Source organism: Bradyrhizobium sp. JHI2711, from assembly GCF_056156565.1.
Genome location: NZ_JBPZPT010000005.1, coordinates 111,612 through 169,282 on the forward strand (window position 1 = coordinate 111,612; position 57,671 = coordinate 169,282).

Consider the following 57,671-nt stretch of genomic DNA (forward strand, 5'->3'; position numbering starts at 1 on the left):
AGTATTTTCATGGCAAGCGCGCCCGCGCGGTCATGGGTTGAGAGCTGGGTTGAGTAGCCGGAGCACCTGATGGAAACGCGGGCGAACTACATTTTGATCGGCTCGTTCACGCTGGCGGTGATCGCCGCCGCGATCGGCTTCGTGCTGTGGTTTCAGTCGCTGCACACGACCAAGCAGCGCAGCCCCTTGCGCGTCGTGTTCGAGGGCCCGGCGGCGGGCCTGCGCAACGGCGGCAGCGTCAATTTCAACGGTATCAGGGTGGGCGAGGTGGTCTCGGTGAAGCTGGACAACCCGCGGCGGGTTGTCGCACTCGCCATGATCGAGAATAACGCCCCGATCCGCAAGGACACCCTGGTCGGCCTCGAATTCCAGGGTCTCACCGGCGTTGCGGCGATCTCGCTGAAGGGCGGCGAGGAGGCCGCGCCGGCTCCGCCGCTCGACCAGGACGGCATCCCGACGCTCACGGCCGACCCCAACAAGCTCCAGGATGTCACCGAGGCGATCCGCGCCACGCTGCAGAACGTCAACAAGATCGTCGCCGACAATCAGGAATCGGTGAAGAACTCGCTGAAGAACCTCGAGACCTTTACCAACTCGCTGGCGCGCAATTCCGAAAAGATCGACGCCGTGATGGCCAAGGTCGACGGCGTCATGCTCAAGGCCGACAATCTCATGCTCGGCCTCAACACGCTGGCCGGCGGCAAGGACGGCGGCGAGCTGTTCCAGGCGGTGAAGTCGATCCGCGAGCTAGCCGAAGATTTCGACAAGCGCTCGGGCGCTCTGATGGCCGACGGCCGCCGCACCCTCGGCGACATTAGCCGCGCCGTGAACAACTTCGACCGCAACCCGACCCGCGTCCTGTTCGGCGCCAGCAACTCGTCGCAGCCCGCCCCGCCGCCCGAGCCGCCGAAGCCTGCGGCAGCGCCGAGGCGGTAGGCGGTAGGAAAGCGCGAATGGGGAGTGGCGAATAGCGAGTAGCGTATACAGCCTTCCTCACGGATCGATCCCAAACAAAAACGGAGCCCGCGAGGGCTCCGTTTTCATTCGCTATTCGCTATTCGCAATTCGCCATTGGCGAGCTTCCGCTCACCCCAGCCGGCCCGCCGCGTGCGCGAGCAGGGTGTAGACCAGGCCCGTTTCCGAGATCAGGTGGCTGCGCAGCTCCTGCGGGCCGCGGCCGTCGCGGGCGACTTCGTCGAGGAGGCGCTCGAACTCGGCGACGTAGCGGTCGACCGTGCCCTTGAAGTTGCGGTCGGCGCGGTACTTGCGGGCGACCTCGTCGAAGGCCTTCTGGCCGGCGGGCGTGTACAGGCGCTTGGTGAAGGCCTTGTTCTCGCCGCGCTGGTAGCGGTCCCACATCTCGGCGGCGAGGTTGCGGTCCATCAGCCGGCCGATGTCGAGCGACAGCGATTCCAGCGGATTGCTGCTTGCCTGCGGCGCCTGCGGCTGCGGCGCGGGTGCCGCGCGGCCACGCGGAGCCTGACCGGCCGGTGCGCCCTGATTGGCGTCGGTGCGGTTGAGCAGGTCCGACAGCCAGCCGTCACGGCCCTGGTCGTTGCCACCGGGCGCGACCGGCGGCGCTTCGGTGCGGCGCCCGGCCGGCATGCCGAGGTCCGGCGGCGGCAGCGTCGAGGCGCTGCCGATGTCGCGCATGCGGGTCTCGGGAGCCCGGCCGCCGACGGCGGCCAGCACCGGCTCTTCCTGGCGTTGCACGCTGGCGCGGCCCGCCGTGGTGACGTCGAGCCCGCGGCCGTGCTGGGCCACGATGCGGTTGAGCTCGGCGAGCGCCTCGATCTGGTCGACGATCACCTTGCGCATCTGCGCCGTGCTCTCGGCGGCCTCCTGCGGCATCTCGAGTACGCCGCGGCGCAGCTCGTTGCGGGTGGCTTCGAGCTCGTTGTGCATCTCCAAAGCCATCTGCTTCATGCTGGCGACGAGGTTGGTGAACTTCTCGGTCGACTGCTTGAACATCGTATCCGCCTCGTCCGTGGTCTGGCGGTAGATGTCGTGCATGGCCTCGATGGTCTGCCGGTGCTCCTCTTCAGACGCCGCGCGCACCGCCTCGAACTGGCGGGTGATCGCGGCCGAGCCGGCGCCGGCGGTCTCGGCGACGACGCGGGCGATGTCGCGGGCGCGCTCTTCGGCCGCGGCAAGCGATTCATCGAGCAGGCCGGTGAAGCGCGACAGCCGCTGGTCGAGATCGGCCGTGCGCAGGTCGATCGTGGTGACGAGCGATTCCAGTGCCTGCTTGCGTTCGGCGAGCGAGGCAGTGGTGTTCTTGTTGCTCTGCTCGACGACCTGCGCGGCCTCGACCAGCGCCTGGCCATGCTTGTCGAACTGGGTCGACAGCTCGCCGAGATCCTGCAGCGCCTTCGTGGTCTTGCTGTTGAAGACGTTGAGCTGCTCTTCCAGGTTCTGCGTCGCCGCGCCGTTGCGCGAGGTGACGTCGTTCATCGCCGAGACGAAGTCGGCGACGCGGGTCACCAGCGCCCGCTCGAGCGAGTTGAGGTTGTCGTGCGCACCGGTCAGCACCTCCTGGAGCAGGATGTTGCCTTCGCGCAGGCGCTCGAACAGGGCGACCGTGTCGGTGCGCAGGATCTTGCTGGTCTCCTGCATCTCCGTGACGGCCGCGATCGAGACCTGGCGCGACTGGTCGATCGCGGAACGCGAGGCCTGCTCGAGGTCCTTGAGCGACTTGCCGACGGCGCTGGTGGCGACCTCGCTCGCCGCGTTGATGGTGCGGGCGACTTCCGAGCCGTTGCCCATCATGGTCTGCGAGAAGGCCTGGCCGCGCGTCTCGATCGACTTCAGCGCGTCGGAGGTGACGCGGTCGATGTCGAGCGTGAGCTGGCTGGTCTTGGAGCCAATCGCGTCGACCAGTGCGCCGCGCTTGGCGTCGATCATGTTCGACAGGCGGTCGGCCTGCTGCTGCACGTAGGTGACGATCTCGTCGGTCTTGCCGGTCATGGCCTGACCGAAGCTGGAGCTGGCGGCGAGCACCGAGCGCTCGACGTCGGCCGAGCTCGACTTGACGCGCGAGCTCGCCTCGTTGGAGGCGGAGATCAGCGCGTTCTGGGCGTTGAGCGCGCTGGTCTGGATGTCGTTGGTCGCGTTGGCGGCGGCCGCGCTCAGCGTACGCTCGATCTCGGTCGAGATCGTGCGGATCTGGCTCGCGGCGTCGGCCGAGGTAGAGGTCAGCGAGATCTGGGCTTCACGCGCGCTGTTGAGGATGGTCGAGGCGGTGTCGGCGCCGACCGCGGTCAGCGTGCGCTCGATGTCCGTCGTCAGCGACTTGATCTGGCCCGCCGCATCGGTCGAGGCGGAGATCAGCGTACCCTGGGCCTCGCGCACGCCGCTGGTGAGCGCCTCGATGGTGGCGCCGCCGGCGGTCGCCAGCGCGCGCTGCATCTCGGCCGCAAGCGAACGGACCTGGCTGGTTTGTTCTGCGGAGACAGCAAGAAGGGTGCTCTGGGCGTCGCGGGCGCTGGTGGTGATCGTCTCGGCAGTGGTCTGGCCGACCTGCGAGAGCGAGCGATGCACTTCGGCTGCGAGCGACTTGACCTGGCTCGCCGCGTCCGAGGACGCCGTCACCAGCGTGCTCTGGGCCTCGCGGGCGCCGCTCATGATGGTCTCGGCCGTCGAGGTGCCCGCCATCGTCAGCGAGCGCTGCACGTCCGAGGACAGCGCCTTGATCTGGTTTGCGGTCTCGGTCGAGGCTGCGATCAGCGTGCTCTGCGCATCGCGGGCGCCGGCGGTGATCGACTCCGCCGTGGCGGTGCCGGCCATCGACAGCGAGCGCTGCACGTCGGCGGTGAGGGTCTTGACCTGGCTCGCCGCATCCGAGGACGCGGTGACGAGGGTGGTCTGCACCTCGCGGGCGCCGGCCAGGATCGAGGCTGCGGTGGCGGAGCCCGCCGCCGACAGCGTGCGCTCGACGTCGGCCGCGAGCCCCTTGATCTGGGTGGAGGCTTCGCCCGAGGCCGCGACCAGCGTCGACTGCGCTTCGCGCGCGCTGGTCAGGATCGAGTTCGCCGCACCGGTGCCGACTGCGGTCAGCGCCTGCTCGACCTCGGCGGAGGTCATCTTGAGCTGGGCGTTGACATCGGAGGAGACCGTCAGCAGCGACTGCTGGGCGGTGCGCGCGCCGGTCTGGATGGTCTCGCTGGTGTTGACGACGAGGTTGGTGAGCGAGCGCTCGGCGTCCTCGACATGCGAGCGGATTGCGGTCGAGATCATCTCGGCGCGGGACATCATGTCCTCGCTGGCCTGACGTCCGCTGCTTTCGATGCGGCCGGCGACGGCCTCGACGCGGGAGCCGAGCAGGTCCTCGAACTGAGCCACGCGCACGTCGATGTCGCTGGCGACCGAGCCGACCTTGGTCTCGATGGCCTGCTGGATCTCCTGGAAGCGTGCCGTGACCGTGTCGGTCAGATGCGTGCTGCGGCCGTCGATGATCTCGGTGACGCCGGTGATGCGGCGGTCGACCGCCTCGATCGCCTGCGCGGTGCCGTCGGTGAGCGTCGAGGTCAGCAGCGTCAGGCGCGTGTCGATCGACTGCACGGCCTGCGATGCGCCGTTGGTCACGGCGGTGGTCAGGTAGGTGAGGCGGGAGTCGATGGATTCGAGCGCCTGCGTCGCGCCACCCGTGAGCGTGGTCGTGAGGTGGGTCAGGCGGGTGTCGATCGACTGGATGGTCTGCGATGCGCCGTCGGTCAGCGAGCTCGTGAGGTGGTTGAGGCGCGCATCGATGGTTTCAATGGCCTGCGAGGCACCGTCGGTAAGCGAGCTCGTGAGGTGATTGAGCCGTGCATCGATTGTTTCGATGGCCTGCGACGCCCCGCCGGTCAGCGACGTCGTGAGGTAGGTGAGGCGGGAGTCGATAGACTGGATCGCCTGCGCGGCACCGTCGCTCAGCGACGTCGCCAGCGTGTTGATGCGTCCGTCGATGGTCTCGGTCATCGACTTCGCGCGGCTGTCGAACGACAGCTCGAGCGCGGCGACGCGGCCGACGAGCTGCTCGTCGAAGGTCCTGATGTGGCCTTGGATGGTGCCGTCGAGGCTGGCGATCTTGCCGTTCAGCGAGGCGTCGATATTGCCGACGCGTTCGCCGATCGTGGTCTCGAACTGCACGAGGCGCTGGTCGAGCACCGCCGTGATCTGGCCGCCGTTCGACGTGAAGCGGGTGTCGAAATCGTCGACATAGGTCTTCAGCGTCTCGGCGATGTCCTGCGTGCGCTGGCCCATGCGCTCGACGATCTCGCCGCCGAAGGTCTTCACGGTGCGGTCGAACTCGGAGATGTGGCGGGTGATCAGCGCGCCCAGCGTGCCGGAATCGCGGGCGAACTTCTCGACCAGCTCGGTGCCCTGGTTCCTCACCAGCTCGTCGAACGCGCTCATCTGCAGCGACAGCGAATCGTGCGCGGTCTCGGTCTGGCTGACGACCTTGGCGACCAGGGCGTTGACGGTGGCGTCGAGCGCCTCGCTGGCCTTGTCACCGCTCGTCATGATCTGGCCGGCGAGGCGATTGCCGGCGTCGTCGATCTTGGCGGAGATGTCGTTGGACCGCAGCTCGAGCTCGAGCAGCAGCGAGTCCGACGAGTTCTTCAAGGAATCGTGCACCTGCTCGGTACGCTCGGAGATGCCGTCGACGATCGCGGCGGAACGCTGCTCGAACTCGCCGGTGATGCGGTCGATGCGCTCGTTCAGCATCTCGTGGACGCGGTCGGCGAGGTCGACGAACTCGTCGTGGACGTGGCCGGTCTTGAAGTTGAGGCTCGTGGTCAGCCGCTCGCTGGCGTCGAGCACGGCGCGCGTGGTCTCGTTGCTGGCCTCCTCGAGACGGTCGAGCAGGTCGCCGCCGCGCTCACCGAGCGCCAGGATCATGTTGTCGCCGGCATTGCTCAGCGCCTGGGTGATGTGGGCGCCGCGCTCTTCCAGAGCGCCGGTGATCGACTTGGCCACCTCGTCGACGCGGGAGGCGATCGCGTCCGAGATCAGCGCGATGTCGTGGCGCAGGTCGATCTGCACGCCGGAAATGGCGCTGCGAACCTGCTCGGCCTGGCCGACCAGGTTGTCGCGCTGATGCGCGATGTCCTGGAGCAAAGCGCGGATGCGCACCTCGTTGTCGGAATAGGCGCGTTCGAGCGCGGCGACCTCATTGGCGACCAGCGTCTCGAGCTCACCGGCGCGCGCGATCGCACGCTCGATGCCGTCGCCCATCGCCGCGACCTCGCGGCGGATGGCCTGGCCCACGGTGACCATGGAATCGGAGGCCGAGCCTTCCGGCTCGGAGAAGCGGATCGCGACCTGCGCCATCGCCTGCGCGATCATGCGCATTTCCTGGCCGCGCCAGACGAGGCTCGCGAGGAAGTAGAACAGCATGACCGGCGCGAAGAACATCGCGACGAGGCCAGCGATCACGAGCACGCCGCCGCTCTGGCCCATGGCGGCCTGGATCGAGGGCAGGAAGCCGACGGTCAGCGCGGCGCAGGCGGCGAGCCAGATGCCGGCGAAGATGGTGGCGAAGGTGTAGACGCTGCGGGCAGGGCGGCCCTTCTGCAGCGCCTGGAGCAGCTGGCCGATGGTCTCGCGATCGTCGTTGGCGGCGCGGCGCGCGGTGCGCGGCTCCTCGACCGGGTCGAACACGGTCGAGCGCTCGTTGGCGGCGGGGCGCGGCTCGAAGCTCGGCTCGTCGAAGACCGGAGGCGCGGCCGGCGGCACCGGGGGCGCCGTTTCGTTGCGCATTGCGGCGTTGCGGCTGGTATCGGCCGCGGTGTCGCTGATGTTCAGAGCTTCCTGGATTGCAGAAAGCGCAACTTCTGTAGGGTCTTTGACCTTTTTCGGAGTGTTCGCCATGTTCAGTCCGAGCCCTCGTTACTTGTACGCGTCCCCCCGCGAGCCCTGCGCGCGACGCAAGCCCACAGACCGGATCATGCCGCTTGCGCGGATCTCCGAGCCGTCCCCACCCGGACGGCTTGTCCGCCAATTTCTGCAACATCCTATTGGCAGAGCGTCGCGAATGAAATGCCCGCAATTAAGACATTCTTAATCATCGTTAACAGGATCGCGCCGTAACGCCTTAGCAATCAACGCAATTCTCAACCAGACTCGGCCAATTGCGGCAACTTTTCGTCAATAAACCGGCGGATCTGCGTCAAATCCCCCAAACATTTCGTTAACCATTTCCATGCTTGGGTGAGGGGAATCTGACCGCCGGACCGGCGGCCGTCGCGCGAAGCCGGGGCCTGCGCCATGACGCCTGAACTGCAAGGGATGGACTGGATGCCTTCGCCCCCGCTTGCGCCCATCGACAGCCCGCTCGACCTCGATCACCTCTCTCGAATGACGCTCGGCGACGCTGAGCTGGAGCAGGAAGTGCTGGCCATGTTCGCGGAGCAGGCGGCCCGTCTGCTCGCGGCGATGACCGCATTGCCGGCCGAGACCGGCGCTCTCGCGCACAAGCTCAAGGGCTCGGCGCGCGGGATCGGCGCCTTCGCGGTGGCCGATGCCGCTGCCAGCCTGGAGACTGCGATCCGGACCGGCCATGGCCGGCCCCACGCCTTCGCCGCGCTGAAAGAGGCGGTGGCCGAGGCCCGCGCTGCCATCGCGGCGATGCTGAAGCGTTGAGCCGATGCGGCCGGAGCTGGGTTCTAGTCGCTTGTTTTGACGCGTTTTCTTCCCGCAAAGCGGGAATCATTTGGCTTCAAAACGCTATGGCGCCGGGCTGACCGACCCGTTATAGGACAGCCGGGACCCTCCTTCATTCAAAGCACCGCGGCAGCACGAGCACACATGGCCAAGATTCACTTTGTCGACCACAAGGGCGAAACCCGCACGGTGGAAATCGAGAACGGCGCAACCGTGATGGAAGCTGCGATCCGCAATAGCATTCCCGGCATCGAGGCCGAATGCGGCGGCGCCTGCGCCTGCGCAACCTGCCATGTCTATGTCGACGAAGCCTGGCGCGAGAAGGTCGGCAGCCCGACGCCGATGGAAGAGGACATGCTCGACTTCGGCTTCGACGTGCGCCCGAATTCGCGCCTGTCTTGCCAGATCAAGGTCTCCGACGAGCTCGACGGCCTCGTCGTGGCGACGCCCGAGCGCCAGGCCTGATCCGTCTCCAAGCAGACTGTCCAAGTCGACTAGGTGCTCGGCGGCGCGACCTCGATGCCGCGCTTGTGCCAGGGTCTGAGCTTCTCGATCACCTCTGCGGTCAGCGGCGCCGGTCGCCGCGTCGCCTCGTCGAGCAGGACGCCGACCGACGTCGCCGACGCAATGCACGTGCCGTTCGAGAACACGACCTGCTCGAATGTCACCGACGTTCGCCCGAGCTTGACCACGCCGAGGCCGAGCTCGATCGAGCCGGGCCAGTGCAGCTCGGCGCGAAAATGCATGTCGAGCCGCACCATGATCCAGGCGAGCCCCGGCGGGGTCAGCCCGTATTCGGGAAGCTTCATCAGCGTGACACGGCCGGTCTCGAAATATGTGGCATAGACCGCGTTGTTGACGTGCTGGTTCGGGTCTAGGTCGCCGAACCGGACGTTGTCGCTGAGGCGAAACGGAAAGTCCTCAAGGCGCGGGGTCGTGTCGAGGCGGGCTGGTGCGTTCACCGATTGATCTCCGTCATATCCATCCTCGTTACAGCCCAGTTATTTTGGCCCGGCAAGTGGGCGCGGCTGCGGGGCGATCCCGCTTTTATGCCTTTCCTGTTCCATCCCCGTTGGCTAGACAGGCAGGGTCACCTCTGCCCAACGGGCGCCGTCCAACCGATAACGATCGATAAAGAGACGACATGAGCGACGTGATCAAAACCGATGTGCTGATTATTGGGGCCGGGCCGTGTGGTCTGTTCGCCGCCTTCGAGCTCGGCCTTCTCGACATGAAGGCGCATTTCGTCGACATCCTCGACAAGGTCGGCGGCCAGTGTGCCGAGCTCTATCCGGAAAAGCCGATTTACGACATTCCCGGCATTCCCCAGGTTTCGGGGCAGGGGCTGACCGACGCGCTGATGGAGCAGATCAAGCCATTTCATCCGACCTTCCATCTCGGCGAGATGGTCGAGACCGTGGAGAAGATCGGCGATCCCTTGTTTCGCTGCACCACGGATGCCGGCAAGGTGTTCGAATGCAAGGTGGTGGTGATCGCGGCCGGCGGCGGCTCGTTCCAGCCCAAGCGCCCGCCTGTGCCCGGTATCGAGGCCTATGAAGGCACCTCGGTGCATTACGCCGTGCGCAAGATGGAGACGTTCCGCGACAAGAGCGTGCTGATCGTCGGCGGCGGCGATTCCGCGCTCGACTGGACGCTCAATCTGCATCCGATTGCGAAGCGCATCACGCTGCTGCATCGGCGCGACGAGTTTCGCGCCGCGCCCCATAGTGTCGAGCAGATGCGCGCGCTGGTTGCCGGCGGCAAGATGGATCTGCGGCTCGGCCAGGTCACCGCGCTCTCCGGCGCTGACGGAAAGCTCACCGGCGCCACCGTCAAGGGCAACGACAACAGCGTCACCGAAATCGCTTGCGACACCATGCTGCCGTTCTTCGGGCTGACCATGAAGCTCGGCCCGGTCGCGAATTGGGGCATCGCGCTGGAGAACAATCTGGTGCCTGTCGAGACGTCGGCGTTCGAGACCAATGTGCCGGGCATCTTCGCGATCGGCGACATCAACACCTATCCCGGCAAGATCAAGTTGATCCTGTGCGGCTTCCACGAGGGCGCGCTGATGTCGCAAAAAGCCCATCGCTATGTCTATCCGGAGAAGCGGCTCGTGTTCCAGTACACGACCTCGTCCTCCAGCCTGCAAAAGAAGCTCGGTGTCAACTGACGGAAGCGTTCGGGGCGGCGATGCCCCATGTTTCTGGTGCTGGAACCGTTCGTGAAATCGCCGTAGTCTGCGGCCATTCCGGTCATAGGCTTGGCCAGGTTTTTGGCTTAGCACAGTTTGGCTCTGCGAAGTCTTGGCTCAGCAAAGGTGATTGGCTCAGCAAGGTGATCATAATGCGGACTCTCATTTCCAGCTTTCGGCTGCCCTCCTTCCTGGCGCTCGCATTGTCGCTCGCGATCGTGACGCCGTGCGCGGCGCAGACCGCCGAGCCCACTGCGGCGGGCCTTTGGCAGAAGGTCGAAGACGGCAGGACGGTCGGATGGTTCCTCTTCGTAGATCGCAACGGCGTCTTCGAAGGTGTGATCGCCAAGACCTTCCCGCGGCCAACCGACGACCCGAATGAGGTCTGCTCCAAGTGCACCGACGATCGCAAGAACGCTCGGGTGCTCGGCATCTCCTTCGTCCGCGACATGAAGCGCGAAGGATTGAAGTACGAGGGCGGCAACGTGCTCAATCCGCGCGACGGCCAGATCTGGAAGGCCAACATGCGGGTCAGCCCCGACGGTCAGACCCTGACGTTGCGCGGCTATCTCGGCATCGCGCTGCTCGGCAAGGACGAGACCTGGACGCGCCTGCCCGATGCCAACATCGCGCAGGTCGATCCGGCCATCGTCGCAAAATACTTGCCCGCGCAGGCTGCAGCCGCCAAGCAACCGGCGCCCGCGGCGAAGAAGGGCGGCGCGATGATGGCGCCGGCAAAGCAGTAAGGGCGCAAGCCGCGCGCTGCGCGGTCTCAATGGCCCGGTCTCCAGCCTGTGCGGCCACCTTCGCCGAAGGGCGAACGTGCCTCGGGCGCCCTCCAGTAGTTCCCCGGAATGCGCGCTGGCGCTGGATTTGCATAGCTGTCGGCAAAGCTGCTGGGGGAGCGAGTCGCCGTCTCCACGCCTGCCGCGCACCATGCGGAAGGCGGACGGCAGCGTTTGCCCCGCGGTGATCACTTCGACCGCGGAGACCACATGAAACGTGCAAGACAGTGTGCCGCCGTGCTGCTGGGGCTGGCGGTTCTGACGCATGCGGCGCTGGCGCGCGACGACGGCCGCTTCGCCAACTCGCCCCTGAAACCCTGGTTCGAGAGTCTGCGTAGCGAGTTCGGGCTATGCTGCTCGGATGCCGACGGCTACGTCATCGCCGACGTCGATTGGGAGTCCGATCGCGGTCGCTACCGCGTGCGCATCGACGACGAGTGGGTCGTGGTGCCTGACGGCGCCGTGATCACCGTCCCGAACAAGATCGGCCGCACCATGGTGTGGAAGCACTATATCGACGGCCATCCGCGCGTGCGCTGCTTCATGCCGGGCAGCATGACGTAGAGGCGCGTGGCCATTCCGGCCGGCGCGGAGCGCCGAGCCGGAACGACAACGCCAAGCTTAGCGCGCCTGGTTGTTCGAACCCGCGCTCGCGAGCTGCTTGATCCGCGGCGACAGCACGGCGACCTGCACGGGCGAGGCCGGCATGCCGGCGACGATCATCGCGGGGCTCGCAGACTGCTCCTGGACGCCGGCGCCGCCGAGCACCTGCACTTGCGTTGTCGTGATCGGAAACGACGTCACTTCGTAGGAGGGAAGCTCGCTGGCGAACGCGGCGGCTGAGCTCGCAATCATGGCGCCGGCAACGGCAATCATCGAGAGAACACGCATTGGAAAATCTCCGTGGAAGATGTCAATCGGAGGTTTGGTCGCCGCGATGGCAGAACAGGTTCGCCCGCGCGCGAACATTCCCGTTGTCTTCGGCGCAGATATTGATTGCGTGATGCGAAGGGACGAAACGCGGAAGACGTTTTCCGCGCCAATGTTTCCGGACGGTTTCGCGAAAAGCGCCGATGCGCCCGCTCAATGCTCTTGCAGATCGAACTGCGCAGATCTCGCCGGCGCGGCGGCCGCGGCAAAGCGCAGGCGCATCGTCGTGCCGTAGCCGGGCGCGGAAGCGACGACCAGCTCCCCGCCATGCGCCGCCATGATCTCGCGGACGATCGACAGGCCGAGACCGGCGCCTGCACCTGCGGCGTTGCCGGTCTGAAACGGCTCGGTCAGCCTGTGTTCGGCGCCGTCGGGCAGGCCCGCGCCATCATCGTGAATAGCCACGCCATCGCAGCCGATCGTGGCGACGATGCGCCGCGCGCCATGGGCGTGGATGAGCGCGTTGCCGACGAGATTGGCAAGTGCACTTCGGATCGCAGCGTCTACGCCCTGCACCACGAAGGGACCTCTTCCCTCGTGCTCGAGCGCAAGCTCGATGCCGGCGTCCAGCGCCGACGGGCTGAAATCGGCCAGCACGTCCAGCGTGATCTGGGCAAGATCGATCGGCCGCTTCTCGATCGCATGATTTTGCAATCGCGCCAGGTCCAGCATCGCGGAGACCAGCGAGGTCAGCCGGCGGACGTCGCGCACCAGCTCGGCCTTCAGGGCCGGCTCGGGCACGTCCTCGATCTTGGCGCGCAGCAGCGTCAGCGGCGTGCGAAGCTGATGGGCGGCATTGCCGAGGAAGCGGCGCTGCATCCTGATATAGGCGTCGATCTCGCCGAAAGCGCGGTTCAGCGCCTCGACCAGCGGCTTCAACTCGCGAGGGACCTCGGACAGCGATATCAAACCTTGCGGCGCCGAGGGGTCGATCGCGAGCGCGCGACGCGCCACCCGCTCGATGCTACGAGAGACGAAACGTGCGGCAAGCGCTGAACCGATGGCGACGGTCGCGGCAAAGGCCAGCGCCACCAAGGCGATCGAAAAGACCCTGCGGAGGAGAAAAGTCCTTGCAATCCGGCCAAAGCGAACCTGAGGCTCGCCGACCATCATCGCGAGCCGCAACGGGCCCCGTTGTACGGCGGAAAGACAGAAGGTGCTCTTCTGGTCGAGCGTGCTGAAAACGGACGAGCCGATGGGCCCGTGGTAGGGCAGCACGAAGGGAAGGGGAGGCCGGTGTTCGCTGCCGTACTCGCTGAGCAGGTCGCCCGCGGACACCACGTACCAGAGGTTTGGGCTGTCCAGCTTCAATTCCTCGAGCGCAGGAGTCGAGCGTATTATCAGTCTTTGCCCTTCGATCACCGTCGCGCGATCGAGAACGGCCGCTACGACCTGGCACGCCCTGAACTCGCGCTCCTCCGTCGGGTAACGCCATATGAAGAGGCCAAGCATGATCAGGAAGATCGTGGTGGCGGCGATACCGAGCGAGAACGCAAAGGTTCGGGCGATTGACTTCATCGCGGCGTTGCCAGCCGCAGGATGTAGCCGATGCCCCGCATGCTGCGGATCTCGACGTCGCCGCCGAGTTCGGCCAGTTTCTTGCGCAAGCGCGAGACCTGCGCCTCGAGCGTGTTGGACTCGATCTCGTCGTCGAAGCCGTAGATCTCCTCGATCAGGGCGGCGCGGGTGATGACGCGGTCGCGCCGCATCAGCAGCGCCCCCAGGATCAGCGCCTCGCGCCGGCGCAGCAGGATCCTGGTGTCGGCGACTACCGCCTCGTTGCTGCCGAGGTGCAACTCGACGTTGCCGAGCGACAGCACCGATGGGGCCAGCAGCCGAGGCCGGCGCAGCACCGCGCGCACGCGCGCAAGCAGCTCCTGCGGCTCGAACGGCTTGCCGAGATAATCGTCGGCCCCGCCGTTGAGCCCTTCGACGACATCCTCCTTGGCGTCCTTGGACGTCAGCATGATAATTGCGGGCCGCTCCGCCGATTGGCTCAGCGCCGTGACCACCTGGAGCGCATCTCCGTCGGGTAGCATCCGGTCGACGATCGCCAGATCATACTTGAAATTGTTCAGTGCCTGGCGGGCATCGGCGATCGAGCCGACGAGGTCGACGATGCCGTGCAATTGCCCGAGCAGCCGGCTCACATAGGCGCCGATCTGTGGTTCGTCTTCGATCACGAGGGAGCGCACGCGGGTCGTCCTTGACTCTGCTGGGGCAACAACACCCTGACCGTGACGCTCCCTGGCCGAATTCTGGCGTTTCGGCTCGTGCGCGAGGGTTCCCTTAAAGGCAGCGAGCTTGGCGAATAAAAGGCAGGACCGGGTGAGCGCGCGGGCACGGCCCGTCACGTTTTTGAGGGCGTGATCGCGGTGGTGCAATGTTGGGGCAATGTTGATCCGGCGGGCGTGCCTGCCAGCGGCGGACATGGCCCTGGGGAGCATCCGATCGCACCTTGCAATCTTGGGGCAATTTTGCCGGACCAGATGCTGTGGCTCCTAACCACAACAGTCGACTCGGCCTGCAAAGGCCGGTCCGGGGCCCCGCAATGAATGATTTCGAAGAAGCCGCTCTCCGCCTCACGGCGATTGTGCGGCGGACGACCGCCTGTCTCGCCGCACTCGGTGCGATCATGGCGACTGCGCCATCAGTCTCGGCGCAGACCGCCTTCACGCTGCCAGCGCCGCCATTGGAGCTGCCGATGCTGCCCTCGCCGTCGGGCAACTGGACCGTCATGGTCGGCATCGGCGGCGAATACAAGCCCGAGTTCGTCGGATCGAACAACGGAAGGTTTGCTCCGGTCCCGATCTTCTCCATCCGCCGCGCCGGATCAGTCGACCAGTTTCGCGGACCGCGCGACAGCACCAGCATCGCGCTGCTCGACATCGGCCATTTTCGCGCCGGCCCCGCGTTCAAATACGTCGCCTCAAGGAAGGCCGACAAATATGCCGAGCTGACCGGCCTTGGCAATGTCGACGCCGCCTATGAGCTCGGCGGCTTCGTGGAGTATTATCCGGTCGACTGGCTGCGCCTGCGCAGCGAGTTGCGCCAGGGCATGGGCGGCCATACCGGCACCGTCGCGGATGTATCTGCCGACGTCATCGTGCCGCTGATTCAAAGGCTGACGATCTCGGCCGGCCCGCGCTTCACCTGGAAGAGCACCAATGCCACTGCGCCGTATTTCGGCGTCGATGCCGTGCAGGCGCTGGCATCGGGGCTTCCAAGATACGATGCCAGAGGCGGTGCGCACTCGGTCGGTTTCGGCAGCCAGATCTCCTACCGCATCAACCCGCAGTGGGAGGTCCACGCCTATGTCGAGTACCAGAAGCTGCTCGGCGATGTCGCGGACAGCCCGCTGGTGAAGCTGCGGGGATCCTCGAACCAGACCACCGTCGGTCTCGGTGCGTCCTATTCATTCGATTTCAGGATCCGATAGACCATGCGCGGTAAGATCATCCTAACTCTCGCTTGCGCGATCGCTAGCGTCGCGCTCGGCGCTGCCGCGGCGTTCGAGACGCGTGCCAGCCGGCTCCAGGCGATCAAGACCGTCGGCATCATCTCGGCGATCGGCGAGGAGATCAGCCTGACGCGAGCCGGCCTGACCGGGCTCGACAACGCCGCGCAGACCGCCTCGATCGGCGCATGGGGGCTGGACGAGCTGATCGTCCAGCAGGCGACGAAGCTGCTGAGCGGACGGTTTCATGTGCAGCCGGTGAGCTACCGGCGCGCGGCCTTCGCCGCAATCAGGGATTCGGCGGTCGCGCCGGTCAATCTGCTGCGGAGCGACCCGTTCAAGGAGCTGGTTCGCAGCGATGTCACGCCGCAGGGACTGGACGCATATATCGTCATCACCCGGGCGAGATCGAAGCTTGGAAACGGCCGCAACGTCGAGGGCGTCGGGTTCGCCGAATATCGGACGCTGCTTGCGGATTACGGACTGATCCACGCCTTGTACGAGGTTCGCATCATCGAGGGCAAGTCGTTCGACGTGATCGAGAAGAGGGCGGCCGCGCCGCTCGACAACACTGGAACGGTACGGATCGCCGGCCCGAGCGGACCGATCGAAGCGACGTTCGAGGACGCGGGTTCGAGCGAACGGCTGCGTGCGGCGATCGCGAACCTCATCGTCCGAAGCCTGCCGCTCACGCTGGGCGACATGCACTTGATCGAGGGACAGTGACGGTTCTGTTTTGACGCGTTTTCTTGACGCGAACCGGGACCCACTTCGCTCGGAAACGCTTTAGGTCACCGGCGCGGGATTGAACAGCGTGAGGTCGTTGTGGATGCCCCAGCGGTCCGACCAGGGTTTGGTTCGGCCGCTGGCGACGTCGAGGATCAGGCGGAACAGGTCCCAGCCGGTCTCCTCGATGGTCTTCTCGCCGGTTGCGATCTTGCCGGCGTCGAAGTCGATCAGGTCTTTCCAGCGCCGCGCGAGCTCGCTGCGCGTCGCGACCTTGATCACCGGTGCTGCCGCAAGGCCATAGGGCGTGCCACGGCCGGTGGTGAAAACTTGCAACGTCATGCCCGAGGCGAGCTGCAGCGTGCCGCAGATGAAGTCGGAGGCCGGCGTCGCGGCGAACAGCATGCCCTTCTGCGTCGCCTTCTCGCCGGGCGAGAGCACGCCGGTGATCGCGCTCGAGCCGGACTTGACGATCGAGCCGAGCGATTTCTCCACGATGTTGGCAAGGCCGCCCTTCTTGTTGCCGGGCGTGGTGTTGGCGCTGCGGTCGGCGCCGCCGCGGGCGAGATAGGAATCGTACCAGGCCATCTCGCGCACCAGCGCGCGGCCGACGTCCTCGTTGATGGCGCGGCGGGTGAGCAGCTGGATCGCGTCGCGCACTTCAGTCACTTCCGAGAACATCACGGTCGCGCCGGCGCGCACCAGGAGGTCCGCGGCGAAGCCGACGGCGGGATTGGCAGTGACGCCAGAGAAGGCATCGCTGCCGCCGCATTGCAGCCCGATGACAAGATCAGATGCCGGGCAGGTCTCGCGCTTGCGCGTGTTGAGCACCTTCAGCCGCGCCTCGGCCTGGATCATGATCGCCTCAACGATGGCGCCGAAGCCGTCGAAAGCCTCGTCCTGCATTCGCACGATGGCGTCACCGACGCCTTCCGGCACCAGGCGTTCGGGCGCGAGCTTCTCGCAGCCGAGGCCGACAACGAGGATCTCGCCGCCGAAATTCGGGTTGAGCGCGAGGTTCTGCAGGGTGCGGATCGGCACCACCGCGTCGGGCGCGGTGATGGCGACGCCGCAGCCATAGGCGTGCGTCAGCGGCACGACGTCATCCACGTTCGGATATTTCGGCAGCAGCTCGGCGCGGATGCGCTTCACCGCATATTCCATCGTGCCCTTGACGCATTGCACGGAGGAGGAGATGCCGAGGATGTTCTTGGTGCCGACCGAACCATCCGGATTGCGGTAGCCCTCGAAGGTGAAGCCTTCGAGCGGCGGCAGCGGTGCGGGGACGGCGGTCGAGATTTCGAGCTTGTCGAGGGCAGGGGCCTCCGGCATGCGGATGCGCGCCTCGTCCACCCATTCGCCGGCCAGGATCGGCGACAGCGCGTAGCCGATGATCTCGCCATAGCGGACGATCGGTTCGCCTTCCGCGATGTCGACCAGCGCGGTCTTGTGTCCCTGCGGCACGAAGGCGCGCAACGTCAGGCCGCTGGCAAAGCGCGCGCCGGCGGGGAGCCCGAAATCATTGACCACGATCGCGACATTGTCGCGCTCGTTGAGCTTGATGTAGCGGGGCTGCTCTTTCGCTGCGACGTCCTGGTCCATCTGCGCTGCCTCAGAAGTCGTAGGGTGGGCAAAGGCGCAACGCGCCGTGCCCACCGTCCTCACACCGAGCGTAAGTGGTGGGCACGCTTCGCTTTGCCCACCCTACGATATCTCAGCCCGGGAACGTGTAAGCCGTCTTCACCGTGGTGTAGAACTCGCGCGCGTAGGAGCCCTGCTCACGGGCGCCGTAGCTCGAGCCCTTGCGGCCGCCGAACGGCACGTGATAGTCGACGCCGGCGGTCGGCAGATTGACCATCACCATGCCGGACTCGCTGTTGCGCTTATAGTGCGAGGCGTATTTCAGGCTGGTGGTGCAGATGCCGGAGGCGAGGCCGAACTCGGTATCGTTGGAGATGGCGAGCGCCTCTTCGTAATTCTTCGCACGAATGACGGCGGCGACCGGGCCAAAAATCTCCTCACGCGCGATGCGCATGTTGTTGTTGGCTTCGGTGAACAGCGCCGGCTGGAGATAGTGGCCGGGATTCTCGCGCTTTAGCAGCTCGCCGCCGAAGGCGAGCTTGGCGCCTTCGTCCTGGCCGATCTTGATGTAGCGGAGGTCCTGATCGAGCTGGTTCTGATCGACCACCGGGCCGATATGCACGCCGGCCTTGAGCGCATCGTCCACGGACAGGCTGTTCAGGCGCTCGGCCATGGCGGCGACGAAGCGGTCGTGGATGCCCTCGGTGACGATCAGGCGGGACGAGGCGGTGCAGCGCTGGCCGGTCGAGAAATAAGCGCCGTTGACGGCGACCTCGACGGCAGTCTTGAGGTCGGCGTCGTCGAGCACGACCAGCGGGTTCTTGCCGCCCATCTCGAGCTGGAACTTCTTCATGGGGTTCGAGAGCACGCAGGCCTGCGCGATCTTGCGTCCCGTCTGCACCGAGCCGGTGAAGGAGATCGCGGCGACGTCCGGATGCTCGAGCAGGGTCTGGCCGACCACCGAGCCGGAGCCGACGACGAGGTTGAACACGCCCGCGGGAATGCCGGAGCGGGTGATGATCTCGGACAGCGCATGCGCCGAGCCGGGCACCAGCTCGGCCGGCTTGAACACCACGGTGTTGCCGTAGCAGAGCGCAGGCGCGATCTTCCAGGCGGGGATCGCGATCGGGAAATTCCAGGGCGTGATCATGCCGACGACGCCGACCGGCTCACGGGTGAGCTCGACGTCGAGGCCGGGACGCACCGAGGCGCCCTTCTCGCCGATCAGGCGCAGCGCTTCGCCGGCGAAGAACGCGAAGATCTGGCCGGCGCGGGCGACCTCGCCGATGCCTTCGGGGAGGGTCTTGCCTTCCTCGCGCGCGAGTAGGCGGCCGAGCTCTTCCTTACGGGCGAGGATTTCAGTCGAGATCTTGTTGAGCGCGTCGTAGCGCGCCTGCGGGGTCGACTGCGCCCAGGCGGGGAAGGCGGCCTTCGCGGCGGCGATCGCCTTCTCGGTCTGCGCCTTGTCGGCCTTGGCGTATTCGCCGACGAGATCGTTGGTGTTGGAGGGATTGATGTTCCTGGTGACGCCGGAGCCGTCGACCCATTCGCCGCCGATGAAGTTCTTCAGGATCGCTGTCATCTTTTTCCTCCAGGGGAACGTTTCTAACGCACGAGGCAGGGACGCTTGTCGTCAAACGTCCAGCCGGGGATCAAGTCCTGCATGGCCATAGCGTCATCCCGCCCCCCAAGTCCATGCTTCTTGTAGAGCTCGTGCGCGGCCTCGATGGCGGGGCGGTCGATCTCGATGCCGAGGCCCGGGCGGTCCGGGACGGCGATCTTGCCACCCTTGATCTGGAGCGGTTCCTTCGTCAGCGCTTGACCGTCCTGCCAGATCCAGTGGGTGTCGATCGCGGTGACCTTGCCGGGGGCGGCGGCGCCGACATGGGTGAACATGGCAAGCGAAATGTCGAAATGGTTGTTGGAGTGCGAGCCCCAGGTCAGGCCGTTGTCACGGCAGGTCTGGGCCACGCGCACCGAGCCTTGCATGGTCCAGAAATGGGGATCGGCCAAAGGGATGTCCACGGCCCCGAGCCGCAGCGCATGGGAGAGCTGCCGCCAGTCCGTGGCGATCATGTTGGTGGCGGTCGGCAGGCCGGTGGCGCGGCGGAACTCGGCCATGATCTCGCGGCCGGAGAAGCCGGCCTCGGCGCCGCAGGGGTCCTCGGCATAAGCGAGGATGCCATGCATGCCCTTGCAGAGGCTGATCGCCTCATCGAGCGACCAGGCGCCGTTGGGGTCCAGCGTGACGCGCGCGCTGGGGAAGCGTTTTGCGATTGCGGTAACCGCCTCGATCTCCTGCTCGCCGCGGAGCACGCCGCCCTTGAGCTTGAAGTCGGCGAAGCCGTAATGGTCGTGGGTCGCCTCCGCAAGCCGCACCACGGCCTCTGGCGTCATCGCCTCCTGGTGGCGGAGGTTGAACCAGTCGGGCTTGGCGGTCTCGCCAGTGACGTAGTCGAGCTTCGACTTACGGCGGTCGCCAACGAAGAAGAGATAGCCGAGCGTCTCGACGCTGGTGCGCTGCTGGCCTTCGCCAAGCAGTGCTGCGACGGGCAGTCCGAGATGCTGGCCGAGCAGGTCGAGCAGCGCGGATTCGATCGCGGTGACCGCATGGATCATCACGCGAAGATCAAAGGTCTGCTTGCCGCGTCCGCCGACGTCGCGGTCGGCGAAGGCGGTACGGATATCGGCGAGGATGTTGTTCATCGCGCCGACCGTCTTTCCGATCACGAGGTCGCGCGCGTCCTGGAGCGTCTGCCAGATCTTCTGCCCGCCCGGCACCTCGCCGACGCCGGTGTGGCCGGCATTGTCGGTGAGGATGACGATGTTGCGGGTGAAGAACGGCGCATGCGCGCCGCTGAGGTTGAGGAGCATGCTGTCGCGGCCCGCGACCGGGATCACCTGCATCGCCGTGATAACAGGTGCGCCGGAAATCTCAGTCTGGGCCATCGCAGGCTCCTCCCTGTCGTCTTGCTATTCTGCAGCCTGTTGTGACGATCGTGCGGCGGGCAGCTTCTGCACCAGTGCGGTCAGCTCCGCCATCTCCTGCTCGGTGAGATCAGTCAGCGGCGGACGGACGGGGCCGGAATCGCGGCCGATCACCTTCATGCCGGCCTTGATGATCGAGACCGCGTAACCCTTCTTGCGGTTGCGGATCGCGATCAGCGGCAGGATGAAATCTTTCAGGCCGGCCTGGATCGTGGCGTGGTCGCGCTTGCGCACCGCGGCGTAGAAGTTGGTGGCGAATTCCGGCACGAAGTTGAACACGGCCGAGGAATAGGTCGTCACGCCCATGTCGAGATAGGGCAGCGCGAAGGTCTCGGCGGTCGGCAGGCCGCCGACATAGGTGAGGCGGTCGCCGAGCTTGGTGTAGACGCGGGTCATCAGCTCGATGTCGCCGATGCCGTCCTTGTAGCCGACGAGGTTCGGGCAGCGCTCGGCAAGGCGCGCGAGCGTGTCGGGCTGCAGGATGGCGTTGTCACGGTTGTAGACGATGACGCCGATCTTCACGGCGGCGCAGACCGCCTCGACATGGGCGGCAAGGCCTTCCTGCTCGGAATGGGTGAGATAGGGCGGCAGCAGCAGGAGGCCGTCGGCGCCGGCCTTTTCCGCACCGATCGCGATCTCGCGGGCGATCGCGGTGCCGTAGCCGGTGCCGGCGAGCACGGGCACGCGGCCCTTGGTCTCGTCGACGGCGACCTTCACGACCTGCGGAACTTCTGATGGCGTCAGCGAGAAGAACTCGCCGGTGCCGCCCGCGGCGAACAGGCCTGCGACGTCAAAACCGCAGAGCCAGTCCATGTTGGCGCGATAGGTCGCCTCGTCGAAGGAGTAGTCCGCCCTGAACGGCGTGACGGGGAAGGACAGGAGGCCCGATCCGATCTTCTGGGCCATTTCCTGCGGGGTCATCTTGCTCATGGGCGCTCCCTTCTCGTGTTGCGGAGGACGCAAGCAGAGGCCGCACGTCCATGCGCCGTGGTTTAGGAGACCGTTCGATGCGCGTCCAAGCCAAAGCCTATATCGACCGATGCGGATTGAGCATCAATCCTCCGCCAGCTCCGCGGAGGATAATTCGCCGGCGATCTTGACCAGCGCCGACAGCAGCGGGTTCTCGTCCTCGCGCCGCCACACCATGAACAGCTCGACCGGAACGCGCGTGCGCAGCTTCAGCGGACGCAGGCGGACGTCGGAGATCTTCAGGCTCGCCGCTGCCGCCGGTACGATGGCGAGGCCGAGTCCGGCGCGCACCATCGCGAGGATCGAGTGGATCTGGCTGAGATGCTGGACGTAGCGCGGCAGCACGTCGGCACGGGTGAACAGCGCCACCAGGAGGTCGTGGAAGTAGCGGCTCTCATAGGGCGAATACATCACGAACGGCTGGTCGTCGAAATCCTTGATGGTGATGCCGTCGGCATTCGCCAGCGGATGCTTCTTCGGGATCGCCGCGAGCAGCGGCTCGGCGACGACGCGGCGGCTGGCAAGCTCGGGCCGCGCGATCGGCGGCCGCAGCAGGCCGGCATCGATCTGGCCAGAAGTCAGAGCCTCGAACTGGTCGCCCGATACCATCTCCTTCAGCGAGAAGTCGACCTCCGGCAGCTTGGCGCGACAGGCGGCGATGAGTTCGGGCAGGAAGCCATAGGCCGCGGCCGCGGTGAAGCCGACCTTCAGCGAGCCGGTCTTGCCCAGCGCGATGCGGCGGGCCACCTGCGAAGCGCTTTCGGCAAGCTTGAGGATGCGCCGCGCCTCCGGCAGGAAGCTGCGCCCGGCCGGGGTGAGGCGCACCGAGCGGCTGGTGCGCTCCAAGAGCGGCGCGTCGATGATGTGCTCGAGCACCTGGATCTGCCGGGACAGCGGCGGCTGCGTCATGTTGAGCCGCACGGCGGCGCGGCCGAAGTGCAATTCCTCCGCCACCGTGACGAAACAGCGGAGCTGGTTGAGGTCGAACATCGATACATGCCTTAGATGAATAAGGCGTTTCCCCGGCACTTCTAGCATCGATCACCCCCAAAACAAAGACGGCGGCCTTGTGGGCCGCCGTTGAGTTGCCTGGTCAAGCTCCCATGGGAGCCCTCAGGAGGAACAGGCTGATGCGAGACCGCCTCACGTCCGCTGCGGACGCCACTGCGCTCATCACGCGCCTCTCTCAGGCCTCGGCCGTTTGCCCGACACGAGTCCTAGAGGTGTGCGCGGCGAAGTGTCCAAGTTCAAGGCAGTATCGATCGATGCTGTTTTTGGATCGATGGAACGGCAGGTTGGGGAAGGATGCTGGCGCGAAAGAATCTGCGAGCGACGGTGATGCCGCTCGCACCGCTGTCATCCCCGCGAAGGCGACGAATCCAGTACGCCGCGGCTTCTCGATTCAATACTGCTGTCACGGAGTACTGGATCGCCCGGTCAAGCCGGGCGATGACGGTGAGTGTGTGGAGACAGCGCGCGCTATTGCTGCGCGCTGGGCAACAGCTGTGGCAATAGTCCGCGCGTCACGTTCGGCGGCACGGCGTCGAGACCGAGCACGGCGCTCGCCGCCGGCAGCGCCGCGTCGGCCATCGCGGCATGGCCCTCGGCGCTCGGATGCACCGCGCCGCCATAGACGGCGGAGAGCACGCCCCAGGCCGCATCGTGGATGTCGGTCGGCTGGCTCGCCGCCGGCAGGCCCTGCGGATAGGTCATCGCGGCGAAATAGCTGTCATTGGCGTCGCGGACCCAGCGCGCGCGGGGCAGGTAGGCGCGGTACTCCGAGGCGCCGCGGCCGCACAGCATCGGCTGGCTCGCCGCGCTGACGATGTCGGGATCGAAGCTCTGGCCGTTCGCGGCAAAGCAGCTGCGGTCGAATTCGGGATCGTTGCCGGAACGGGCGCAGAAGCCGTGCTCGGCGAACGCGGCCTGGTGCGCATCGACGAAGGTCATGCGGTCGGCTTCGGGATCGCGGCACAGCGCACCGCGGGTGCAGGTGGCGAGCCCCTTCAGCTGCGGCAGGAATTCGCTGTCGACGAAGGCGGAGACGCGGGAAAGGCGCTGCGGATCGGCATTGAAGGACGGGTGGATGTCAAAGCCGGCCCGGCCGCCGCGGCAGGGCGCGCCGCCGTCGGCGAGCGCAGGGTTGGCATAGGAGACATAGACCACGTGCGAGAGGTCGCCGCCGACCAGCGGCTTCAGCGCCTCGCGCAGCTTGACGAAATTCTGCGGCAGCTCGCGCTGGAGCGCATCGCGGGAATCGTCGACGCTCGCCAACACGCCGGAGCGGCGGAACAGCGCGCGCTCGGTCGCGGTTTCGACGATGACGTCGGCGACGAGGCCGGAGAAATAGACGTCGTTGGCACCGACCGAGAGCAGCACGAGATCGAGCGTGCGATCGGGCTGGCGCTTCTTCGCCGCGGTGACGGCTTCCCGCAGCTCGGCGACCTGCGCGTTCACGCTGGTGTTGCAGACGCCGGTCTTGCCGGGCGGGCATTCGCGGGCGCGCTGCGAGCCGAGCAGCCCGTCGCCGATGCTCGCGCCGCTGCAGGCGAGCGGCAGGAAGGTCACGGCGATGTGGGTGTAGCGCACCGCGAGCGCCAGCGCGGTGCGCGCCTGATAGCTGTAGAGCGATCGATGGCACGGCGCATTGAACCAGAGCGCGCTGTAGCGCTGCCAGTTGGCGAGCGTATCCGGCGCCTCGCAGGCGCGGCCGCCCTTGAAGCCGTGGCGGCTCGGCCGGTAGTACTGCGCGCCGGCGGCGCCGAGATAGGAGCGGAAGCAAAAGCCTTCGTCCGACAGCGCCAGCGGCCGGTCCGGGTTGCCTTCGCCGGAGGCGATGCTGTCGCCGAGACCTGCGATGAAGATGTCGCGGACCTGAATCTCGGTCTGGACCCGCTGGGTCGGATCGGAGCCGGCCGAGACATCGACGGTCGCAACCGTCGGCTTGCCGTAGCGGACGCGCAAATTGATCGGCTCGGCGCAGTCGAAGGTCGAGCTCTGCGGCCCGTCGCCGTCATCGAACGACCAGGCGCAGGTGGCGCCGACCGGCACCGCGCCGGTCAGGCGCACCGTCACGGGATGGTCGATCGGCGTGATGTAGTTCTCTTTGACATTGTCGCGGGTGCAGGGCTGGTTGACCCGGCCCTGCAGGTCGATGCAGAGCCGGTTGACCATGTTGCGGGCCCAGCCGCGGCCCTCGCTCTGGAGCTCCAGGGACTGTTCGGCGGCCAGAATGCTGCGGTTGCGCGCGTTCTCGACATGGAGCAGGAAGTCGCGCTCCTCGCGGAATAGCCGGAAGCGGTTACGCACCTCCCAGCTGATCTGCATGCTGCCGGCGTCCTGCGCGGCGGCGCGCTCGGGCGCAGCGAGAAGGCCGGCAAGCAGCACGGCGCCTGCCGAGAGGGTGCGAAGGAATACGGAAATCATGGCCCGCGTTTTCAACGGCAAAGTTGAGGCGGAAATAAGAGAGGATTGCGCGCCTGCCCGCAACTTTTGCCTGATGATTCCGAGGGGCCTTGATTGCCGGCGGCGGCTTGATTGCCGGCGGCGCCTTGGGCGGCTCAGCGCTTGCCGGCCTGCCGCAGCAGCCGTTCGCGCTCCATCGGCGTCACCTCCTTGGGCAGGTTGGCCTGCGCGCAGGCTTCCGCCAGCCGCCGCCGCTCCTGCCACGGCGCGACCACATTCGTCCAAAGCTCGCGCGTGCCCATGATGGAGATGGCAAGGCCGAACGGGATCACGAAATAGAGAATACGGAACACCAGCAGCGTGGCCAGAAGCTCCTCGCGGCCGAACTGGGGCAGCGCCACGAGCATGGCGGCATCGAACACGCCGATCGAGCCCGGCGCGTGGCTGGCAAAGCCGATCAGGGTCGCCAGGATGAACACGACCGCGAGCGACATGAAGTCGATCGGCGGGTTGGCCGGCATCAAGAGGTACATTGCCGTGGCGCAGAAGCCGAGATCGACGACGCCGATCAGGATCTGCACCAAGGTCAGCGGCGCCGAGGGCAGCACCACCTTCCAGCCCTTCTGGCCGAGCTCACGGCGCTTCTCGCCCATGCAGAGCCAGACCAGATACGCGCCGATCGATGCGAGACCGCCGAGGGCGATCAACCGGTTGAGCGAGGAGGGCAGCTGATCCATCGAGGAGGCCGCGTCCGGATGGATGGCCATGCCGATCGAGAGCACGAAGATGTTACCGAGCCAGAAGGTCAGGCCGGACAGGAAGCAGATCTTCGCGACGTCGATCGCGTTCAGTCCGTAGTCCGAATAAATCCGGAAACGGATCGCGCCGCCGGTGAAGACCGTGGCGCCGATGTTGTGCCCGATCGAATAGGACGTGAAGCTGGACAGCGCCGCGATGCGATAGGGCACGTGCTTCTTGCCGATCGTTCGCAGCGCAAAATAGTCGTAGAAGGTCAGCGTACAGAACGCGAAGAAGACGCAGATCGCCGCCAGCCCGATGTTGCCGCGGGGAATCTCCGTCAACGCGGTCAGGATGACCCCGGTATCGATGCCCTTGAGCGTCCGCACCAGCGTGGTGATCGCAAACGCGATGATGAAGATGCTCGCGGCGACGCCGAGCCGTCGCCAGCCGATCCATCTATTGAAGCCGCGTTTCAACGCGGGCAGCAGTCCGTGCATTCATCCTCCCGGCGGGGGGCAAGACCGACCGGGCCAGACATTGGCCGGTCGGGTGCGATCACGGCCAAAAGGCAGGCATCGATCGCTAGGCATGATCCAGCTCATTTAAGGCAAAATCAGCGGCTTGTGCAGCCCTTGACAACAATAGGTTCTGCGTTCGGCGGGCAACTTTGTCATACGCGGTTCATATCGGCGGCGCGTTAAGCATATGAGTCGCGAAACCAGGCTCCATCCGCGCGCTCACCGTGCCGATACGATCTCAGATCCCGGCGCCGTCCGCATTGTTCCAACGCAGAGCCGTATCGGCGTTTTTGGAACGTCGATGCCGCGTGGTCGTTAGCCTCCATCAACAATCGAACATGGCGGAATACGCGGCTTTTTCGCGCAAGCCGGCGCCTCCGTGTTCCCAAGACCCGAGAGGATCGGAACGATGGGACTGTTCACAAAAGACATCAAGACCATGAACGACCTGTTCGTACATCAGCTCCAGGACATCTATTACGCCGAGCAGCAGCTCACCAAGGCGCTGCCGAAGATGGCGACCAAGGCCACTGATCCGCAGCTGAAACAGGGCTTTTTGACGCACCTCGAGGAAACCAAGCAGCACGTTGCGCGGCTCGAGGAGGTCTTCAAGATGCACGGCGTCCCCGTGAAGGCGGTCGACTGCCCGGCCATCGACGGCATCATCGAGGAAGCCGACGAGACCGCCGGCGAAGTCGCCGATAAGGCGGTGCTCGACGCGGCCCTGATCAATGCGGCGCAGGCCGCGGAGCATTACGAGATCGTCCGCTACGGCAGCCTGATCGCCTGGGCCAAGCAGCTCGGCCGCAACGATTGTGCGGCGGTGCTCGCCAAGACGCTCGAGGAGGAGAAGGCGACCGACCAGAAGCTGACGACACTCGCCGAGAGCAAGGTGAATCTGCGCGCGGCGAGCTGAGTAGAGGAAACTGCGAGCGCCGCGCGACGGTCCGCGCGGCGCTTGTGCTTGTTCGCTTCCCGCTGCCGTGGTGCTGCTTCGGTGCGCCGTCGCGAGGATCAGCAATGTGAGCGAACTCGCTCATCTTCCATTCACCACTTCCGGAGCAGGTTTGTAGCTGGTTACCGATCGTCCACCACTGTCGGCTCAAGTGCGGGTCGATAGGGGCCGGCAATGTATCAAGTTCTCTACTGTCTCACCGACGAGCATGACTGGCGACTGGTGGCCCTTGGGGGCGCGGTGTGCCTGCTCGCCAGCGCCGCGGCGATCAGCCTGTTTCAGCGCGCACGCGCGACGCACGGAGCCGGGCGCCTGGCCTGGATCGCCCTGGATGCGGCCGTGAGCGGATGCGGCATCTGGGCGACGCATTTCATCGCGATGCTAGCCTACGGCCCGGGAAGCGCCGGCGCCTACAACATCCCGGTGACAATTCTGTCGCTGATGCTTGCGATCTCCTTGACCTTCGTGGGCCTCAGCATCGCCGTGGCGTCCTCGCGCCCGGTGTGGATCGTCGTCGGCGGCGCCATCGTCGGCCTTGGTGTCGCGGCGATGCATTACACCGGCATGGTGGCGCTGGAGATGCCGGCACGGCTGGATTGGATCCGGAGCACGGTTGCCGCCTCGGTGCTGTTCGGAATCGTCTTCGCAGCGCTCGCGCTGTTCGTCGCCGCGCGAGGTGACGGCATTCGACATGCGCTGAGCGCGACTGCTCTGTTGACGCTCGCGATCGTTGCCCATCATTTCACCGCGATGGGCGCGGTGCTGCTGACGCCGGACCCGACGATCGCGATCAGCGGGCTCTCGGTCCCGCCGGCCTCGCTGTCGTTCCTGACTGCCGGCGCCGCCGTCGCGATCATCGCGATTGCGCTCGTGGCCGCGCTGCTCGACCGCCGCGCCAAGGGCGAACTGGGCCGCCAGCAGATCGTGCTCGACAGCGCGCTGGAGAACATGTCGCAGGGGCTGTGCATGTTCGACGCCGACGGCAAGATCATCCTGTTCAACGAGCGCTATGCCGCGATGCTCCGTCGAACCGACGTGCCGCTCACCGGCCGATTGCTGGTCGACGTGCTCAGGGAAGAGCAGGCGAAGGGCCAATGGCAGGGCGACGCCGATGAATTCTTCGCCCGCCTCGTCGCCGACGCGCGCGAGGGCCGCACCACGACCGACGTCGTCAACCGGTTCGGCCGCTCCATCCGGGTCGTCAACCAGCCGATGCAGGGCGGCGGCTGGGTCGCGACCTTCGAGGACATCACCGAATGGCTGGAGGCGCAGGCCAAGATCTCGCACATGGCGCGACATGACGCGCTGACCAGCCTGCCGAACCGCGTGCTGTTCCACGAACAGCTCGAGCAGGGACTGCGCCAGACCAAGTCGGGCGACCAGCTCGCGGTGCTTTGCCTCGATCTCGATCACTTCAAGGACATCAACGACTCGCTCGGCCATCCCATCGGCGATGCGCTGCTCAAGGAGGTCGGCCGCCGGCTCGAGGCCACCGTCGGCGAACAGGACACCGTGGCGCGGCTCGGCGGCGACGAGTTCGCGGTGGTCCAGATCGGACGCTCCGAGGAGATCGCCGCGCGATCGCTTGCCGGACGCCTCGTCGAGGTGATCTCGGCGCCTTACCAGATCGACGACCATCAGATCGTGATCGGCGTCTCGATCGGCATCTCGCTGTCGCCGCAGGACGGCAGCAATCCGGACGAGCTGCTCAAGAACGCGGATCTTGCGCTCTATCGCGCCAAGGCGGATGGCCGCGGCACCTACCGCTTCTTCGAGACCGGCATGGATGCGCGTGCGCAGGCGCGGCGCCTTCTGGAAATGGATCTGCGCGCGGCGCTGCAACGCGACGAGTTTGAGGTCTATTACCAGCCGATCCGCGAGGTCGCCAGCGGTCGCGTCGTCGCCTTCGAGGCGCTGCTGCGCTGGAACCATCCGCAACGCGGGCTGATCGCGCCGATCAGCTTCATCCCGCTGGCCGAGGAGACCGGGCTCATCGTTCAGCTTGGTGAGTTCGTGCTGCGCTCCGCCTGTGCCGACGCGGCCACCTGGCCCGACGATGTCGACGTCGCCGTCAATTTGTCGCCGGTGCAGTTCAAGAGCCCGAACCTGATCGCGGCGGTGACAGAGGCGTTGGCCATATCGGGACTCGGTGCGCGGCGCCTCGAGCTCGAGATCACCGAATCCGTCCTGCTCCAGAACAGCGAGGCGACGCTGACGACCTTGCACGAGCTGCGTGCCATGGGCGTGCGGATCTCGCTCGACGATTTCGGCACCGGCTATTCGTCGCTGAGCTATCTACGCAGCTTCCCGTTTGACAAGATCAAGATCGACCGCTCCTTCGTGTCGGAGCTGGCGACGCGCGAGGATTCCATGGCGATCATTCGCGCCGTGACCGGCCTCGGCCGCAGCCTCGGCATCGTCACCACGGCAGAGGGCGTCGAGAACGACGCGCAGCTCGAGCTGCTCCGGCGCGAGGGCTGCACCCAGGCGCAAGGCTATCTGTTCAGCAAGCCGCGGCCCGCCTCGGATGTCGCGATCATGCTGGAACGGCCGCGGCTGCGCGCGTCGGCTTGAGAGGTCAGCTTCGGCGCAGCGCGAAATGCGCGCCGCAGAACGCCATCACGGCGCCGAGACACAGGGCGGCAAGCCCGGCGAGCACGCCCGAGACGGTCGGGATCGGGCTCGGCGCCGACGCCGCCTGACCCGCTCCCGCAAGCAGCAGCACGCCGACCGCGATCAGGAATTGCCGCATCCGCTGCGGGATCTGTCCGGAGACGGCGCTCTGCATCAGGCTCGCCGTGAAATAGCCGCCGGAGAAGCCGACGGTGGCGATCAGCCACCAGGCGATGGCGGCGCCCGCCGGAATGAACTCATGCGTGTCGGAGCGCCAGAGGCGGCCGAGATCGAGACCGTAGCGCGCGCCCAGCATGTGCACCGCGAGCGCCAGTAACACACCGGAGATCATCGCGGCGCCGAGAATCAGGCGGCGCGGAAAAAAGGTCGTCTCAGCCATGCCTCGCTTGTAGGATGGCCGGGGGCGATCCCGCAAGCCGATCGCCCAAGCGATCGCCCATGGGTTCGTTGACGACATGCCGGGAGCGGAAGCGGGTTCGACCACGAGCTATGCCTACAAGGCCTCGCTGATTGGCTCGGCGCATCGCTTCGAGTTGACGGAGCAGGGGCTGTCCTGGCACATCGCCGGCCGCTCCGGCCTGTGGCGCTATGACGAGATTTCGGCGATCCGGCTGTCGTTCCGCCCGGTGTCGATGCAGCAGCACCGCTTCCGCGCCGATATCAGCCGCGCCGGCGGCGGCCGCATCGCGATCCTGTCGACGAGCTGGCAGACCGCGGCGCTGATGGCGCCGCAGGACAACGGTTTTCGCGATTTCCTGATCGAGCTGCATGCGCGGATGGCCAAAGCCGGCAGCCGCGCCGAATTGACCGCGGGCCTCGGCCGCAAAACCTATGCGGCGGTGCTGGCGTTCCTGGCCGTGCTCGCCGTGGCAATGGCGGGGCTGTTGATCCGCGCGCTTCTGACCGGCGAGCTCGCGGGCGTGCTGTTCATCCTCGGCTTCGCCGCGCTGTTCGCCTGGCAGGTCGGCGGCTTCGTGCGGCGCAACCGGCCGCAGAGCTACAGTTTCGATCGCGTGCCGAAGGCCCTGCTGCCCTAAAGCGTTTGCGAGCGAAGTGGGTCCGGTTCGCGTGAAGAAAACGCGTCAGATGAGAGCCCTACTCCGTCGAATCGAAATCGTCCTCCTTGGTGCCGAGCAGCGAGACGATGGTGCGCAGGCCGGAATCGAGCTGCTCGGGCGACGGCGGGGCGAGCGCGAGCCGCACCGCGTTCGGCGCATGACCGTGCGCGATCGCGAAGGTCGAGGATGGCGTCAGCGCGATGCCGCGCCTTGCTGCTGCGGCGACGAAGGTCTGCGAGCGCCAGTGCGGTGGCAGCGTCAGCCAGAGATGATACGAGCGCGGATCGGCGGCGAGCTGGTAGCCGGAAAGCAGCCGTGCGGCGGTCTGCTGTCGGCGCGCGGCATCGATGCGTTTCAGCCGGGTCAGCTCGGCGACGGTGCCGTCGGCCATCAGCCGCTGCCCGGCCGCGAGCGCATGGCCGGAGGCGATCCAGCCGCCGGTCCGCACCGCGCTCATCAAACTCTCGCGCAAGTGAGGCGGCGCGACGAGGATGCCGAGCGCGAGCCCCGGCGCGACCTTCTTGGACAGGCTGTCGAGCACGATGCAGCGGTGGGGCCCGAGCGCCGCCAGTGGCGTGTCGTCGGCGAGGAAGCCGTAGACGGCGTCCTCGATGATGGTGAGATCGAGCTTCTCGGCGACGCGCATGATGTCGGCGCGCCGCGTCGCGTTCATGGTGACGCCGAGCGGGTTCTGGATGATGGGCTGCAGATACAGCGCCGACAGATGCGCCTCGCGATGGGCCTTCTGGATGGCGTCGGGCCGCGCGCCGACCTCGTCCATGGGGATCGGGACCAGCGTCACACCGAGCCGCGCGGCGATGCTCTTGACGTAGGGATAGGTCAGCGCCTCGACGCCGCAGCGGCCGCCGGTGGGCACCAGCGCGGCAAGCGCGGCCGCGAGCGATTGCTTGCCGTTGGCGGTGAAGAAGATCTGCTCGGGCTGCGGCGAAAAATCCTTGCGTGCGAGATAGGCAGCGGCGGCAACGCGGGCGCTCTTGGTGCCGGTGCTGGTCGAAACGCGCAGCGCGGATTCCAGCGCGTCGATGCGCTCGAGCCCCGCGAGGCTCTTGGCGATCATCGCCCATTGCTGCGGCAATAGCGGGTAATTGACCTCGAGATTGATGCGCGCGTCGGCCGGCTCGCGCATGGTCTCGACGTCACGCCTGACGTCGCCGGAGATGAACGTGCCGCGCCCGACCTCGCCGACCACGAGGCCGCGGCGGAGCAATTCCGTATAAACCCGGCTCGCGGTCGAGACCGCGATGCCGCGGTCATAGGCAAAATTGCGCTGCGGCGGCAGCCGGTCGCCGGGCCTTAACGTGCCGTTAGTGATATCGGCCGCAATGGCATCGGCGAGCTTCACGTACTCGAACTTGGACATATTGCACCGAGAGCAATGTTTTGCTTGCTCCGAGGAGTGTACTGGAGCATTTAAGTTCCATCAAGTTCCGCGATTGGGCCGAGGAGAGCGAGAGCAATCCGACGGCAAATGAGGTGCAGGCGCCCGCAAGCGTCCGCGCCAACGGCACCTGCTTCGCCGCGCGGGACGTTAGGCCGGAGAAGAAGAATGACCACGATCTCGCAAACTGCCGGGCGGACTTTACGCCCATCCTCATCGGGCGGATTTTTCAGTGCCCTAGCCCTGCGCCTCACCGCGCTGTTCGACCGCCTGGAGCGCCGCTCCGCCGTCAAGACCCTGAACGAGCTCGACGACCGCGCCCTGCGCGACATCGGCATCACACGCAGCCAGATCGAGGATGCCGTGTACGGGCAGTTCAAGACCGAGCTGTCGCGGTATCTGTGATACTCGCCTGTCCCGGACGCGCTGCAGCGGGAAACGCTGCTGCGCAGAGCCGGGACCCAGCGGATCGCACTCGCTGACGCATGGGCCCCGGCTCTGCAGCGCATCACTTCGTGCTGCGCAGCGTCCGGGGCACGGAAGCGCGAGTGTGGCACGCAGCTGCCTCTACGTCATTGCGAGCGCAGCGAAGCAATCCAGGCTGTTGCCGCGGAAAGACTCTGGATTGCTTCGCTTCGCTCGCAATGACGGAGTCTGCTGCCCTTCAATGCCTCACCACCAGCACCGAGCACTTGGCGTAGCGCACGACGTGGCCGGCGTTGGAGCCGAGGAAATAGGTGCGCATCGCCGGGCGATGCGAGGTCATCACGATCAAGTCGGCCTTTATGTGCGCGGCTTCCTCCAGGATCTCGTGATAGATGCCGCCCTGGCGCACCACGCTGGAGATGCGGGACGGCTCGATGCCGGATTCGCGCGCGACGATGGCAAGCGCCTCTTCCGAGGTCTGGCGCTGCTGCTCGTCGAAATCGGCCGGGACGTACTCGGCCAGCATCACCGGCGTCATCGGCAGCACGTTGAGCAGGCGCACGGTGCCGCTCCAGGTCTGCGACAAAGTCGCCGCGGTCGCGATCGCCGGCTTGGCGAGATCGGTGTCGGCGAGGTCGATGGGCACGAGGATGGACTTGAACATCTGCGCCTCCCTGTGAACCAGGCTGAACCAACCGGTCGAGACGGCGCCCGCGCGTCTAGCCCGATCGAAGCAGCTTGGGGCTGACGAACAGCACCAGCTTGCCGCGGCGGTAGGCCACGTCATCCCAATCCTTGACGTCAAAGTCGAAGATCGCAAGCCCCGCTGTGGGCAGGTTGTCGCCGAGGGTCTTGGCGCCATCGGGATCGCCGCCGCCGATCAGCATGAGCGCGACCTCGTGCATGCCGGGATTGTGGCCGATCAGCAGCAGCCGCTTCGGATCGGCCGGGGCGGTTGCGGTGCGAATGGTGTCCAGGATCTGCGCGGGATCGGCGCCATAGAGTTCCGGCAGGACCTCGACCTGCGGCGCCGGGACGCGGTCCTTCATCGCCTCCCAGGCGATGTCCCAGGTCTGACGGGCCCGCACGGCGTGGGAGACCAATACGGTATCGGGGAAGGGCGGATGGGCCGCGATCCAGTCTCCCATCCGCGCGGCATCCTTGTGGCCGCGGTCGTCGAGCCGGCGGTCCTGGTCACGGCCGCTCGGTGCGTCGGTCTCGGTCTTGGCGTGACGCAGCAGCATCAAACGGCGCATGGCATTCTCGAATCGTTCCACGTCCAGGATAATCTACAGGCGCCGGTTGAGGACAAGGTGACAAGGGCCCGCACAGTCCTCTAAGAAAACTGCATGAGCGAGACTTTCACAAGCGTGTCCCAGGAAGAAGCCGGCTTTCGCGACCGCGTGCGGCTGTCGTTCGATCTCGATGCCGACATTTGTGTGATCGGGGCGGGCCTGGCCGGGCTTACCGTGGCGCTGGAGGCGGCCCGGCTCGGGGCCAGCGTCGCGGTGCTCGAGGGCCGGCATATCGGCTGGAACGCCTCCGGCAACCAGCTCGGCACCGTGATGCCGGGCTTTGCGCTGCCGCTCACGGACCTGATCGAGCGCATCGGCTTGGAGGACGCCCGCGAATTGTGGACCCTGTCGAAGCAGGGCGCCGAGTTCGTCCGGGCCAACGCCAGCGAAGAGAGCATGCCGGGGATCGGCGTCAGCGACGGCGTGCTGGAGGTCTCCAACGTCGATGCCGGCGACCGGCTGATCAGCCGGCTGCAGATGCTGAACGAGGATTTCGATACCGAGGTCGAAGGCTGGCAGGTCGACCGCGTGCGCGAGGCGCTCAAGTCCGATCATTACTTCCACGGCGTGTATTATCCGAAAGCGTTCCAGGTCGACGGCCGGAAATACGTGCACGGCCTTGCGGCGCTGGCACGGCGGGCAGGCGCCCGCATCTTCGAGGACACGCCGGTCGTCAGCATCGATCATTCCGGCATCCGCAAGCGCATCGTCACGCCCTCGGCGCGGCTGCGGGCGAGCCACATCGTGCTCGCCGGCAACATTCATCTCGGCGCCCCCTCCAAGCGCCTGTCGGAGACGTTGCTGCCGGTCTGGCGCTATGCCGGCGTGACCGCGCCGCTCGGCGAGCGCCTGCACGAGATCATCGCCTTCAAGGGATCGGTGATGGATTCCGACGGTGTCGATCATTTCCGGCTTGTCGACGGCGACCGGCTGATGTGGGAGAGCCCGGAGACCACCTGGGCCGCGCGTCCGCAGCGCTTCGCCGGCGCCATCAAGCGGCGGATCCGAACGATCTTTCCCGAGCTCGGCAATGTCGAGATCACCGACATCTTCGGCGGCGCCACCGGCCAGACCGTGCACGGCATGCCGCAGATCGGCCAGCTGCGCAAAGGCTTGTGGGTGGCGAGCGGGTTCGGCCGCCAGGGCATGAACACCTCCGCCATGGCCGGACAGATGATCGCGCGCAGCATTTTGCGGGGCGATGAGCGCTGGAAGCTGTTCTCGCCGTTCGAACTGGTCTGGGCGGGCGGCGCCACGGGGCGCGTCGCCGGCCAGCTGGTCGGGATCTGGGGCAGGGCGAGCTCCGCCGCCGCAGGTGCGCTCGCCCGCTATCGCGAGCGCGCGAGGGTCAAGGACAGGCAACGCGAGGCCCGCCTCGCCGAAGCCAACCGCGCCGCCGGCACCGGTCCGCGCCGAGCGCCGCCCGGCGTGCGACCCCGACCGGCGCCACCGCCGAAAGCCGCGGTCGGCGCTGCGGAACCGGTCGTGCACGAGGATCGCGTCTCGCAATAAGTTGAGCGAAATTCCGCTCCGACGTGTAACTTCGGCCGGCAGAAGCCCGTATCTCAGGGCGTGGACTTCCCGCGCACGGAGAATGACATGCTTGACCGCCGCATCCTGCTCACGACTGTCGCCGGCCTGTTCGGCCTTTCGGCCTTGCGCTGGCTGAGAGGAACACCTGCCGAGGCCGGCGAGAAGGCCGCGCAAAAGTTCGAGATCACGAAGACGGAAGCCGAATGGCGCGCCCAGCTCACGCCGCAGCAATATGAGATCCTGCGCAATCACGGCACCGAGCGGCCCGGCTCCAGCCCGCTGCTGAAGGAGAAGCGCAAGGGCATCTTCGCCTGCGCCGGCTGCGACCTGCCGCTGTTTACGTCGGAGACCAAGTTCGAGAGCGGCACGGGCTGGCCGAGCTTCTATGCGCCGATCGAAGGCAATGTCGGCAAGACCGAGGACCGCAGCTACGGCATGGTCCGCACCGAGGTGCATTGCCGGCGCTGCGGCGGCCATCTCGGCCATGTCTTCGACGACGGCCCGAAGCCAACCGGATTGCGCTATTGCATCGACGGTTTCGGCTTGGTCTTCCACCCCGCGGCGGCGTCGGCGACGTAGGTTTCGCGGGAGTCATTCCGGTCCTGCGGACCGCTCCGGAACGACAGGATGCCCCGGCAATTGTTGCCGGTCCCGGCAAATGTGCCCCGGTCGTCAGACCGGGGCTTTTTCATTAAGTCATTGATTTCCTGAAGATACCCGCATTGGCATAGGCCTTGCGACGTCTCTTTCCGATTGCGGCCATGGTCGACCGGCCGCCGAGATCGGATTTGGAGACAAAGTTATGGGTATCTTCGATGCAATGAACACCTCGGTGGGTGGCCTGCAGGCGCAGTCCTTCGCGCTGCAGAACATTTCCGGCAACATCGCGAACTCATCCACCACCGGTTACAAGGGCATCGGCACCAGCTTCGTCGACCTCATTCCGGACTCCTCGGTTCCGAGCAAGCAGGTGGCAGGCGGCGTGCAGGCCAACGCCAAGGCCACCATCACGACGCAGGGCACGATCTCGTCCTCCAGCGTCGCCACCAACATGGCGATCACCGGCGACGGCTTCTTCTCGATCCAGAAGGCGAGCGGCGTCGTTGACAACGTGCCTGTCTTCACCGGGGTGACCTACTATACGCGGCGCGGCGACTTCCAGCTCAATGCCAACGGCAACCTGGTCAACGGCGCCGGCTATTATTTGATGGGCGTCACGGTCGACCCGAAGACCGGCAACCCGACCGGCAGCGTGGCAAACGTCCTGCAATTCCAGAACAACTTCATTCCGGCGCAGGCGACCACCTCGATCCAGTACGCAGCGAACCTGCCGACCCAACCGAACACGGTGGCAAAAACCACGGCATCGACCGGCACCTTGCTCGCCGCCGGCGGCCTGAACCCGTCCGATTTCGCCGCCAATCCGCTGCCGGTCGGCACGCCGCCGGCGCCCTATGCCAATGCGACCGTGTCAGGCGCGGCCGCAACCGGCAACATCCGGTCGGCCTATTCTTCGACGACGGCCACCGGCACGGTTGCGCTCCAGAACAATTCGTCCGCGGTCGCCTCGACGACCACGTCGCTCGACAATACCGCCGGCACGCATCTCGCCTCCAGCATTCTGACCGCGTTGAGCGGCCAGACGTTGACCATCAACGGCAACACCATCACCTTCAACGGCGGCACCACGGTCTCGACCGTCGGCAGCAACACCACGATCGGTCTCGGTGCGGGTACGACGGCGACTGTGGCCGACATCCTGAACGCGATCCAGACGGCCGGCGGCGCCGGCGTCACCGCTTCGCTCTCGGTCAGCGGCAATATCCAGATCGCGACCGGCACCGGCACCGACGTCGCGATCGGCAGCGGCACGGCCGCCACCGCGCTCGGCATCAGCAGCGTGACGCGTGGCGGCAACGTGCTGTCCTCGCCTGCAATCTCCGGCGCGACGGTGCTGAGCGGCTCGGCCACCGCCGGCGGTGCCCAGGTGCTCACGTCGGGCTTTTCCCCCGGCGACACCATCACCGTCAACGGCCAGACGCTGACCTTCATGGCCTCGGGCGCCTCGGGTGCGAACCAGATCAACGTCACCGACAACATCACGACCCTGCTCGGCAAGATCGACGCGCTCTCCGGCGCCTCGGGGTCGTCGGTCAGCAGCGGCGGCGTGATCACGCTCAACACCGGCACCGTCTCCAACCTGACGGTCTCCAGCTCCAACAGCGCGGCCTTCTCCGCGCTCGGCTTCACCTCGACCATCACCCGGAATCGCGAAGGTGGCGGCACGGCCGGCACCGGCGGCGTGATCGGCAACGACATCGCCACCTTCACCAAGGAATCGATCAGCGGCGGCGCGGTGACCGCCTACAACGCCGCCGGTACGCCGGTGAACCTGCAATTGCGCTGGGCCAAGACCGACAGCGCCTCGCTGGGCGCGGGTCATTCCGACAGCTGGAACCTGTTCTACCAGACCGACCCGAACGCGACCGGCACGACGGTCGGATGGGTCAATACCGGCCAGACCTTCACCTTTGCCGCCGACGGCTCGCTGACCTCGCCGAGCGGCTCGGGCATCACCATCAACAACGTCACCGTCAGCGGCCAGTCGCTCGGCTCCGTCGCCTTCAACATCTCCTCCGGAGGCCTGACGCAATATGCCAGCACCAGCGGCGCGGTGACGATCAACACCATCACCCAGAACGGCTACGCCGCCGGTCAGCTCCGATCGGTCGCCGTCAACAACAACGGCGTGGTGGTCGGCACCTTCTCCAACGGCCAGAACCTCAACCTCGCGCAGGTGCAGCTGTCGCATTTCAACGGCACCAATTATCTGAAGGCGATGGACGGCGGCGCCTATGCCGCGACCGAACAATCGGGTGACGCCATCGACGGCGCTTCGGGCACCATCAGCGGCTCGTCGCTGGAGGGATCCAACACCGACATCGCCGACGAATTCACCAAGCTGATCGTGACCCAGCAGGCCTATTCGGCCAACACCAAGGTGATCACGACGGCAAACTCGATGGTGCAGGATCTCCTCAACGTGTTGCGCTGATCGGCGCGTGACGTAACAAAGGCGGGCCAGTGATATGGGTTTGAGTTCAGCCCTCGCCAGTGCGATGAGCGGTCTGCGTGCCAACCAGGCCGCGCTCTCGATCGTCTCCTCGAACGTCGCCAATGCGCAGACCCCGGGTTACGTCGTCCAGACGCCGAACCAGATCGAGGTCACCACCGGCGAGTTCGGCGCGACGGCGATGACGACCGGCGTCAGCCGCCTGCTCGACACCTATGTGCAGAACCAGCTACGGACCGAGACCGGCGGCGGCGGCTACGCCGACCAGATGGCCAACATCCTGAAGCAGCTTCAGAATGTCTACGGCACGCCCGGCAATTCCGGCACGCTCGAAAGCGCGCTGAACAAGTTCACCACGGCGCTGCAGGCGCTGTCGACCAGCTCGGGTGCGTCGTCGGCGCAGACCGTCGCGCTCGGCGCGGCCCAGGCGCTCGCGACGCAGCTCAACGTCACTACCAAGGGCATCCAGTCGCTGCGCTCCAACGTCGAACAGAATCTCAGCAATTCGGCGCAGGCCGCCAATGCGGCCATGAAGCAGATCGCCGACATCAACACCAGGCTCCAGGGCCTGTCGGCCAACGATCCCTCGGCCGCAACACTGATGGACCAGCGCGACCAAGCCATCAACACGCTGTCGAAATATGTCGACGTCCGTGTCACCACCGACAACTCGAACCAGGCCAACATCTACACCACGACCGGCATCCAGCTGGTCGGCGCCGGGCTCGCCTCGGAATTCTCCTTTGCCTCCGCCGGCGCGCTGTCGGCAACGTCGCTCTACAACATCGACCCTGCCAAGTCCGGCGTCGGCGCGTTCAACATCAAGCTGCCGAACGGCTCGCAAGTCGACGTCGTCGCCAACAACGTGGTGTCGTCCGGCCAGATCGCGGCCGACCTGAAGCTGCGCGACGACATTTTGGTGCAAGCGCAGAACCAGATCGACCAGCTCGCCGCCACGATGGCGAGCGCGCTGTCCGATAAGACCACGACGGGCAGCACGGTCACCGGCCCGCCGGCCGGCTTCGATCTCGAGCTCGCCGGTGCGCTGCCGGGCAACACGGTCAACATCACCTATACGGACACGGCGACCAACACGCAGCGCCAGATCACGCTCGTCAACGTGACCGACCCCGCCGCGCTGCCGCTCCAGAACGCGACCAACGCCAACCCGATGCGGATCGGCGTCGACTTCGCCGGCGGCATGGGCGCGATCGCCTCTGCGCTGAACACCGCGCTGTCGGGCACGCATCTGTCGTTCTCCGCCGCCCCGTCGCCGGCGACCGCCACGACGCTGCGGGTGACCGACGACAACACCGGGCTTGCCAAGGTCGGTTCGGCCTCGACCACCAAGACGATCTCGTCGCTGACCTCGGGCAATCCGCAGCTGCCGCTGTTCACCGACGGCGGGCAGGCGCTCTACACCGGCGCAATCACGGCGTCGGGCTCGCAGATGACCGGTCTTGCCGCGCGCATCGCCGTGAACACGCAGCTCGTGACCGATCCGACCCGGATGTCGGTCTACAATACCTCGCCGGTGACGCCCGCAGGCGACACCACGCGTTCGGACTATCTCTACTCGCAGCTCACCAGTGCAGTGTTTTCCTATTCGCCGCAGAGCGGCCTCGGCTCGGCGAGCCAGCCTTTCACCGGCAGCGTCTCGAACTTCCTCCAGCAGTTCTTGAGCGTGCAGGCCAACGCCGCGACCCAGGCGACCCAGCTCCAGCAAGGCCAGAGCGTCGTGGTCTCGACGCTCCAGGCCAAGTTCGACTCGACCTCCAAGGTCAACCTGGATTCGGAGATGTCGAACCTGATCCAGCTTCAGAATGCCTATGCCGCCAACGCCCATGTCATGTCGGTGGTGCAGACCATGATGAACACGTTGATCCAGGCTCAATTGTAAACAGTAACAGGGCTCCGAAAGATGGCGATCAGCAGCATCAACTATTCTTCGTCGATCCTCGGCGCGCAGATCCGCAACATCAATCAGCAGCTCACCGACCTCTCGACGCAGCTCTCGACCGGCAAGCTGTCGCAGAACTATGCCGGCATGGGGACGAACGAGGGCTTTGCGATCGCCGGGCGCGCGCAGCTCTCCAACATCGCCGGCTATACCGACACGATCACCAACGTCAACGTCAGCATCAACCTCGCCAACACCGCGCTGCAATCGCTGACCAAGATCCGCAGCACGGTGCAGACCGGCTCGGCCTCTACCGCGCAGGACCTCAACGTCAACGGCCAGACGATTGCCCAGAACACCGCCGCCGCCCAGTTCGGCTCGATGGTCGGTGTCCTCAACACGCAGACCGGCAGCCGCTATCTGTTCTCCGGAACGGCAGTCAATACCCAGTCGGTCGCCGATGCCGGCGACATCATTAACGGCACCACGACACAGGCCGGTTTCAAGACCGTCATGGCCGAGCGCCAGGCCGCGGACCTAGGGACCAGCGGCATGGGCCGCCTGGTGCAGACGCAGCCGACGGCAAGCTCCGTGCAGGTGTCGGAGGACGTCGCCGGATCGCCGTTCGGCCTCAAGATCAAGGCGGTGTCCTCGACGCTGACAGGCGCGACCGTCACCGGCCCGAGCGGCTCGCCGGTGTCGTTCTCGGTCGATCTCAACGGCGTCAATCCGAACAACGGCGACAAGCTCAGCATTCAGTTCACCCTGCCGGACGGCACGACCGAGCAGATCGACCTGACGGCGTCCTCGGCAACGCCGACGCCGCTCGGCAGCTTCGCGATCGATGCGAGCACGCCCGTCAACCCGAACAATACTGCTGCGAATCTCAACACGGCGCTGAACACCGCGATTCAGAAGCTCGCCAACACCTCGCTGGTGGCGGCATCGGCGATCGTTGCGGGCGACAACTTCTTCAACACCGCGAGCTCTGCGATCGGCACCCCCGTCAACAACCAGACGGCGCCGGCGGCCCCGGTCACCGGCGCGACGGCGCTATCGGGCGCGAGCCCCTCGGACTCGATCTCGCCGGGCTTCGTCGCAGGCGATACCATCACCGTCAACGGGACCACGCTGACCTTCGTGGCCTCGGGCGCGACCGGCAACCAGCTCAATGTCACCGACAGCATCCAGACCCTGCTGAGCAAGGTCGACGCGATCACCGGGACCTCGAAGCCTTCGACGGTCCATGGCGGCTCGATCACGATCAACACCGACGATGCGGCGAGCCTCAACATCACGACGTCGAACACCGGCGCGCTGAGCGCGCTCGGGTTCAGCTCGACGCCGGTGACCGCCACGCAGCCGCCGCTGCGCGTCGGCTCCTCGCCTGCGAGCTCGGCGACCACGCTGGTGAACGGCTCGGCCAATACGGTGAAATGGTATTTGGGCAATGACGGGCCCGGCTCGGCGCGCTCGACCGCGATGGCGCGGGTCGACGATGCCGTGACGGTGCAGTACGGCGCCCAGGCGAATGAGGATGCGATCCGCCGGCAATTGCAGGCGATCGCGGTGTTCGGCACCTTCTCGACCTCGCCGACGGGGCAATATTCGGGCGGGCAGGTCTCGGCGCTGAGCCTGCGCACGACCCAGGCGCTGACCCAGCAGCCCGGACAGCAGCGCATCGAGGACATCCAGACCGACATCGCGATGGCCCAGAACACGATGAAGGACGCGAGCACGCGCCAGACCCAGGCCAAGGCGCAGCTCCAGACCATCATTGACCAGGCGGAATCGGCTTCGCCCGACCAGGTCGCGAGCGAGATCCTGGCGCTGCAGAACGCCCTGCAGGCGTCCTACCAGGTGACCTCGAACCTGGCGCAGCTCTCGCTCGTCAAGTTCCTGTAATGAAGCGTTAAGACGCCGTTAACCATGCCTGTTTACCTCTTGGTGAGGATTGCAAGCGGGGGCGGAGCGGTTGATGTCGGACAAGATGCAGCTGGTTGTGGCGACGCCTTGCTTCGGCGGGCAGGTGTCGAGCATCTATGCGAGCTCGATCTTCGCGCTGCAGCGGGCCGTGCACGGCATGTCCAATCTTGAGCTCAAGGTGCTCCTGCGCGACGGCGACGCGCTGATCACCCGTGCGCGGGCCAACCTGGCCGCGATGTTCCTGGACGATCCGAAGGCGACGCATTTCCTGTTCATCGATGCCGATATCGGCTTCAAGCCGGAGCAGGTGTTCCGCCTGATCGAATGCGGCGCGGACGTCGTCGCCGGCTGCTATCCGATCAAGCGGGTCAACTGGGACAAGGCCGCGCGGGCGATCCAGTCGGGTCGGGCCGACGTGCCGGCCGCCTCGCTCGACTACGTGCTCGAGATCGAGGATCCCGACCGCATCGTGGTGGTCAACGGATTCACCCGCGTGCGCTATGCCGGCACCGGCTTCCTGATGATCCGGCGTCACGTGCTGGAGGCGATGTGCCGCCACCCCGACTACGCGAACCTCCAGTTCTTCCGCGAGCATTCCCATGATGCGCTGGCGGCGAGCCGGAACCGGTTCGCGCTGTTCGAATGCATGATCGATCCGGCGACCGGCACCTATCTGTCCGAGGACTTCGCCTTCTGCAAGCGCTGGACCGATATCGGCGGCGAGATCTGGGCCGACATCCAGAGCCCGCTCGACCACGTCGGGCCGTCGGTGTTCCATGGCGACATCGCCTCGCAATTCGCAGCTGCGCCTGCGGCGGCCGATGCCGCGGCGTGAGCCTTTCGGGATGAGCGGCGGCCCATCCCCTCGGCCCGAGATGCAACGCGCCGCCGACGGCGGCTCGCGATATCGCCTGCGCAACCTCTTCACGCCGCTCGACACGCTGCTCGTTTCCGGCGGAGATCCGCGCCTGGCGCTCGATCCCACCGGCCGCGCCAACGCCTATGGCTGCCCGGCTTCGCCGGAGCCGGAGGTGTGGAATTTCGCCTCGTCGACCGCGTCGACGATCTCGCAGGCGGCCTATGACCGCGCCGTGCTGGCGCGTGAAGAGCTGATGCACAAGTGCCTGCTCGACGAGGTCGAGCTCGCTTTCGATGCACGCTGCGAGGACATGCGCCACGAGCTGCGCGGTCATCTCCAGCTCTCGCCGCGCGTCGACGTGGTGTTCTCGCCGTCCGGCACGGACTCCCAGCTCCACGCTCTGTTCCTGGCGCGCACGATGCTCGGCGCGCGGCCGGTGACGATCGTGGTCGGCGCCGACCAGACCGGCAGCGGCACGGCCCATACCGCGCGTGGACATCATTTCAGCACCCTGACGGCGAGCGGCTTTGCGGTTCGCAAGGACGCCGCGGTCGCGGGGCTGGCCGGCGCCGGCATCTCGCTGCCGTTGCGCGCGCCGGGGGCCGGGATCGCGATGCGCACGGATGCCGATGAAGCGGTGCTGCATGCGGTCGAGGCCACGATCGCGCAAGGCGCGCCCGTGCTGCTCCAGATCATGGATTCCTCGAAGCTCGGATGGCGTGCGCCGAGCGCGGCCTGCCTCGACGAGATCGCGCGGCGCTGGCCGCGCAAGGTCCAGATCGTCGTCGACGCCTGCCAGGCCCGGCTCGGCCGCCGGCGGCTGCGCTCCTATCTCGACCGCGGCTATATGGTGCTGATCACCGGCTCCAAATTCTTCGGCGGACCTGCCTTCAGCGGTGCACTGCTGGTGCCGAAAGGCCTGTCGCGGTCGCTCGATCGCGTCGAGGGGATCGCATCTGGAATCCTTGATTACGCCGGACGCTGCGATTGGCCGATGGCCTGGACGGTGCTGCGTTCGCGCTTCGAGCGCCGTCCGAATTTCGGTCAATGGCTGCGCTGGGAGGCGGCGCTGACCGAGATCGGCAGCTACTATGGCGTGCCCGGGGCCTTCCGCGCCGGGATGCTCGCCGAACTCGCTGCCGGCATCGACAGCATGATCGCATTGTCGCCGTCGTTGCGCGCTGTTTCGGCCGCGACCCACGCGGCCGGCATCGACGACGAGGAATTCGTGCAGCCGACCATCTTTCCGTTCACGCTGCTGCGCGACGGCAAGCCGGTTTGTGTTGCCGAGACCGCTTCTGTTCATCGCGCGTTGGCGCGTGATGTCAGCCAAGAGATCAACGGCAGCACGGAGGACCGTCAGGTCGCCGCGCAGCGCTGCCTGATTGGCCAGCCGGTGCGGCTGGAGTGGCAGGACGAGACGCCGCAGGCCGTGCTGCGCCTCTGCGTCGGCGCGCGGCTCGTGGCTGAGGCCTGGTCGCCGGACAGGGCGGAGGCGCAGCGCAACGTGCAGCACCTTCTCGACCAGATCGCCCACGTCCTGGTGAAGATCGAGCTGCTGCTCGCCGGTGGCGCAGCGGCCGTGCCGGTAAAGTCCGCGTTCGAGGTGTGAGATGCAGCATCCGGTTTCCCCGCCGATCGGCCTGACCGCGGCGAACTATGCCGACCGCATCGGCTTTGCGCAGCTGACGCGCCGGGCCTTCGAAGGCGGCGATCTGCATCCGTTGCGCGATCAGCTCGTCGCGCGCATCGCGGCGGGGACCGCGCTGGCGGGCGAGGGGCTGGACCTGTCGTTGATCACCCAGCTGCTGGGTGACAAGGATCGGGGGCTTGCGATCCAGTCCGAGGTGCTGGCCTTCCATCAATTGTTCCGAACGCCCAGCGCAGCTCCGAAGTCGGGCCTGCGCCTGCTCGCGCTTGCAGCCGACATCGACATGGGCGGCAACACGCCGATCGATTTCCTGCTCGAAGGCTCCGATGTCGAGCTGTTGACGCTCTATGTGATCAAGGGCATCGGTTTGCCCGAGACCTTGCCGGAGCACGACGTGGCCATCGTGGTCGCGTCCGATTCCGAGGAATGCCGTGAGGCGCTCGCGCTGATCGAAAAGGCCGCGCCGCACTGGCCGCGGCCGCTGCTCAATCGCCCCGATCGCATCGGCAATCTCGATCGAGACAAGCTGTACCGGCTGCTGACCGACGTGCCCGGCCTCGACATTCCCGCGACCATCCACGCAACGCGCGCGCAATTGTCGGACCTCGCGCAGGGGCGGATAGCAAGCGAAGGCATCGCAAGCGAATTGCACTTTCCGATGATCGCGCGGCCGCGCGGCTCGCATGCCGGCGTCGGGCTCGCGAAGCTCGACGATGCGGCGGCTCTGGCGGCCTATCTCGCCGAACGGAAAGAGCAGGACTTCTTCGTCGCACGCTTCGTCGATTATGTGAGCCCCGACGGGCTCTACCGCAAGTATCGCCTCGCCATGGTCGACGGCAAGCCGTACGCGTGCCACATGGCGATCGCCGACCGTTGGGACATCTGGTATCTCAACGCCTACATGGCCTTCAGCGAGGAGAAGCGGGCCGAGGAAGCCGTCTTCATGCGCGACTTCGATCATGCTTTCGGCGAGCGCCACAGAAACGCGATCGAAGAGATGAGCCGGCGCGTCGGCCTCGATTATTTCATCGTCGATTGCGCCGAGAACGCGAACGGCGAGCTTCTTGTGTTCGAGGCCGACAACACCGCCGTCGTGCACAACATGGATTCGCCGGTCGTGTTTCCGTACAAGCCGCCGCAGATGCGCAAGATCTTTTCCGCGTTCACGGCGATGCTGTTGCGGCATGCGAAGACGGGCGCGGAGAGCGCAGCATGAACGAGATCATCCGCAATACGCAAAGCTCCGTCGCGAATACCCCGCTAGATCCGCAGGACTGGAGCGAGTTTCGCGCGCTGGCCCACCGCATGCTGGACGAGACGATCGACGGCATTGCCAACGTTCGGGCGCGCCCCGTCTGGCGGCCGATTCCCGATGACGTGCGCGCGGCCTTCAGGGCGGACGTGCCGCGCGAGGCGAGCGACCTCGCGGAGGTCTATCGCGAATTCTCCGAGCATGTTGCGCCCTATGCGACCGGCAACGTCCATCCCGGCTTCATGGGCTGGGTGCATGGCGGCGGCACCGCCGTCGGCATGCTCGCAGAGATGCTCGCCGCCGGCCTCAACGCCAATCTCGGCGGACGCGACCACATGCCGATCGAGGTGGAGCGCCAGATCGTCGAGTGGATGCGCCGCCTGTTCCTCTTTCCCGAGAGCGCGAGCGGCATCTTCGTCACCGGCACGTCGATGGCCAATCTGATGGCCGTGCTGGTGGCGCGCACCACCGCGCTCGGCACGCTGGCGCGGCAGCACGGCATCGGCAATGATGGTGCGCTGCTCACGGCCTATACGTCGCAGGCAGCGCATGGCTGCATCTCGAGGGCGATGGACATTGCCGGGCTCGGCACCGATGCGCTGCGCAAGATCGCCGTCGATGCCGATCATCGCATCGACGTTGCCGCATTGCGCGCACAGATTGCCGTCGATCGCGATGTCGGCTTCAAGCCTTTCCTGGTGGTCGCATCCGCCGGCACGGTCGATATCGGGGCGATCGACGACCTCAGGGCGATCGCTGCGTTGTGCCGCGAGGAAGGAATCTGGTTTCACGTCGACGGCGCTTTCGGTGCGCTCGCAATCCTGTCGCCGGAGCTTGCGCCGCTGCTCGGCGGCATCGAGCTTGCGGATTCAATCGCACTCGACTTCCACAAATGGGGGCAGGTGCCGTATGACGCTGGCTTCCTGCTGGTGCGCGACGGCGAGCAGCATCGGCAGGCCTTCGCGCAGCCGGCGGCCTATCTGAGCCGCGAGGCGAGGGGGCTTGCGGCGGGCGCGGTCTGGCCCTGCGATCTCGGCCCCGATCTGTCGCGCGGCTTTCGTGCGCTGAAGACGTGGTTCACGCTGAAGACGTTCGGCACCGACCGGCTGGGCCGGGCAATCGCACGAAGCTGCGCGCTCGCCAAATACCTGGAGGCGCGTGTGCTGGCCGAACCGCGGCTGGAATTGCTGGCACCGGTCAATCTCAACATCGTCTGCTTCCGCTATCGCAGCGGCGATGCGGTCAATCGCGAGATCGTCGCCGACGTCCAGGAGTCCGGCATCGCCGCGCCATCGAGCACGACACTGGACGGAAAGTTCGCGATCCGCGCCGCGATCGTCAATCACCGCACCGAGGAGGCGGACATCGATGCGCTGGTCGCAGCCGTGCTGCAGTTCGGTGGACAGCGGAGCGGCGGAGTGATCGAAGTCGACGCGCCACCGCTCGTAGCGCAATAACTGACGAACGTCTGAAACGACAACGGCCCCGGAGGCGATCCGGGGCCGTTGTCGGTGCTGCGAACGGTGTATCAGGCGGCGGTGCTGACGTCGTCCTTGTCGGCTGCCGCCTTGGGATGAGTGGCCTCGAACTGGTTGCGCAGCTTCTCCTCATAGGCGATCAGCTTGCGGGCTTCCTTCAGCGCTCGGTAGAGGTCGCCGTTCAAGATGTTGTTGTTGATGCCTTCGATGATCGGCCAGGAGCTCGGCACCGCGGTGACGATGTCCCGCACCAGGTTGAAATAGGTGCCGTGCTGGGTCTGCGGATCCGGGGAGATGTACATGAGCTGGACCGCCAGATAGACGAGCTTGGCGGGTGTGTCGGCGGTCTCCGGCGTGAGGATGTCGCGCTCGCGCAGGATCGGCACGTTCTCGCCATCGATCAGGAGGCGGGCCCGCTGGTCCGTGTTGGTGATCACGGAATTGCCGACGATGATGCGTTCGTGCGGTTTGAGCTCGACCTTGAGGGCCATTCCTGTTCTCCATCAACGCTTTCGTAACCGAGCGTTCGTTGCGGCCTATCAGGACGTGATTCTCGCTCGCAACTAGTTAACGAGCTGTAAATTTGAGCCATGCCCGCCAAAAAGCTCAATGCTTTCAAGGACAGGATTGGCGCGGTGGTGCTGCTAGGCGCGTCGCTTCCGAGGCCGAATCACGTGTGACCGGGCAAAAGCGCGGGTTTCATTTCATGTTTCGTTAGAGGTCTCGGCGGCACGGTCCGCCGTCGCTGGGTCCATCGCGATCCAAGCAGACGTGTAACAGTAGCGTCGTTTACCAGAAAGGTAACAGAGTCATGTCAGGCATCGTCCTCTCCGCATCGGTTCGTCAGAACCTGCTCTCCCTCCAGTCCACCGCTGATCTTCTCGCCACCACCCAGAACCGTCTGTCGACCGGCAAGAGCGTCAACTCGGCCCTGGACAATCCCACCAACTTCTTCACGGCCCAGTCGCTCGACAACCGCGCCAGCGACATCAACAACCTGCTCGACGGCATCGCCAACGGCGTGCAGGTGCTGCAGGCTGCCAACACCGGCATCACCTCGCTGCAGAAGCTGATCGACTCTGCGAAGTCGATCGCCAACCAGGCGCTGCAGACCACGGTCGGCTATTCCACCAAGTCCAACGTCTCCGCCACCATCTCCGGTGCGACGGCGGCCGACCTGCGTGGCACGACCTCCTACGCCAGCGCGACGGCGAACAGCAACGTCGTGTATAGCGGTGCGGCCGGCGGCACCACCGCGGCGACCGGCACGACCACGCTCGGCGCCACCATCGGCGTCTTCGCCAGCACGGGCGCAACGGCCGGCGACGGCACCACGGCGCTGACCGGCACGATGACCCTGATCGCCACCAACGGCACGACCGCGACCGGCCTCGCCGGCAACGCCCAGCCTGCCGACGGCGACACGCTGACCGTGAACGGCAAGACCATCACCTTCCGCAGCGGCTCGGCTCCGGGTGCGACCGGCGTTCCGACCGGCTCGGGCGTCAGCGGCAATATCGTCACCGACGGCAACGGCAACAGCACCGTCTATCTCGGCACCAACGGCACGCCGGCAGCGACCGTCAACGACCTGTTGAGCGCGATCGATCTCGCCAGCGGCGTCAAGACGGTCTCGATCACCTCGGGTGCGGCGACGATCGCCACGAGCAACGGCCAGACCGCTTCGACCGTCGCTGCGGGCGCTGTCACGCTGAGGAGCTCGACAGGTGCGGATCTGAGCGTCACCGGCAAGGCCGACCTGCTCAAGGCTCTCGCCCTGACCACGTCGGTGGGCGGCGGCAACGCCACCGTCAACGTCAACCGGACCACCAGCGCGGCCTCGCTGGGTGCGACGATCACGGACGGGTCGACGTTGAACGTCAACGGTAAAGTCATCACCTTCAAGAATGCGCCGATCCCGGGCTCGACCGGTGCGCCGAGCATTCCGACCGGCTATGGTGCGAACGGTAACGTCCTCACCGACGGCGCCGGCAACTCGACCGTCTATCTGCAGGGCGGCACGCTCAACGACGTCTTGAAGGCGATCGACCTTGCCACCGGCGTGCAGACCGCGACCATCAGCGCCGCCGGCGCTGCCACGCTTGCGACGGCCTCCGGCCAGACCAACTCGTCGATCAACGCCTCGGGCCAGCTGAAGCTGTCCACTGGCGTCAATGCCGACCTGTCGATCACCGGCACGGGCAACGCGCTGAACGCGCTCGGCCTTGCCGGCAACACCGGAACGGCGACCGCCTTCACCGCGGCGCGCACCTCCGGCATCGGCGGCATCAGCGGCAAGACCTTGACCTTCACCTCCTTCAACGGCGGCACGGCGGTCAACGTCACCTTCGGCGACGGCACCAACGGCACGGTCAAGACGCTCGATCAGCTCAACACCAAGCTGCAGGCCAACAACCTGTCGGCGACGATCGACGCCAACGGCCTGCTGACGATCTCGACCACCAACGACTACGCGTCCTCGACCATCGGTTCGAGCGCCGCGGGTGGTGCGATCGGCGGCACGCTGACCTCGTCGCTGACGTTCTCGACGGCTTCCAGCCCCGTCCAGGACGTCGTCGCGCAGACCTCGCGTGCCAACCTGGTGTCTCAGTTCAACAACATCCTGAACCAGATCGACACGACCGCGCAGGACTCCTCGTTCAACGGCGTCAACCTCTTGAACGGCGACCAGCTCAAGCTGGTGTTCGACGAGACCGGCAAGTCGAACCTCAGCATCACCGGCGTGACCTACAACTCCAAGGGTCTGGGCCTCGCCTCGCTGACCAGCGGTGTCGACTTCATCGATAACGCTGCCACCAACAAGGTGCTGACCAACCTCAACGCCGCCTCGAGCACGCTGCGCTCGCAGGCCTCGAGCCTCGGCTCGAATCTCTCGGTGGTGCAGGTCCGTCAGGACTTCAACAAGAGCCTGATCAACGTGCTGCAGACCGGTTCGTCCAACCTGACCCTGGCCGACACCAATGTTGAGGCGGCCAACAGCCAGGCGCTGTCGACCCGCCAGTCGATCGCGGTCTCCGCGCTGTCGCTGGCCAACCAGTCGCAGCAGAGCGTGCTGCAGCTGCTCCGCTAAGTCGCGGACGATATCGCAAGCAAGATCCGGCGGCGGGGCTTCGGCCCCGCCGCTTTCTTTTTGGGCCGGCGTGCGAGTGCTGCCCGGCAAGGTCGCAGCGGTGCATTCGATGCAGCCAATTGCTCACTCTCAGTTATGGTTGACAAGTCGCAAATGCCTCATCGGTGCACGGAAAAGCACCGTCCTATCATGACGATATGGGTGAGAACGCTGAGGCTCCGGATGCGCACATGGTGAATCGGTGGAGGGCCTGGCGCGACTCGCTTCATGCTTTGTTAGCCCACAACGTTCACCGTCCCGGCCATCGATTAATCCTAATCGAAGTTTTGTTGCGTTGCGTACCAGAAGGGTAACACTCAATGTCCGGTATCGTTCTCTCCGCGTCGGTTCGCCAGAACCTGCTCTCCCTCCAGTCCACCGCCGATCTTCTCGCCACCACCCAGAGCCGTCTGTCGACCGGCAAGAGCGTCAACTCGGCCCTGGACAATCCCACCAACTTCTTCACGGCCCAGTCGCTCGACAACCGCGCCAGCGACATCAACAACCTGCTCGACGGCATCGCCAACGGCGTGCAGGTGCTGCAGGCTGCCAACACCGGCATCACCTCGCTGCAGAAGCTGATCGACTCTGCGAAGTCGATCGCCAACCAGGCGCTGCAGACCACGGTCGGCTACTCCACCAAGTCCAACGTCTCGACCACCATCTCCGGTGCGACGGCGGCCGACCTGCGCGGCACGACCTCCTACGCCAGCGCGACGGCGAACAGCAACGTCGTGTATAGCGGTGCGGCCGGCGGCACCACCGCGGCGACCGGCACAACCACGCTCGGCGCCACCATCGGCGTCTTCGCCAGCACGGGCGCAACGGCCGGCGACGGCACCACGGCGCTGACCGGCACGATGACCCTGATCGCCACCAACGGCACGACCGCGACCGGCCTCGCCGGCAACGCCCAGCCTGCCGACGGCGACACGCTGACCGTGAACGGCAAGACCATCACCTTCCGCAGCGGCTCGGCTCCGGGTGCGACCGGCGTTCCGACCGGCTCGGGCGTCAGCGGCAATATCGTCACCGACGGCAATGGCAACAGCACCGTCTATCTCGGCACCAACGGCACGCCGGCAGCGACCGTCAACGACCTGTTGAGCGCGATCGATCTCGCCAGCGGCGTCAAGACGGTCTCGATCACCTCGGGTGCGGCGACGATCGCCACGAGCAACGGCCAGACCGCTTCGACCGTCGCTGCGGGCGCTGTCACGCTGAGGAGCTCGACAGGTGCGGATCTGAGCGTCACCGGCAAGGCCGACCTGCTCAAGGCTCTCGCCCTGACCACGTCGGTGGGCGGCGGCAACGCCACCGTCAACGTCAACCGGACCACCAGCGCGGCCTCGCTGGGTGCGACGATCACCGACGGGTCGACGTTGAACGTCAACGGTAAAGTCATCACCTTCAAGAATGCGCCGATCCCGGGCTCGACCGGTGCGCCGAGCATTCCGACCGGCTATGGTGCGAACGGTAACGTCCTCACCGACGGCGCCGGCAACTCGACCGTCTATCTGCAGGGCGGCACGCTCAACGACGTCTTGAAGGCGATCGACCTTGCCACCGGCGTGCAGACCGCGACCATCAGCGCCGCCGGCGCTGCCACGCTTGCGACGGCCTCCGGCCAGACCAACTCGTCGATCAACGCCTCGGGCCAGCTGAAGCTGTCCACTGGCGTCAATGCCGACCTGTCGATCACCGGCACGGGCAACGCGCTGAACGCGCTCGGCCTTGCCGGCAACACCGGAACGGCGACCGCCTTCACCGCGGCGCGCACCTCCGGCATCGGCGGCATCAGCGGCAAGACCTTGACCTTCACCTCCTTCAACAGCGGCACGGCGGTCAACGTCACCTTCGGCGACGGCACCAACGGCACGGTCAAGACGCTCGATCAGCTCAACACCAAGCTGCAGGCCAACAACCTGTCGGCGACGATCGACGCCAACGGGCTGCTGACGATCTCGACCACCAACGACTACGCGTCCTCGACCATCGGTTCGAGCGCCGCGGGTGGTGCGATCGGCGGCACGCTGACCTCGTCGCTGACGTTCTCGACGGCTTCCAGCCCCGTCGCGGATACGGTTGCCCAGACCTCGCGTGCGAACCTGGTGTCTCAGTTCAACAACATCCTGAACCAGATCGACTCGACCGCGCAGGACTCCTCGTTCAACGGCGTCAACCTCTTGAACGGCGACCAGCTCAAGCTGGTGTTCGACGAGACTGCAAAGTCGAGCCTCAGCATCACCGGCGTGACCTACAATTCCAAGGGTCTGGGCCTCGCCTCGCTGACCAGCGGTGTCGACTTCATCGATAACGCTGCCACCAACAAGGTGCTGACCAACCTCAACGCCGCCTCGAGCACGCTCCGCTCGCAGGCCTCGAGCCTCGGCTCGAACCTGACGATTGTGCAGGTCCGTCAGGACTTCAACAAGAACCTGATCAACGTGCTGCAGACCGGCTCGTCCAACCTCACCTTGGCCGACACCAACGTCGAGGCGGCCAACAGCCAGGCGCTGTCGACCCGACAGTCGATCGCGGTCTCCGCGCTGTCGCTGGCCAACCAGTCGCAGCAGAGCGTGCTGCAGCTGCTCCGCTAAGTCGCGGACGACATCGCAAGACGATTACGGCGGCGGGGCTTCGGCCCCGCCGCTTTCTTTTGGCGCACTGTTCGGAGATTTCGAGAGAGCAGGCGCCGCTCGAAAAAGTAACCAGCGGTTATGGTTAATGGATCGTAGTCGCCAGGAATTGCCAATGATTTCAGATGGATTGCGCGCCGTGCGCGCACGGTCCGCCCGCTTATGGTGAACCGGCGCTTATGCGGGCTTCATGCGTTTCACCCTTTGTTAGCCATGTCACGGCACGCTGGCCCCGTCACTCGATCCGGAAGCGATCGAACGAAGACGCGTAAGCCAGAAGGGTAAGAGTCATGTCCGGTATTGTTCTCTCTGCGTCGGTTCGTCAGAACCTCCTGTCTCTCCAGTCCACCGCCGATCTTCTCGCCACCACACAGAACCGTCTGTCGACCGGCAAGAGCGTCAACTCGGCCCTGGACAATCCCACCAACTTCTTCACGGCCCAGTCGCTCGACAACCGCGCCAGCGACATCAACAACCTGCTCGACGGCATCGCCAACGGCGTGCAGGTGCTGCAGGCTGCCAACACCGGCCTGACCTCGCTGCAGAAGCTGATCGACAGCGCCAAGTCGATTGCCAACCAGGCGCTGCAGACCACGGTCGGCTATTCCACCAAGTCGAACGTTTCGACCACGATCGCCGGTGCGACGGCGGCGGACCTGCGCGGCACGACTTCGTTCGCCAGCGCGACGGCGAGCAGCAACGTGCTGTATAACGGCACCGCCGGCGGCACCACGGCGGCGAACGGCACCAGCACGCTCGGCGCCACCATCGGCGTCTTCGCCAGCACGGGCGCAACGGCCGGTGACGGCACCACGGCGCTGGGCGGCACCATGACCCTGATCGCCACCAACGGCACGACCGCGACCGGCCTCGCCGGCAACGCCCAGCCTGCCGACGGCGACACGCTGACCGTGAACGGCAAGACCATCACCTTCCGCAGCGGCTCGGCTCCGGGCGCGTCCTCCGTTCCGGCCGGCTCGGGCGTCAGCGGCAACATCGTCACCGACGGCAACGGCAACAGCACCGTCTATCTCGGCACCGCCGGCACTCCGGCCGCGACCGTCAACGACCTGTTGAGCGCGATCGATCTCGCCAGCGGCGTCAAGACGGTCTCGATCACCTCGGGTGCGGCGACGATCGCCACGAGCAACGGCCAGACCGCTTCGACCGTCGCTGCGGGCGCCGTCACGCTGAGGAGCTCGACAGGCGCGGATCTGAGCGTCACCGGCAAGGCCGACCTGCTCAAGGCTCTCGCCCTGACGACGTCGACAGGTGCAGGCAATGCCACTGTCAACGTCAACCGGACCACGAGCGCGGCCTCGCTGGGTGCGACGATCACCGACGGTTCGACGCTGAACGTCAACGGTCACGTCATCACCTTCAAGAACGCGCCGGTTCCGGGCTCGACCGGTGCTCCCAGCGTTCCGAGCGGCTTCGGTGTCAACGGCAACGTCGTCACCGACGGCAACGGCAACTCGACCGTCTATCTGCAGGCCGGTACGGTCAACGACGTGCTGAAGGCGATCGACCTCGCCACCGGCGTGCAGACCGCGACCATCAGCGCCGCCGGCGTTGCCACGCTTGCGACGGCCACCGGCCAGTCCAACTCGACGATCAATACGTCCGGTCAGCTCAAGATCTCGACCGGCGTCAACGCTGATCTGTCGATCACCGGCACCGGCAATGCGCTGAACGTGTTCGGCCTCGCCGGCAACACCGGTAATGCGACCGCGTTCACCGCGGCACGCACCTCCGGTATCGGCGGCATCGCCGGCAAGACCCTGACCTTCACCTCCTTCAACGGCGGGACGGCGGTCAACGTCACCTTCGGCGACGGCACCAACGGCACGGTCAAGACGCTCGATCAGCTCAACACCAAGCTGCAGGCCAACAATCTGGCTGCGACGATCGACGCCAACGGCCTGCTGACGATCACCGCGTCCAACGACTATGCATCCTCGACGCTGGGTTCGACGGCTGCCGGCGGTGCGATCGGCGGCACGCTCACCTCGGCCCTGACCTTCTCGACCGCTTCCACGCCCGTCCAGGATGGCGTTGCCCAGACGGCGCGTGCCAATCTGGTGACTCAGTTCAACAATATCCTCAACCAGATCGACACCACCGCGCAGGACTCCTCGTTCAACGGCGTCAACCTCTTGAACGGCGACCAGCTCAAGCTGGTGTTCGACGAGACCGCCAAGTCGAGCCTGAACATCACGGGCGTGACCTACAATTCCAAGGGTCTCGGCCTCGCCTCGCTGACGGTCGGCGTCGACTTCATCGACAACGCCGCCGCCAACCGGGTGCTGACCAACCTCAACGCCGCCTCGAGCACGCTCCGCTCGCAGGCCTCGAGCCTCGGCTCGAACCTCTCGGTGGTGCAGATCCGTCAGGACTTCAACAAGAACCTGATCAACGTGTTGCAGACCGGCTCGTCCAACCTCACCCTGGCCGACACCAACGTCGAGGCGGCCAACAGCCAGGCACTGTCGACCCGGCAGTCGATCGCGGTCTCGGCGCTGTCGCTGGCCAACACGTCGCAGCAGAGCGTGCTGCAGCTGCTCCGCTAACAAGCGGCTGAAATCACTGACTAAAATCGAGCGGCGGGGCCTTGGCTCCGCCGCTTTTTCTTTGCGTCCGGGGGCGGGCAGGGGCGTTCATCGGCGGTTAACCCTATCCCTTAAACCGCCGTTAACCATACTTTAAAGGACACCTCCTAAAACTGGACAAAAGGCCGGCTTTCCAGTCCGCGCGGCCGATTCGTATCCGGTTCAAGAGGAAGACTCGCCAATGTCCAACATCGTTCTCTCGGCGTCAGTTCGCCAGAACCTGTTGTCGCTGCAGTCGACGGCCGACTTGCTGGCCACGACGCAGGAGCGGCTGTCGACCGGCAAGAAGGTCAACACGGCGCTCGACAATCCCACCAACTTCTTCACGGCCCAGGGGCTGGACAACCGGGCGAGCGACATCAGCAACCTGCTCGACGGCATCAATAACGGCGTCCAGGTGTTGCAGGCCGCCAACACAGGCATCACCTCGCTGCAGAAACTGATCGACAGCGCCAAGTCGATCGCCAACCAGGCGCTGCAGACCACGGTCGGCTATTCCACCAAGTCGAACGTCTCCACCACGATTCCCGGCGCGACGCCCGCCGACCTGCGCGGCACGACCTCCTATGCCAGTGCGACCGCGAAGAGCAACGTGCTCTATACCGGCGCGGCCGGCGGTGTGACCCCGGTCACGGGAACCGCCGCACTCGGCGCCTCGCTCGGTTCGAGCGCCGGCACCTTCACAGGTACGGCCGCGCTCGCGGCCGACGGCACCACCGCGCTGTCCGGCACGGCGACGCTGGTCGGCACCACGGCATCGACCACCTTCGGCACGCCGCCCGCGGACGGCGACACCATCACGGTGAACGGCAAGACCATCACCTTCCGCACCGGCGTTGCTCCGAGCGCCCAGCCGACCGGCTGGGGCCTCGACGCCAGCGGGCACATCGCCACCGATGGCAACGGCAATTCGATCATTTATCAGGGAACGGCGGCGGCGCCCCTAGCGACCGTCAACGACGTCCTCACCGCCATCGACCTCGCCAGCGGCGTCAAGACCGCAACCATCAGCGCAGGCGCGGCGACCGTCGCCGTCAGCGGTGCGGCGGGTCCCGTCGGCACGCTTCAGGTCGCATCCTCCATCACGGCGGGCGCGGTTACGTTGAAGAGCTCGACCGGCGCCGATCTGAGCGTGACGGGCAAGGCCGACTTCCTCAAAGCACTCGGCCTGACGTCCGCGACCGGCGCGGGCAACGCGAACGTGACCGCGAACCGCTCGACGACCGCGGGTTCGCTCGGCACCCTGGTCCAGGACGGCTCGACGCTGAACATCGGCGGCAAGACCATCACCTTCAAGAACGCGCAGACGCCGCAATCGACAGCGAGCGTGGCCACCGGCTATGGTGTCAGCGGCAACGTCGTCACAGACGGCAACGGTAACTCGACGGTCTACATCCAGAGCGCGACGCTGACCGATCTGCTTAACGCGGTCGACCTCGCCACCGGCGTCAAGACCGCCAGCATCTTCAACGGCGCGGCAACCATCTCGACCACCGCGGGCCAGATCCCGTCGTCGGTCAACAGCAGCGGTCAGCTTGCGCTCTCGACCGGCATCAATGCCGACCTGTCGATCACCGGCACCGGCAATGCGCTCAGCGCCTTCGGCCTCAGCGGCAACACGGGAACGGCGACGGCCTTTACCGCGGCGCGCACTTCGGGCGTCGGCGGCATCAGCGGCAAGACCCTGACCTTCACCTCCTTCAACGGCGGCACGCCTGTCAACGTCACCTTCGGCGACGGCACCAACGGCACCGTCAAGACGCTTGACCAACTCAACGCGCAGCTTCAGGCCAATCACCTGACGGCCACGATCGATGCCAACGGCGTGCTCACGGTGACCACAGTCAATGAATACGCCTCTTCGACGCTCGGCTCGACGATCGCCGGCGGCGCGGTCGGCGGCACGATCACCG

At 66.0% G+C, this 57,671-nt stretch carries 43 protein-coding genes (2 of these 43 cut by a window edge); 26 read left to right on the top strand and 17 right to left on the bottom strand.

Going from position 1 to position 57,671, the window contains the following annotated elements; all coding sequences use genetic code 11:
• Window positions 1–41 carry the final stretch of an ABC transporter ATP-binding protein gene (locus ACTEK7_RS31180; RefSeq protein ID WP_225148299.1) on the top strand. The gene continues 742 nt to the left of window position 1, outside the view, so the window shows 41 of its 783 coding nt (coding positions 743–783); its start codon lies off the left edge, out of view; its stop codon occupies window positions 39–41.
• Between the two features lie 28 nt (window positions 42–69).
• A complete protein-coding gene (locus tag ACTEK7_RS31185; RefSeq protein WP_036015558.1) occupies window positions 70–936 on the top strand; it encodes an MlaD family protein in 867 nt (288 codons plus the stop codon).
• Window positions 937–1,086: 150 nt separating this feature from the next.
• Here ACTEK7_RS31185 and ACTEK7_RS31190 read toward each other — a convergent pair whose 3' ends face one another.
• Window positions 1,087–6,855 carry an apolipoprotein A1/A4/E family protein gene (locus tag ACTEK7_RS31190; RefSeq protein WP_225148300.1) on the bottom strand — a complete coding sequence of 1,923 codons (5,769 nt, stop codon included), beginning with the start codon at window positions 6,853–6,855 and terminating at the stop codon, window positions 1,087–1,089.
• Window positions 6,856–7,251: 396 nt separating this feature from the next.
• On the opposite strand from ACTEK7_RS31190, the gene ACTEK7_RS31195 reads away from it, so the two are divergent.
• Both ACTEK7_RS31195 and ACTEK7_RS31200 read left to right on the top strand, forming a co-directional pair.
• The gene (locus tag ACTEK7_RS31195) at window positions 7,252–7,626 is read left to right on the top strand and encodes an Hpt domain-containing protein (protein ID WP_109143156.1); all 375 of its coding nucleotides are present in this window, start codon (window positions 7,252–7,254) and stop codon (window positions 7,624–7,626) included.
• A 165-nt stretch (window positions 7,627–7,791) separates the two neighbouring features.
• Window positions 7,792–8,112, top strand: a complete 321-nt coding sequence (locus ACTEK7_RS31200; RefSeq protein WP_008143731.1) for a 2Fe-2S iron-sulfur cluster-binding protein — start codon at window positions 7,792–7,794, stop codon at window positions 8,110–8,112.
• Between the two features lie 29 nt (window positions 8,113–8,141).
• Here ACTEK7_RS31200 and ACTEK7_RS31205 read toward each other — a convergent pair whose 3' ends face one another.
• Complete coding sequence (locus ACTEK7_RS31205; protein ID WP_225114188.1) at window positions 8,142–8,609, bottom strand: acyl-CoA thioesterase; 468 nt, start codon at window positions 8,607–8,609, stop codon at window positions 8,142–8,144.
• 182 nt (window positions 8,610–8,791) lie between these two features.
• Here ACTEK7_RS31205 and ACTEK7_RS31210 point away from each other — a divergent pair, with 182 nt between their 5' ends.
• The 3 genes from ACTEK7_RS31210 to ACTEK7_RS31220 all read left to right on the top strand — a co-directional run bounded on the left by ACTEK7_RS31210 (window position 8,792) and on the right by ACTEK7_RS31220 (window position 11,190).
• Window positions 8,792–9,820 carry an NAD(P)/FAD-dependent oxidoreductase gene (locus ACTEK7_RS31210; RefSeq protein ID WP_036015581.1) on the top strand — a complete coding sequence of 343 codons (1,029 nt, stop codon included), beginning with the start codon at window positions 8,792–8,794 and terminating at the stop codon, window positions 9,818–9,820.
• Between the two features lie 173 nt (window positions 9,821–9,993).
• Window positions 9,994–10,587 carry a DUF2147 domain-containing protein gene (locus ACTEK7_RS31215; RefSeq protein ID WP_225148301.1) on the top strand — a complete coding sequence of 198 codons (594 nt, stop codon included), beginning with the start codon at window positions 9,994–9,996 and terminating at the stop codon, window positions 10,585–10,587.
• A gap of 249 nt (window positions 10,588–10,836) precedes the next feature.
• The gene (locus tag ACTEK7_RS31220) at window positions 10,837–11,190 is read left to right on the top strand and encodes a hypothetical protein (protein WP_036015590.1); all 354 of its coding nucleotides are present in this window, start codon (window positions 10,837–10,839) and stop codon (window positions 11,188–11,190) included.
• Window positions 11,191–11,247: 57 nt separating this feature from the next.
• Here ACTEK7_RS31220 and ACTEK7_RS31225 read toward each other — a convergent pair whose 3' ends face one another.
• The 3 genes from ACTEK7_RS31225 to ACTEK7_RS31235 all read right to left on the bottom strand — a co-directional run bounded on the left by ACTEK7_RS31225 (window position 11,248) and on the right by ACTEK7_RS31235 (window position 13,988).
• A complete protein-coding gene (locus tag ACTEK7_RS31225) occupies window positions 11,248–11,517 on the bottom strand; it encodes a hypothetical protein (protein ID WP_036030219.1) in 270 nt (89 codons plus the stop codon).
• A gap of 192 nt (window positions 11,518–11,709) precedes the next feature.
• Window positions 11,710–13,074 carry a sensor histidine kinase gene (locus ACTEK7_RS31230; RefSeq protein ID WP_036030218.1) on the bottom strand — a complete coding sequence of 455 codons (1,365 nt, stop codon included), beginning with the start codon at window positions 13,072–13,074 and terminating at the stop codon, window positions 11,710–11,712.
• A complete protein-coding gene (locus ACTEK7_RS31235) occupies window positions 13,071–13,988 on the bottom strand; it encodes a response regulator transcription factor (RefSeq protein WP_275945339.1) in 918 nt (305 codons plus the stop codon). The genes ACTEK7_RS31230 and ACTEK7_RS31235 overlap by 4 nt, the downstream gene beginning before the upstream one ends.
• Window positions 13,989–14,107: 119 nt before the next feature.
• Here ACTEK7_RS31235 and ACTEK7_RS31240 point away from each other — a divergent pair, with 119 nt between their 5' ends.
• The gene (locus ACTEK7_RS31240) at window positions 14,108–14,995 is read left to right on the top strand and encodes a MipA/OmpV family protein (protein WP_225114190.1); all 888 of its coding nucleotides are present in this window, start codon (window positions 14,108–14,110) and stop codon (window positions 14,993–14,995) included.
• Between the two features lie 3 nt (window positions 14,996–14,998).
• The gene (locus tag ACTEK7_RS31245; RefSeq protein ID WP_225114191.1) at window positions 14,999–15,739 is read left to right on the top strand and encodes a hypothetical protein; all 741 of its coding nucleotides are present in this window, start codon (window positions 14,999–15,001) and stop codon (window positions 15,737–15,739) included.
• 60 nt (window positions 15,740–15,799) lie between these two features.
• Here ACTEK7_RS31245 and garD read toward each other — a convergent pair whose 3' ends face one another.
• The 7 genes from garD to ACTEK7_RS31280 form a co-directional block, all read right to left on the bottom strand.
• The gene (gene garD, locus ACTEK7_RS31250) at window positions 15,800–17,341 is read right to left on the bottom strand and encodes a galactarate dehydratase (protein WP_225148302.1); all 1,542 of its coding nucleotides are present in this window, start codon (window positions 17,339–17,341) and stop codon (window positions 15,800–15,802) included.
• Window positions 17,342–17,453: 112 nt separating this feature from the next.
• Window positions 17,454–18,902 carry an aldehyde dehydrogenase family protein gene (locus ACTEK7_RS31255; RefSeq protein ID WP_057028773.1) on the bottom strand — a complete coding sequence of 483 codons (1,449 nt, stop codon included), beginning with the start codon at window positions 18,900–18,902 and terminating at the stop codon, window positions 17,454–17,456.
• A gap of 23 nt (window positions 18,903–18,925) precedes the next feature.
• Window positions 18,926–20,269, bottom strand: coding sequence for a glucarate dehydratase (gene gudD / locus ACTEK7_RS31260; RefSeq protein ID WP_225142579.1), 1,344 nt, complete (start codon window positions 20,267–20,269; stop codon window positions 18,926–18,928).
• A 24-nt stretch (window positions 20,270–20,293) separates the two neighbouring features.
• Window positions 20,294–21,238 (bottom strand): 5-dehydro-4-deoxyglucarate dehydratase, encoded by a 945-nt coding sequence (kdgD, locus tag ACTEK7_RS31265; protein WP_225135903.1) that lies wholly within the window; start codon window positions 21,236–21,238, stop codon window positions 20,294–20,296.
• 123 nt (window positions 21,239–21,361) lie between these two features.
• Entirely contained in the window at window positions 21,362–22,267 is a 906-nt protein-coding gene (locus tag ACTEK7_RS31270) for a LysR family transcriptional regulator (RefSeq protein ID WP_109143167.1), read from the bottom strand.
• 489 nt (window positions 22,268–22,756) lie between these two features.
• Complete coding sequence (locus ACTEK7_RS31275) at window positions 22,757–24,703, bottom strand: SGNH/GDSL hydrolase family protein (RefSeq protein ID WP_225148303.1); 1,947 nt, start codon at window positions 24,701–24,703, stop codon at window positions 22,757–22,759.
• A 134-nt stretch (window positions 24,704–24,837) separates the two neighbouring features.
• Complete coding sequence (locus ACTEK7_RS31280; protein WP_036030193.1) at window positions 24,838–25,920, bottom strand: lysylphosphatidylglycerol synthase transmembrane domain-containing protein; 1,083 nt, start codon at window positions 25,918–25,920, stop codon at window positions 24,838–24,840.
• Window positions 25,921–26,350: 430 nt separating this feature from the next.
• On the opposite strand from ACTEK7_RS31280, the gene ACTEK7_RS31285 reads away from it, so the two are divergent.
• On the top strand, window positions 26,351–26,857 hold the full coding sequence (locus tag ACTEK7_RS31285) for a YciE/YciF ferroxidase family protein (protein WP_036015620.1): 507 nt from the start codon (window positions 26,351–26,353) through the stop codon (window positions 26,855–26,857).
• 213 nt (window positions 26,858–27,070) lie between these two features.
• Window positions 27,071–29,470 carry a bifunctional diguanylate cyclase/phosphodiesterase gene (locus tag ACTEK7_RS31290; protein ID WP_225148304.1) on the top strand — a complete coding sequence of 800 codons (2,400 nt, stop codon included), beginning with the start codon at window positions 27,071–27,073 and terminating at the stop codon, window positions 29,468–29,470.
• Between the two features lie 4 nt (window positions 29,471–29,474).
• Here ACTEK7_RS31290 and ACTEK7_RS31295 read toward each other — a convergent pair whose 3' ends face one another.
• Window positions 29,475–29,909 (bottom strand): hypothetical protein, encoded by a 435-nt coding sequence (locus ACTEK7_RS31295; RefSeq protein WP_036015623.1) that lies wholly within the window; start codon window positions 29,907–29,909, stop codon window positions 29,475–29,477.
• A 76-nt stretch (window positions 29,910–29,985) separates the two neighbouring features.
• On the opposite strand from ACTEK7_RS31295, the gene ACTEK7_RS31300 reads away from it, so the two are divergent.
• On the top strand, window positions 29,986–30,567 hold the full coding sequence (locus tag ACTEK7_RS31300; RefSeq protein ID WP_225129421.1) for a hypothetical protein: 582 nt from the start codon (window positions 29,986–29,988) through the stop codon (window positions 30,565–30,567).
• Between the two features lie 58 nt (window positions 30,568–30,625).
• Here the strand turns inward: ACTEK7_RS31300 and ACTEK7_RS31305 are convergent, their stop codons facing one another.
• Entirely contained in the window at window positions 30,626–31,969 is a 1,344-nt protein-coding gene (locus ACTEK7_RS31305; protein ID WP_225148305.1) for an aminotransferase-like domain-containing protein, read from the bottom strand.
• Between the two features lie 186 nt (window positions 31,970–32,155).
• Between ACTEK7_RS31305 and ACTEK7_RS31310 the strand changes: the two genes are divergently transcribed.
• Complete coding sequence (locus tag ACTEK7_RS31310) at window positions 32,156–32,392, top strand: DUF1127 domain-containing protein (RefSeq protein WP_036015631.1); 237 nt, start codon at window positions 32,156–32,158, stop codon at window positions 32,390–32,392.
• A 259-nt stretch (window positions 32,393–32,651) separates the two neighbouring features.
• Here ACTEK7_RS31310 and ACTEK7_RS31315 read toward each other — a convergent pair whose 3' ends face one another.
• Both ACTEK7_RS31315 and ACTEK7_RS31320 read right to left on the bottom strand, forming a co-directional pair.
• A complete protein-coding gene (locus ACTEK7_RS31315; protein WP_036030185.1) occupies window positions 32,652–33,077 on the bottom strand; it encodes a universal stress protein in 426 nt (141 codons plus the stop codon).
• 55 nt (window positions 33,078–33,132) lie between these two features.
• Entirely contained in the window at window positions 33,133–33,669 is a 537-nt protein-coding gene (locus ACTEK7_RS31320) for a SixA phosphatase family protein (RefSeq protein ID WP_036015636.1), read from the bottom strand.
• A 93-nt stretch (window positions 33,670–33,762) separates the two neighbouring features.
• Between ACTEK7_RS31320 and ACTEK7_RS31325 the strand changes: the two genes are divergently transcribed.
• The 9 genes from ACTEK7_RS31325 to ACTEK7_RS31365 all read left to right on the top strand — a co-directional run bounded on the left by ACTEK7_RS31325 (window position 33,763) and on the right by ACTEK7_RS31365 (window position 47,359).
• Window positions 33,763–35,220, top strand: a complete 1,458-nt coding sequence (locus ACTEK7_RS31325) for an NAD(P)/FAD-dependent oxidoreductase (protein ID WP_036015639.1) — start codon at window positions 33,763–33,765, stop codon at window positions 35,218–35,220.
• A gap of 87 nt (window positions 35,221–35,307) precedes the next feature.
• A complete protein-coding gene (msrB, locus tag ACTEK7_RS31330) occupies window positions 35,308–35,820 on the top strand; it encodes a peptide-methionine (R)-S-oxide reductase MsrB (protein WP_036015643.1) in 513 nt (170 codons plus the stop codon).
• Between the two features lie 223 nt (window positions 35,821–36,043).
• Window positions 36,044–38,296 carry a flagellar hook-basal body complex protein gene (locus ACTEK7_RS31335; protein ID WP_036046246.1) on the top strand — a complete coding sequence of 751 codons (2,253 nt, stop codon included), beginning with the start codon at window positions 36,044–36,046 and terminating at the stop codon, window positions 38,294–38,296.
• Between the two features lie 34 nt (window positions 38,297–38,330).
• The gene (gene flgK, locus ACTEK7_RS31340) at window positions 38,331–40,214 is read left to right on the top strand and encodes a flagellar hook-associated protein FlgK (RefSeq protein WP_225148306.1); all 1,884 of its coding nucleotides are present in this window, start codon (window positions 38,331–38,333) and stop codon (window positions 40,212–40,214) included.
• A 21-nt stretch (window positions 40,215–40,235) separates the two neighbouring features.
• On the top strand, window positions 40,236–42,119 hold the full coding sequence (locus ACTEK7_RS31345) for a flagellar protein (protein ID WP_036030173.1): 1,884 nt from the start codon (window positions 40,236–40,238) through the stop codon (window positions 42,117–42,119).
• A gap of 73 nt (window positions 42,120–42,192) precedes the next feature.
• Window positions 42,193–42,975, top strand: coding sequence for a hypothetical protein (locus tag ACTEK7_RS31350; RefSeq protein WP_109143176.1), 783 nt, complete (start codon window positions 42,193–42,195; stop codon window positions 42,973–42,975).
• Between the two features lie 10 nt (window positions 42,976–42,985).
• Window positions 42,986–44,611, top strand: a complete 1,626-nt coding sequence (locus tag ACTEK7_RS31355; protein ID WP_225148307.1) for a hypothetical protein — start codon at window positions 42,986–42,988, stop codon at window positions 44,609–44,611.
• A 1-nt stretch (window position 44,612) separates the two neighbouring features.
• On the top strand, window positions 44,613–45,866 hold the full coding sequence (locus ACTEK7_RS31360; protein WP_225148308.1) for an ATP-grasp domain-containing protein: 1,254 nt from the start codon (window positions 44,613–44,615) through the stop codon (window positions 45,864–45,866).
• Entirely contained in the window at window positions 45,863–47,359 is a 1,497-nt protein-coding gene (locus tag ACTEK7_RS31365; protein ID WP_225148309.1) for a pyridoxal phosphate-dependent decarboxylase family protein, read from the top strand. Before ACTEK7_RS31360 ends, ACTEK7_RS31365 begins: the two co-directional genes overlap by 4 nt.
• Before the next feature lie 71 nt (window positions 47,360–47,430).
• On the opposite strand, the gene flbT is transcribed toward ACTEK7_RS31365, so the two are convergent.
• Complete coding sequence (gene flbT / locus ACTEK7_RS31370) at window positions 47,431–47,871, bottom strand: flagellar biosynthesis repressor FlbT (protein ID WP_036015664.1); 441 nt, start codon at window positions 47,869–47,871, stop codon at window positions 47,431–47,433.
• 320 nt (window positions 47,872–48,191) lie between these two features.
• On the opposite strand from flbT, the gene ACTEK7_RS31375 reads away from it, so the two are divergent.
• The 4 genes from ACTEK7_RS31375 to ACTEK7_RS31390 all read left to right on the top strand — a co-directional run.
• Window positions 48,192–50,471 carry a DUF1522 domain-containing protein gene (locus tag ACTEK7_RS31375; RefSeq protein ID WP_370130553.1) on the top strand — a complete coding sequence of 760 codons (2,280 nt, stop codon included), beginning with the start codon at window positions 48,192–48,194 and terminating at the stop codon, window positions 50,469–50,471.
• Between the two features lie 359 nt (window positions 50,472–50,830).
• Window positions 50,831–53,110 carry a DUF1522 domain-containing protein gene (locus ACTEK7_RS31380; RefSeq protein ID WP_370058367.1) on the top strand — a complete coding sequence of 760 codons (2,280 nt, stop codon included), beginning with the start codon at window positions 50,831–50,833 and terminating at the stop codon, window positions 53,108–53,110.
• 329 nt (window positions 53,111–53,439) lie between these two features.
• Complete coding sequence (locus ACTEK7_RS31385) at window positions 53,440–55,719, top strand: DUF1522 domain-containing protein (RefSeq protein ID WP_225147602.1); 2,280 nt, start codon at window positions 53,440–53,442, stop codon at window positions 55,717–55,719.
• Between the two features lie 220 nt (window positions 55,720–55,939).
• On the top strand, window positions 55,940–57,671 hold the 5' portion of the coding sequence (locus ACTEK7_RS31390; protein ID WP_036013121.1) for a DUF1522 domain-containing protein. 560 nt of this gene lie beyond the right edge of the window; the window shows 1,732 of its 2,292 coding nt (coding positions 1–1,732); it begins with the start codon at window positions 55,940–55,942; its stop codon lies off the right edge, out of view.

Excerpts from the sequence above, each read along its gene's own strand:
- ACTEK7_RS31185 (WP_036015558.1), top strand. The coding sequence starts at position 70 with ATGGAAACGCGGGCGAACTACATTTTGATCGGCTCGTTCACGCTGGCG.
- ACTEK7_RS31190 (WP_225148300.1), bottom strand. The coding sequence starts at position 6,855 with ATGGCGAACACTCCGAAAAAGGTCAAAGACCCTACAGAAGTTGCGCTT.
- ACTEK7_RS31195 (WP_109143156.1), top strand. The coding sequence starts at position 7,252 with ATGACGCCTGAACTGCAAGGGATGGACTGGATGCCTTCGCCCCCGCTT.
- ACTEK7_RS31200 (WP_008143731.1), top strand. The coding sequence starts at position 7,792 with ATGGCCAAGATTCACTTTGTCGACCACAAGGGCGAAACCCGCACGGTG.
- ACTEK7_RS31210 (WP_036015581.1), top strand. The coding sequence starts at position 8,792 with ATGAGCGACGTGATCAAAACCGATGTGCTGATTATTGGGGCCGGGCCG.
- ACTEK7_RS31215 (WP_225148301.1), top strand. The coding sequence starts at position 9,994 with ATGCGGACTCTCATTTCCAGCTTTCGGCTGCCCTCCTTCCTGGCGCTC.
- ACTEK7_RS31220 (WP_036015590.1), top strand. The coding sequence starts at position 10,837 with ATGAAACGTGCAAGACAGTGTGCCGCCGTGCTGCTGGGGCTGGCGGTT.
- ACTEK7_RS31225 (WP_036030219.1), bottom strand. The coding sequence starts at position 11,517 with ATGCGTGTTCTCTCGATGATTGCCGTTGCCGGCGCCATGATTGCGAGC.
- ACTEK7_RS31230 (WP_036030218.1), bottom strand. The coding sequence starts at position 13,074 with ATGAAGTCAATCGCCCGAACCTTTGCGTTCTCGCTCGGTATCGCCGCC.
- ACTEK7_RS31235 (WP_275945339.1), bottom strand. The coding sequence starts at position 13,988 with ATGTCCGCCGCTGGCAGGCACGCCCGCCGGATCAACATTGCCCCAACA.
- ACTEK7_RS31240 (WP_225114190.1), top strand. The coding sequence starts at position 14,108 with ATGAATGATTTCGAAGAAGCCGCTCTCCGCCTCACGGCGATTGTGCGG.
- ACTEK7_RS31245 (WP_225114191.1), top strand. The coding sequence starts at position 14,999 with ATGCGCGGTAAGATCATCCTAACTCTCGCTTGCGCGATCGCTAGCGTC.
- garD (WP_225148302.1), bottom strand. The coding sequence starts at position 17,341 with ATGGACCAGGACGTCGCAGCGAAAGAGCAGCCCCGCTACATCAAGCTC.
- ACTEK7_RS31255 (WP_057028773.1), bottom strand. The coding sequence starts at position 18,902 with ATGACAGCGATCCTGAAGAACTTCATCGGCGGCGAATGGGTCGACGGC.
- gudD (WP_225142579.1), bottom strand. The coding sequence starts at position 20,269 with ATGGCCCAGACTGAGATTTCCGGCGCACCTGTTATCACGGCGATGCAG.
- kdgD (WP_225135903.1), bottom strand. The coding sequence starts at position 21,238 with ATGAGCAAGATGACCCCGCAGGAAATGGCCCAGAAGATCGGATCGGGC.
- ACTEK7_RS31270 (WP_109143167.1), bottom strand. The coding sequence starts at position 22,267 with ATGTTCGACCTCAACCAGCTCCGCTGTTTCGTCACGGTGGCGGAGGAA.
- ACTEK7_RS31275 (WP_225148303.1), bottom strand. The coding sequence starts at position 24,703 with ATGATTTCCGTATTCCTTCGCACCCTCTCGGCAGGCGCCGTGCTGCTT.
- ACTEK7_RS31280 (WP_036030193.1), bottom strand. The coding sequence starts at position 25,920 with ATGCACGGACTGCTGCCCGCGTTGAAACGCGGCTTCAATAGATGGATC.
- ACTEK7_RS31285 (WP_036015620.1), top strand. The coding sequence starts at position 26,351 with ATGGGACTGTTCACAAAAGACATCAAGACCATGAACGACCTGTTCGTA.
- ACTEK7_RS31290 (WP_225148304.1), top strand. The coding sequence starts at position 27,071 with ATGTATCAAGTTCTCTACTGTCTCACCGACGAGCATGACTGGCGACTG.
- ACTEK7_RS31295 (WP_036015623.1), bottom strand. The coding sequence starts at position 29,909 with ATGGCTGAGACGACCTTTTTTCCGCGCCGCCTGATTCTCGGCGCCGCG.
- ACTEK7_RS31300 (WP_225129421.1), top strand. The coding sequence starts at position 29,986 with ATGCCGGGAGCGGAAGCGGGTTCGACCACGAGCTATGCCTACAAGGCC.
- ACTEK7_RS31305 (WP_225148305.1), bottom strand. The coding sequence starts at position 31,969 with ATGTCCAAGTTCGAGTACGTGAAGCTCGCCGATGCCATTGCGGCCGAT.
- ACTEK7_RS31310 (WP_036015631.1), top strand. The coding sequence starts at position 32,156 with ATGACCACGATCTCGCAAACTGCCGGGCGGACTTTACGCCCATCCTCA.
- ACTEK7_RS31315 (WP_036030185.1), bottom strand. The coding sequence starts at position 33,077 with ATGTTCAAGTCCATCCTCGTGCCCATCGACCTCGCCGACACCGATCTC.
- ACTEK7_RS31320 (WP_036015636.1), bottom strand. The coding sequence starts at position 33,669 with ATGCGCCGTTTGATGCTGCTGCGTCACGCCAAGACCGAGACCGACGCA.
- ACTEK7_RS31325 (WP_036015639.1), top strand. The coding sequence starts at position 33,763 with ATGAGCGAGACTTTCACAAGCGTGTCCCAGGAAGAAGCCGGCTTTCGC.
- msrB (WP_036015643.1), top strand. The coding sequence starts at position 35,308 with ATGCTTGACCGCCGCATCCTGCTCACGACTGTCGCCGGCCTGTTCGGC.
- ACTEK7_RS31335 (WP_036046246.1), top strand. The coding sequence starts at position 36,044 with ATGGGTATCTTCGATGCAATGAACACCTCGGTGGGTGGCCTGCAGGCG.
- flgK (WP_225148306.1), top strand. The coding sequence starts at position 38,331 with ATGGGTTTGAGTTCAGCCCTCGCCAGTGCGATGAGCGGTCTGCGTGCC.
- ACTEK7_RS31345 (WP_036030173.1), top strand. The coding sequence starts at position 40,236 with ATGGCGATCAGCAGCATCAACTATTCTTCGTCGATCCTCGGCGCGCAG.
- ACTEK7_RS31350 (WP_109143176.1), top strand. The coding sequence starts at position 42,193 with ATGTCGGACAAGATGCAGCTGGTTGTGGCGACGCCTTGCTTCGGCGGG.
- ACTEK7_RS31355 (WP_225148307.1), top strand. The coding sequence starts at position 42,986 with ATGAGCGGCGGCCCATCCCCTCGGCCCGAGATGCAACGCGCCGCCGAC.
- ACTEK7_RS31360 (WP_225148308.1), top strand. The coding sequence starts at position 44,613 with ATGCAGCATCCGGTTTCCCCGCCGATCGGCCTGACCGCGGCGAACTAT.
- ACTEK7_RS31365 (WP_225148309.1), top strand. The coding sequence starts at position 45,863 with ATGAACGAGATCATCCGCAATACGCAAAGCTCCGTCGCGAATACCCCG.
- flbT (WP_036015664.1), bottom strand. The coding sequence starts at position 47,871 with ATGGCCCTCAAGGTCGAGCTCAAACCGCACGAACGCATCATCGTCGGC.
- ACTEK7_RS31375 (WP_370130553.1), top strand. The coding sequence starts at position 48,192 with ATGTCAGGCATCGTCCTCTCCGCATCGGTTCGTCAGAACCTGCTCTCC.
- ACTEK7_RS31380 (WP_370058367.1), top strand. The coding sequence starts at position 50,831 with ATGTCCGGTATCGTTCTCTCCGCGTCGGTTCGCCAGAACCTGCTCTCC.
- ACTEK7_RS31385 (WP_225147602.1), top strand. The coding sequence starts at position 53,440 with ATGTCCGGTATTGTTCTCTCTGCGTCGGTTCGTCAGAACCTCCTGTCT.